Origin of the sequence: Pseudomonas sp. FP215 (assembly GCF_030687795.1) — a bacterium.
Classification (GTDB): Bacteria; Pseudomonadota; Gammaproteobacteria; order Pseudomonadales; family Pseudomonadaceae; genus Aquipseudomonas; species Aquipseudomonas salmasensis.
In genome coordinates this window covers 5,667,713-5,725,383 of record NZ_CP117447.1, presented here as the reverse complement: position 1 = coordinate 5,725,383, position 57,671 = coordinate 5,667,713, and the positions used below count along the sequence as shown (strand labels likewise).

General features: G+C 59.3%; 47 protein-coding genes, 1 other RNA gene and 1 pseudogene (1 of these 49 cut by a window edge). 24 read left to right on the top strand and 25 right to left on the bottom strand.

All coding sequences use genetic code 11. The features are described 5' to 3' along the window. On the top strand, positions 1 to 598 hold the 3' portion of the coding sequence (locus tag PSH76_RS25925) for a ferredoxin--NADP reductase (protein WP_056792028.1). It extends 179 nt beyond the left edge of the window; 598 of the gene's 777 nt are visible here — the last part of the coding sequence; its start codon lies beyond the left edge, outside the window; it ends in the stop codon at positions 596 to 598. Between the two features lie 41 nt (positions 599 to 639). On the opposite strand, the gene mscL is transcribed toward PSH76_RS25925, so the two are convergent. Further along, positions 640 to 1,056, bottom strand: coding sequence for a large-conductance mechanosensitive channel protein MscL (mscL, locus tag PSH76_RS25920; protein WP_305493124.1), 417 nt, complete (start codon positions 1,054 to 1,056; stop codon positions 640 to 642). A 288-nt stretch (positions 1,057 to 1,344) separates the two neighbouring features. Between mscL and katB the strand changes: the two genes are divergently transcribed. From katB to radA, 3 genes are read left to right on the top strand one after another with little or no spacing between them, the layout of a single operon-like run. Next, positions 1,345 to 2,886: a catalase KatB gene (katB, locus tag PSH76_RS25915; protein WP_305493123.1), complete on the top strand. Its 1,542-nt coding sequence runs from the start codon at positions 1,345 to 1,347 to the stop codon at positions 2,884 to 2,886. 57 nt (positions 2,887 to 2,943) lie between these two features. Then, the gene (locus PSH76_RS25910; RefSeq protein ID WP_003194316.1) at positions 2,944 to 3,483 is read left to right on the top strand and encodes an ankyrin repeat domain-containing protein; all 540 of its coding nucleotides are present in this window, start codon (positions 2,944 to 2,946) and stop codon (positions 3,481 to 3,483) included. 35 nt (positions 3,484 to 3,518) lie between these two features. Next, entirely contained in the window at positions 3,519 to 4,886 is a 1,368-nt protein-coding gene (radA, locus tag PSH76_RS25905) for a DNA repair protein RadA (RefSeq protein WP_003194313.1), read from the top strand. 128 nt (positions 4,887 to 5,014) lie between these two features. On the opposite strand, the gene PSH76_RS25900 is transcribed toward radA, so the two are convergent. Then, positions 5,015 to 5,383 carry a PilZ domain-containing protein gene (locus tag PSH76_RS25900; RefSeq protein ID WP_094774581.1) on the bottom strand — a complete coding sequence of 123 codons (369 nt, stop codon included), beginning with the start codon at positions 5,381 to 5,383 and terminating at the stop codon, positions 5,015 to 5,017. Between the two features lie 174 nt (positions 5,384 to 5,557). Between PSH76_RS25900 and PSH76_RS25895 the strand changes: the two genes are divergently transcribed. From PSH76_RS25895 to yjiA, 3 genes are all read left to right on the top strand, one after another. Then, a complete protein-coding gene (locus PSH76_RS25895) occupies positions 5,558 to 7,624 on the top strand; it encodes a carbon starvation CstA family protein (protein ID WP_003194310.1) in 2,067 nt (688 codons plus the stop codon). 15 nt (positions 7,625 to 7,639) lie between these two features. After that, positions 7,640 to 7,837 (top strand): YbdD/YjiX family protein, encoded by a 198-nt coding sequence (locus tag PSH76_RS25890; RefSeq protein ID WP_003194308.1) that lies wholly within the window; start codon positions 7,640 to 7,642, stop codon positions 7,835 to 7,837. Positions 7,838 to 7,993: 156 nt separating this feature from the next. Next, positions 7,994 to 8,953, top strand: a complete 960-nt coding sequence (yjiA, locus tag PSH76_RS25885) for a GTPase (RefSeq protein WP_305493122.1) — start codon at positions 7,994 to 7,996, stop codon at positions 8,951 to 8,953. A 126-nt stretch (positions 8,954 to 9,079) separates the two neighbouring features. On the opposite strand, the gene glyA is transcribed toward yjiA, so the two are convergent. Together glyA and PSH76_RS25875 are read right to left on the bottom strand one after the other, a co-directional pair. Continuing rightward, positions 9,080 to 10,333 carry a serine hydroxymethyltransferase gene (gene glyA, locus PSH76_RS25880; RefSeq protein WP_003194304.1) on the bottom strand — a complete coding sequence of 418 codons (1,254 nt, stop codon included), beginning with the start codon at positions 10,331 to 10,333 and terminating at the stop codon, positions 9,080 to 9,082. A 258-nt stretch (positions 10,334 to 10,591) separates the two neighbouring features. Continuing rightward, a complete protein-coding gene (locus tag PSH76_RS25875) occupies positions 10,592 to 14,443 on the bottom strand; it encodes a bifunctional diguanylate cyclase/phosphodiesterase (protein ID WP_278915173.1) in 3,852 nt (1,283 codons plus the stop codon). A 286-nt stretch (positions 14,444 to 14,729) separates the two neighbouring features. Here PSH76_RS25875 and ettA point away from each other — a divergent pair, with 286 nt between their 5' ends. Next, positions 14,730 to 16,394, top strand: a complete 1,665-nt coding sequence (gene ettA, locus PSH76_RS25870) for an energy-dependent translational throttle protein EttA (RefSeq protein ID WP_014720011.1) — start codon at positions 14,730 to 14,732, stop codon at positions 16,392 to 16,394. 66 nt (positions 16,395 to 16,460) lie between these two features. Here the strand turns inward: ettA and PSH76_RS25865 are convergent, their stop codons facing one another. Further along, positions 16,461 to 17,390: a LysR family transcriptional regulator gene (locus PSH76_RS25865; protein ID WP_305493121.1), complete on the bottom strand. Its 930-nt coding sequence runs from the start codon at positions 17,388 to 17,390 to the stop codon at positions 16,461 to 16,463. 95 nt (positions 17,391 to 17,485) lie between these two features. Here PSH76_RS25865 and PSH76_RS25860 point away from each other — a divergent pair, with 95 nt between their 5' ends. Continuing rightward, positions 17,486 to 18,679: an MFS transporter gene (locus PSH76_RS25860; RefSeq protein ID WP_305493120.1), complete on the top strand. Its 1,194-nt coding sequence runs from the start codon at positions 17,486 to 17,488 to the stop codon at positions 18,677 to 18,679. A 302-nt stretch (positions 18,680 to 18,981) separates the two neighbouring features. Next, a complete protein-coding gene (gdhA, locus tag PSH76_RS25855) occupies positions 18,982 to 20,319 on the top strand; it encodes an NADP-specific glutamate dehydrogenase (protein ID WP_034126961.1) in 1,338 nt (445 codons plus the stop codon). Here gdhA and PSH76_RS25850 read toward each other — a convergent pair. From PSH76_RS25850 to PSH76_RS25835, 4 genes are all read right to left on the bottom strand, one after another. Then, entirely contained in the window at positions 20,316 to 20,813 is a 498-nt protein-coding gene (locus PSH76_RS25850) for a GreA/GreB family elongation factor (RefSeq protein WP_305493119.1), read from the bottom strand. The two genes, gdhA and PSH76_RS25850, sit on opposite strands and share 4 nt — an antisense overlap. Positions 20,814 to 20,908: 95 nt before the next feature. Next, a complete protein-coding gene (locus PSH76_RS25845) occupies positions 20,909 to 21,265 on the bottom strand; it encodes a hypothetical protein (RefSeq protein WP_305493118.1) in 357 nt (118 codons plus the stop codon). A gap of 259 nt (positions 21,266 to 21,524) precedes the next feature. After that, positions 21,525 to 23,378, bottom strand: coding sequence for a DUF4105 domain-containing protein (locus PSH76_RS25840; protein ID WP_305493117.1), 1,854 nt, complete (start codon positions 23,376 to 23,378; stop codon positions 21,525 to 21,527). Positions 23,379 to 23,468: 90 nt separating this feature from the next. After that, a complete protein-coding gene (locus tag PSH76_RS25835) occupies positions 23,469 to 23,957 on the bottom strand; it encodes a DUF3015 domain-containing protein (RefSeq protein ID WP_010206666.1) in 489 nt (162 codons plus the stop codon). 263 nt (positions 23,958 to 24,220) lie between these two features. On the opposite strand from PSH76_RS25835, the gene PSH76_RS25830 reads away from it, so the two are divergent. Both PSH76_RS25830 and PSH76_RS25825 read left to right on the top strand, forming a co-directional pair. Next, positions 24,221 to 26,659, top strand: coding sequence for a Lon protease family protein (locus PSH76_RS25830; RefSeq protein WP_003194272.1), 2,439 nt, complete (start codon positions 24,221 to 24,223; stop codon positions 26,657 to 26,659). Positions 26,660 to 27,059: 400 nt separating this feature from the next. Further along, complete coding sequence (locus tag PSH76_RS25825; RefSeq protein WP_003194269.1) at positions 27,060 to 27,377, top strand: hypothetical protein; 318 nt, start codon at positions 27,060 to 27,062, stop codon at positions 27,375 to 27,377. Positions 27,378 to 27,436: 59 nt separating this feature from the next. On the opposite strand, the gene PSH76_RS25820 is transcribed toward PSH76_RS25825, so the two are convergent. After that, positions 27,437 to 29,260 carry a hypothetical protein gene (locus PSH76_RS25820; RefSeq protein WP_305493116.1) on the bottom strand — a complete coding sequence of 608 codons (1,824 nt, stop codon included), beginning with the start codon at positions 29,258 to 29,260 and terminating at the stop codon, positions 27,437 to 27,439. A gap of 162 nt (positions 29,261 to 29,422) precedes the next feature. Here PSH76_RS25820 and PSH76_RS25815 point away from each other — a divergent pair, with 162 nt between their 5' ends. Beyond that, positions 29,423 to 29,911, top strand: coding sequence for a TIGR00645 family protein (locus PSH76_RS25815; protein WP_098950318.1), 489 nt, complete (start codon positions 29,423 to 29,425; stop codon positions 29,909 to 29,911). Between the two features lie 15 nt (positions 29,912 to 29,926). Here PSH76_RS25815 and PSH76_RS25810 read toward each other — a convergent pair whose 3' ends face one another. The 5 genes from PSH76_RS25810 to PSH76_RS25790 all read right to left on the bottom strand — a co-directional run bounded on the left by PSH76_RS25810 (position 29,927) and on the right by PSH76_RS25790 (position 34,782). Beyond that, the gene (locus PSH76_RS25810) at positions 29,927 to 31,360 is read right to left on the bottom strand and encodes a glycosyltransferase family 39 protein (RefSeq protein WP_305493115.1); all 1,434 of its coding nucleotides are present in this window, start codon (positions 31,358 to 31,360) and stop codon (positions 29,927 to 29,929) included. Positions 31,361 to 31,476: 116 nt separating this feature from the next. Beyond that, positions 31,477 to 32,502, bottom strand: coding sequence for a hypothetical protein (locus tag PSH76_RS25805; protein WP_305493114.1), 1,026 nt, complete (start codon positions 32,500 to 32,502; stop codon positions 31,477 to 31,479). Between the two features lie 467 nt (positions 32,503 to 32,969). Then, on the bottom strand, positions 32,970 to 33,503 hold the full coding sequence (locus PSH76_RS25800; protein WP_305493113.1) for a hypothetical protein: 534 nt from the start codon (positions 33,501 to 33,503) through the stop codon (positions 32,970 to 32,972). A 128-nt stretch (positions 33,504 to 33,631) separates the two neighbouring features. Continuing rightward, entirely contained in the window at positions 33,632 to 33,883 is a 252-nt protein-coding gene (locus tag PSH76_RS25795) for a DUF6124 family protein (RefSeq protein WP_305493112.1), read from the bottom strand. Between the two features lie 380 nt (positions 33,884 to 34,263). Beyond that, positions 34,264 to 34,782 (bottom strand): cysteine hydrolase family protein, encoded by a 519-nt coding sequence (locus PSH76_RS25790; protein ID WP_305493111.1) that lies wholly within the window; start codon positions 34,780 to 34,782, stop codon positions 34,264 to 34,266. Positions 34,783 to 35,097: 315 nt separating this feature from the next. Between PSH76_RS25790 and PSH76_RS25785 the strand changes: the two genes are divergently transcribed. Beyond that, positions 35,098 to 36,021, top strand: a complete 924-nt coding sequence (locus PSH76_RS25785; protein ID WP_305493110.1) for a hypothetical protein — start codon at positions 35,098 to 35,100, stop codon at positions 36,019 to 36,021. Between the two features lie 34 nt (positions 36,022 to 36,055). After that, positions 36,056 to 37,015 carry a DMT family transporter gene (locus tag PSH76_RS25780; RefSeq protein WP_305493109.1) on the top strand — a complete coding sequence of 320 codons (960 nt, stop codon included), beginning with the start codon at positions 36,056 to 36,058 and terminating at the stop codon, positions 37,013 to 37,015. A gap of 251 nt (positions 37,016 to 37,266) precedes the next feature. On the opposite strand, the gene PSH76_RS25775 is transcribed toward PSH76_RS25780, so the two are convergent. From PSH76_RS25775 to PSH76_RS25745, 7 genes and pseudogenes are all read right to left on the bottom strand, one after another. Beyond that, positions 37,267 to 37,701, bottom strand: a complete 435-nt coding sequence (locus tag PSH76_RS25775) for a hypothetical protein (RefSeq protein WP_305493108.1) — start codon at positions 37,699 to 37,701, stop codon at positions 37,267 to 37,269. Further along, positions 37,664 to 38,011 (bottom strand): annotated as a pseudogene (locus PSH76_RS25770) (type I restriction endonuclease); the annotation flags it as partial. The pseudogene PSH76_RS25770 and the gene PSH76_RS25775, both read right to left, overlap by 38 nt. Before the next feature lie 304 nt (positions 38,012 to 38,315). Beyond that, complete coding sequence (locus PSH76_RS25765) at positions 38,316 to 39,587, bottom strand: hypothetical protein (RefSeq protein ID WP_305493107.1); 1,272 nt, start codon at positions 39,585 to 39,587, stop codon at positions 38,316 to 38,318. A 334-nt stretch (positions 39,588 to 39,921) separates the two neighbouring features. Then, positions 39,922 to 40,318: a transfer-messenger RNA gene (gene ssrA / locus PSH76_RS25760) on the bottom strand. A 94-nt stretch (positions 40,319 to 40,412) separates the two neighbouring features. Further along, entirely contained in the window at positions 40,413 to 40,691 is a 279-nt protein-coding gene (locus tag PSH76_RS25755) for a hypothetical protein (protein WP_003194233.1), read from the bottom strand. 136 nt (positions 40,692 to 40,827) lie between these two features. Next, complete coding sequence (locus PSH76_RS25750) at positions 40,828 to 43,638, bottom strand: FAD-binding and (Fe-S)-binding domain-containing protein (RefSeq protein WP_305493106.1); 2,811 nt, start codon at positions 43,636 to 43,638, stop codon at positions 40,828 to 40,830. A gap of 70 nt (positions 43,639 to 43,708) precedes the next feature. Beyond that, positions 43,709 to 45,403, bottom strand: a complete 1,695-nt coding sequence (locus PSH76_RS25745) for a lactate permease LctP family transporter (RefSeq protein ID WP_078803828.1) — start codon at positions 45,401 to 45,403, stop codon at positions 43,709 to 43,711. A gap of 252 nt (positions 45,404 to 45,655) precedes the next feature. Here PSH76_RS25745 and PSH76_RS25740 point away from each other — a divergent pair, with 252 nt between their 5' ends. Next, positions 45,656 to 46,423 carry an FCD domain-containing protein gene (locus PSH76_RS25740; RefSeq protein WP_034133694.1) on the top strand — a complete coding sequence of 256 codons (768 nt, stop codon included), beginning with the start codon at positions 45,656 to 45,658 and terminating at the stop codon, positions 46,421 to 46,423. 27 nt (positions 46,424 to 46,450) lie between these two features. Here PSH76_RS25740 and smpB read toward each other — a convergent pair whose 3' ends face one another. Next, positions 46,451 to 46,933: an SsrA-binding protein SmpB gene (gene smpB, locus PSH76_RS25735; RefSeq protein WP_003176160.1), complete on the bottom strand. Its 483-nt coding sequence runs from the start codon at positions 46,931 to 46,933 to the stop codon at positions 46,451 to 46,453. Positions 46,934 to 47,100: 167 nt separating this feature from the next. Here smpB and PSH76_RS25730 point away from each other — a divergent pair, with 167 nt between their 5' ends. Next, positions 47,101 to 47,535 carry a type II toxin-antitoxin system RatA family toxin gene (locus tag PSH76_RS25730; protein WP_003194226.1) on the top strand — a complete coding sequence of 145 codons (435 nt, stop codon included), beginning with the start codon at positions 47,101 to 47,103 and terminating at the stop codon, positions 47,533 to 47,535. Further along, positions 47,528 to 47,830, top strand: coding sequence for an RnfH family protein (locus tag PSH76_RS25725; RefSeq protein ID WP_138761953.1), 303 nt, complete (start codon positions 47,528 to 47,530; stop codon positions 47,828 to 47,830). The genes PSH76_RS25730 and PSH76_RS25725 overlap by 8 nt, the downstream gene beginning before the upstream one ends. 555 nt (positions 47,831 to 48,385) lie before the next feature. Here PSH76_RS25725 and PSH76_RS25720 read toward each other — a convergent pair. Next, on the bottom strand, positions 48,386 to 48,913 hold the full coding sequence (locus tag PSH76_RS25720; RefSeq protein WP_032895265.1) for an outer membrane protein assembly factor BamE: 528 nt from the start codon (positions 48,911 to 48,913) through the stop codon (positions 48,386 to 48,388). 98 nt (positions 48,914 to 49,011) lie between these two features. On the opposite strand from PSH76_RS25720, the gene fur reads away from it, so the two are divergent. Beyond that, positions 49,012 to 49,416, top strand: coding sequence for a ferric iron uptake transcriptional regulator (gene fur, locus PSH76_RS25715; protein ID WP_003194220.1), 405 nt, complete (start codon positions 49,012 to 49,014; stop codon positions 49,414 to 49,416). A gap of 85 nt (positions 49,417 to 49,501) precedes the next feature. Here fur and recN read toward each other — a convergent pair whose 3' ends face one another. Next, positions 49,502 to 51,175: a DNA repair protein RecN gene (gene recN / locus PSH76_RS25710; protein ID WP_032895266.1), complete on the bottom strand. Its 1,674-nt coding sequence runs from the start codon at positions 51,173 to 51,175 to the stop codon at positions 49,502 to 49,504. 254 nt (positions 51,176 to 51,429) lie between these two features. On the opposite strand from recN, the gene grpE reads away from it, so the two are divergent. From grpE to carA, 5 genes are all read left to right on the top strand, one after another. Beyond that, positions 51,430 to 51,990: a nucleotide exchange factor GrpE gene (grpE, locus tag PSH76_RS25705; protein ID WP_003194215.1), complete on the top strand. Its 561-nt coding sequence runs from the start codon at positions 51,430 to 51,432 to the stop codon at positions 51,988 to 51,990. A gap of 102 nt (positions 51,991 to 52,092) precedes the next feature. Then, positions 52,093 to 54,015: a molecular chaperone DnaK gene (dnaK, locus tag PSH76_RS25700; protein ID WP_003194213.1), complete on the top strand. Its 1,923-nt coding sequence runs from the start codon at positions 52,093 to 52,095 to the stop codon at positions 54,013 to 54,015. Positions 54,016 to 54,332: 317 nt separating this feature from the next. Further along, a complete protein-coding gene (gene dnaJ, locus PSH76_RS25695) occupies positions 54,333 to 55,457 on the top strand; it encodes a molecular chaperone DnaJ (RefSeq protein ID WP_305493105.1) in 1,125 nt (374 codons plus the stop codon). A gap of 10 nt (positions 55,458 to 55,467) precedes the next feature. Continuing rightward, positions 55,468 to 56,274 carry a 4-hydroxy-tetrahydrodipicolinate reductase gene (gene dapB, locus PSH76_RS25690; protein ID WP_305493104.1) on the top strand — a complete coding sequence of 269 codons (807 nt, stop codon included), beginning with the start codon at positions 55,468 to 55,470 and terminating at the stop codon, positions 56,272 to 56,274. Positions 56,275 to 56,533: 259 nt separating this feature from the next. Further along, on the top strand, positions 56,534 to 57,670 hold the full coding sequence (gene carA, locus PSH76_RS25685) for a glutamine-hydrolyzing carbamoyl-phosphate synthase small subunit (RefSeq protein ID WP_047711798.1): 1,137 nt from the start codon (positions 56,534 to 56,536) through the stop codon (positions 57,668 to 57,670). The last annotated feature ends 1 nt before the right edge of the window (position 57,671 follow it).

Below are 57,671 nucleotides of genomic sequence, written 5' to 3'. Positions count from 1 at the left end.
CGTGTCTTCGCCGTTTGACGAGCATCTGGATTTCTTTTCCATCGTGGTCCCCGGTGGTGAGTTCACCAGTGAACTGAGCCGCCTGAAGGTGGGCGATACCTTGCTGGTAGAGCGCCAGGCCACGGGTTTTCTGACCCTCAACCGCTTTGTCGACGGGCGCGACCTGTGGTTGCTGGGAACCGGTACGGGCATTGCGCCGTTCCTGTCGATCCTGCAGGACTTCGAAGCCTGGGAAAAATTCGAGCGCATCATCCTGGTGTACAGTGCCCGGGAAGCCAAGGAACTGGCCTACCAGTCGCTGATCAACACACTGGGTGAGCGCGAATACCTGGCCGACTACGCCCACAAGCTCACCTACATTCCCATCGTTACCCGCGAGCTGCATCCGGGCGCGTTGAACGGGCGTATTACGGCCTTGATCGAAAATGGCGAATTGGAGCGGGCCGCCGGCGTGGAGCTGACGGCGCAGGATTCGCGCGTACTGATTTGCGGCAACCCGCAGATGGTCGATGACACGCGCCAGTTGCTCAAGCAGCGGGACATGCAACTGAGCCTGAGCCGACGGCCTGGCCAGGTGGCGGTAGAAAACTACTGGTAGAAAAAAGGCGCCTTACGAGGCGCCTTTTTTGCATCCGCAGGTTAAAACGGCTTGTTGTTCTGTGCCTTGAGCAGATCGCGGATCTCGCCCAGCAGCACTTCTTCCTTGCTCGGCGTCGGCGGCAGGCTTGGGGCCACGGCCTCTTCGCGCTTCAGGCGGTTGATCGCCTTCACGCCCATGAAGATTGCAAACGCGACGATCACAAAGTCGATGATGCTCTGGATGAACTTGCCGTAGGCCAGCACAACCGCGGGTACATCACCCTGTGCGGCCTTGAGCGTGACGGCCAGATCGGCAAAGTCCACGCCACCGATCAGCAGGCCGATGGGAGGCATTATCACGTCGCCTACAAATGAGGAAACAATCTTGCCGAAGGCAGCACCGATGATGATACCGACGGCCATGTCGACCACATTACCTTTGACCGCGAAGGCCTTGAACTCACTGATCACGCCCATAGGTTATTCCTTGTTACAGTTGAGGAGGGTGGAGGTCAGTGTAATTCAGTCGAACAGCGCTTGCTCGACACAACTGTTAACACTGTCGATTTTTATCGACACATTAAATCGCAAATAGTTTGCAAAGTGCCACCAGTCGCGCGCGAATTACCGGCTATTTCAGCGAGTTACCAGATTATTTTCTTAATCGGACCTGTGGTGTTTTTCTATTTATCTTCTGACTCGCAGGTCACTAGCCTCTGGCAAGCACAACTGAATGTGCATTAAAAAAAACCAGAGGAAACCTCGATGAACACTCCAATCAGCCGCAGGCCCGTGTCGGCGCGCCATGCGCTGGCACTGGTGACCGCCAGCCTGCTTTCCCTCTCCGTACAAGCCGCCAACCTGACCCGCGATAACGGGGCCAACGTCGGTGATAACCAGAACTCCCAGACCGCCGGCGCCAATGGCCCGGTGTTGCTGCAGGATGTGCAACTGATCCAGAAGCTGCAGCGCTTCGACCGCGAACGCATCCCGGAGCGCGTGGTGCACGCGCGCGGCACGGGCGCCCATGGCACCTTCACCGTGACCGACAACCTCAGCGACCTGACCAAGGCCAAGGTATTCGCCGCCGGTGAAACCACGCCGGTGTTCGTGCGCTTCTCGGCGGTGGTGCATGGCAACCACTCCCCGGAAACCCTGCGGGATCCACGGGGCTTCGCCACCAAGTTCTATACCGCCGAAGGTAACTGGGACCTGGTCGGCAATAACTTCCCCACGTTCTTTATTCGCGATGCCATCAAGTTCCCGGACATGGTCCATGCCTTTAAACCGGACCCGCGCACTAACCTGGACGATGACTCGCGTCGTTTCGACTTCTTCTCCCATGTTCCAGAGTCCACTCGTACACTGACCGAGTTGTACTCGGACTCCGGCACCCCAGCCAGTTACCGCGAAATGGACGGCAATGGTGTACATGCCTACAAGTTGATTAACACTAAAGGTGAAGTGCACTACGTCAAGTTCCATTGGAAGAGCCTGCAGGGCATCAAGAATTTGGATCCAAAACAAGTCAGCGAAGTGCAAGGCCGTGACTACAGCCATATGACCAATGACTTGGTCACGCACATCAACAAAGGCGACTTCCCCAAGTGGGACTTGTATGTGCAGGTGCTCAAGCCTGAAGACCTGGCCAAGTTTGATTTCGACCCACTGGATGCCACCAAGATCTGGCCGAATGTGCCCGAGCGCAAAGTCGGGCAAATGGTGCTGAACCGCAACCCGGCCAATGTGTTCCAGGAAACCGAACAAGTCGCGATGGCCCCGGCCAACCTGGTACCGGGTATCGAGCCGTCGGAAGACCGCTTGCTGCAAGGCCGGGTGTTCTCCTACGCCGATACGCAGATGTACCGCCTGGGCGCGAACGCCCTGCAACTGCCGATCAACGCTCCACGGGTCACCGTCAACAACGGCAACCAGGACGGCGCGATGAACTTCGGCAAGACCACCACCGGCGTGAACTACCAACCAAGCCGCCTGTTGCCACGCGAAGAGCCACAAACCGCGCGCTACAGCCAGGCGCCGCTGGCGGGCAGCACCCAGCAGGCCAAGATCCAGCGTGAGCAGAACTTCAAGCAGGCCGGTGATCTGTACCGTTCCTACACCAAGAAAGAGCGCGAGGACTTGATCAACAACTTCGGCGGCTCATTGGCCACCACCGATGATGAGAGCAAGCACATCATCCTGTCGTTCCTCTACAAGGCGGATCCGGAATACGGCACCGGCGTAGCCAAAGTCGCCAAGGGCGATCTGGCTCGCGTGAAGGCGCTGGCGGAAAAACTGACTGACTGATTCGTTGGTTGCGGTCGGCGCCTTCACGGGCGTCGACCTTTGGCAGGAGAACACCCTATGCGCATCTCTATCGGTTTACTGATGGCCATGCTGGCCTTCGCTGCCCATGCCGAGTCTCCCGACCCGGTGGCGCTCAAGGCACAGTTACAGGACTATTATTTCGACGCCGCCCGTCGTGGCGACCTCGATATGCTCAACACCTTCATTGAGTCCGGCTACGGTCTCAATACCCAGGACGACAAGGGCTACACCGCGTTGATCCTGGCTGCTTATCACGGCCAGGGCCCGTATGTGGAGCGTCTGCTCGATGCCGGCGCCGACGCCTGTGTGCAGGATCAACGCGGCAACACAGCGTTGATGGGCGCCATCTTCAAAGGCGAGCTGAAAATCGCCCAGCGCCTGTTGGCCACCGACTGCAACCCTGACCAACGCAACGGCGCAGGGCAGACCGCCGCCATGTACGCCGGGTTATTCAAGCGCGTCGAGTTGCTGGGGGCGCTGCAAGCCAAAGGCGCCGATCTGAACGCCGAGGACCCGGTGGGTAACAGCGCTTCACGTTTGGCTAATGGCGAAATCCGGACCCCAGCGTCGCGCTGAGCTATCATCGCGGTTTTTCGGTTGGAGGTTCTCATATGGCAAAGGCCAAGCGCATGTACGGCTGCACAGAGTGCGGCGCGACCTTTCCCAAATGGGCGGGCCAGTGCTCCGAATGCGGCGCGTGGAACACCCTGACTGAAACCATGATCGAGAGCGGCGGTGCCGCGGCCCCCACCGGCCGTGCCGGCTGGACCGGGCAACAGGCGCAGATCAAGACCCTGGCCGAAGTCAGCGTCGAAGAGATCCCGCGCTTTTCCACCGCCTCCGGCGAACTGGACCGGGTATTGGGCGGGGGCCTGGTGGACGGCTCGGTGGTGCTGATCGGCGGTGACCCGGGCATCGGCAAGTCCACGATCCTGCTGCAAACCCTGTGCAGCATCGCCAGCCGTATGCCAGCGCTGTATGTCACCGGCGAAGAGTCCCAGCAGCAAGTGGCCATGCGCGCCCGGCGCCTGGGCTTGCCTCAGGATCAGTTGCGGGTGATGACCGAAACCTGCATCGAAAGCATCATCGCCACGGCGCGCATCGAAAAGCCCAAAGTCATGGTCATTGACTCGATCCAGACGATTTTCACCGAACAACTGCAATCGGCACCCGGCGGCGTGTCCCAGGTGCGCGAAAGCGCGGCGCTGCTGGTGCGTTACGCCAAGCAGAGCGGCACGGCGATCTTCCTGGTCGGCCACGTGACCAAGGAAGGCGCACTGGCCGGGCCACGGGTGTTGGAACACATGGTCGACACCGTGTTGTATTTCGAAGGGGAGTCCGACGGTCGCCTGCGCCTGCTGCGGGCGGTGAAGAACCGCTTTGGCGCCGTCAACGAACTGGGTGTGTTTGCCATGACTGACCGGGGGCTGAAAGAAGTCTCGAACCCCTCCGCGATTTTTCTCACCCGCGCCCAGGAAGAAGTCCCAGGCAGCGTGGTGATGGCGACGTGGGAAGGCACTCGGCCAATGCTTGTGGAAGTCCAGGCGCTGGTGGATGACAGCCATTTGGCCAACCCACGGCGCGTCACCCTGGGCCTGGACCAGAACCGCCTGGCGATGTTGCTGGCGGTGCTGCACCGGCATGGCGGCATTCCGACCCACGATCAGGATGTGTTCCTTAACGTGGTGGGCGGAGTCAAGGTGCTGGAGACCGCGTCCGACCTGGCGTTGATGGCGGCGGTGATGTCCAGCCTGCGTAACCGGCCGTTGCCCCATGACTTGCTGGTGTTTGGCGAGGTGGGTTTGTCGGGCGAAGTACGCCCGGTGCCGAGTGGGCAGGAGCGCTTGAAGGAAGCGGCCAAGCATGGCTTCAAACGTGCGATTGTGCCCAAGGGCAATGCGCCGAAGGAGGCGCCGCCGGGGTTGCAGATTATTGCAGTGACACGCTTGGAACAGGCGTTGGATGCGCTGTTCGAATAATCCGCAACACTGCTGAACCCCTGTGGGAGCTGGCTTGCCTGCGATAGCGGCGGGTCAGCTTACCCATCCTTGTCTGATACACCGCCATCGCAGGCAAGCCAGCTCCCACCCTTGATTCATGTTGGCAGCTAGATCTCCAGCAGGGCGCCCAGCTCGCGCTCCAGCTCTTGCTCATCACCCAGGTTCAACTCAACGAACCTACGCAAATGGCTGATCGAATCCAGATCAATGTGTTTGCATACGAAGCCCAATTGCCCAGGATCTTCATGGGTCAGCCGCGCTTGCATCTTTATATGTGTCTTCTGGTCCAGGCGTATGTCGACATCAAAGGGCAGCGCTTTATTCCCCTTCCAGTCGTCAGGCCGTTCCACCAGCAAACCCTTGAGTGATAGATCCAGCAGTTTCACCGGCCATTCGCTGCCGTTTTGCCGAAGTTCGGCCGTAGCATCAAAGGCAATCCGGCGAAAACGGCGACGTTCAGACGCATGCTCGGTCATGGTAAAGCCCTCTGTGAATGGGAGGAGTGTAGCCCCGGGCCATCAAGGGGTGATTATTTCGGCTTTTTTTACCGGTTGAAGGCTCTAGACCAACGTAGGGGGCTGGTCTTTGAGGCCAGTAGCGCTAAACTCGGGCTGGCTGTCCTTTCTGTCCACCCTGGCTGGAATATAAAAATGAAAAATAATAATAGCCTGCTACGCCACTTACCCTGGCTGGTGCTGGCAATTGTAGGAGCGTGCGCCCTGGGCGTAGTGGCCTTGCGCCGCGGCGAGGCGATCAACGCCTTGTGGATTGTGGTCGCTGCAGTGGCCATCTACCTGGTTGCGTACCGTTACTACAGTCTGTTCATCGCCAACAACGTGATGCAACTCGACCCTCGGCGGGCAACCCCTGCGGTGGTCAACAACGATGGTCTGGACTATGTGCCGACCAACAAACACATTCTTTTCGGTCACCACTTTGCGGCGATTGCCGGTGCAGGCCCGTTGGTCGGCCCGGTGCTGGCGGCGCAAATGGGCTATCTGCCCGGCACCCTCTGGCTGATTGCCGGGGTGGTGCTGGCCGGTGCGGTGCAAGACTTCATGGTCCTGTTCCTGTCCACCCGTCGCAACGGCCGTTCCCTGGGGGATATGGTTCGCGAAGAGATGGGCCGCATTCCCGGGACCATCGCGCTGTTCGGCTGCTTCCTGATCATGATCATCATCCTCGCGGTGCTGGCGCTGATCGTGGTCAAGGCCCTGGCCGAGAGCCCATGGGGCATCTTCACGGTGATGGCGACCATCCCGATCGCGATGTTCATGGGCATCTACATGCGCTACATCCGCCCGGGCCGCATCGGTGAAATCTCGATCATCGGCGTGCTGTTGCTGCTGGGTTCGATCTGGCTGGGCGGGCAGATTGCCGCTGACCCGGTGTGGGCCAAGGCGTTCACCTTCACTGGTATCCAGATCACCTGGATGCTGATCGGCTACGGCTTCGTGGCCGCTGTGCTGCCGGTGTGGCTGATCCTGGCGCCCCGCGACTACCTGTCGACCTTCCTGAAAATCGGCACCATCATCGCCCTGGCGATTGGCATCCTGGTCACCATGCCTGACCTGAAAATGCCGGCACTCACCCAGTTCATCGACGGCACCGGCCCGGTGTGGAAGGGCGGCCTGTTCCCGTTCCTGTTCATCACCATTGCCTGTGGCGCGGTCTCGGGCTTCCATGCGCTGATCTCCTCGGGCACCACGCCCAAGCTGCTGGCCAGTGAAAGCCACGCCCGTTACATCGGTTACGGCGGCATGCTGATGGAGTCGTTCGTGGCCATCATGGCGATGGTTGCCGCTTCGGTGATCGAGCCTGGCGTGTACTTCGCCATGAACAGCCCGGCTGCCATTGTCGGCACCGACGTGGTTACCGTGGCGCAGACGGTCAGCAGTTGGGGCTTTGCCATTACTCCTGAGGCGCTCTCTGCCGTGGCCCACGATATCGGTGAAACCACCATCCTGGCGCGTGCCGGCGGTGCGCCGACGTTGGCAGTGGGTATCGCGCAGATCCTGCACAGTGTGCTGCCGGGTGAAAACACCATGGCGTTCTGGTACCACTTTGCGATCCTGTTCGAAGCGCTGTTCATCCTCACGGCGGTCGACGCCGGTACCCGTGCCGGTCGTTTCATGCTGCAAGACCTGCTGGGTTCGTTCGTGCCGGCGCTCAAGCGTACCGAGTCCTGGACTGCCAACCTTATCGCCACGGCCGGTTGCGTGGCCATGTGGGGCTACTTGCTGTACCAAGGCGTGATCGACCCGCTGGGTGGTATCAACACCTTGTGGCCGCTGTTCGGTATCTCCAACCAGATGCTGGCGGGTATCGCGCTGATGCTGGCGACCGTTGTGCTGATCAAAATGAAGCGCCAGCGCTACATCTGGGTGACCATGTTGCCAGCAGTGTGGCTGTTGATCTGCACCACGACTGCGGGCTTCATCAAGCTGTTCGACGCCAACCCGGCGATCGGCTTCCTGTCGCTGGCCAAGAAATACAGCGATGCCCTGGCTAACGGCCAGATCCTGGCCCCGGCCAAGAGCATCGACCAGATGCAGCACGTGATCTGGAACGCCTACACCAACGCAACGCTGACGGCGCTGTTCCTGTTCGTGGTGTTCAGCATCCTGTTCTATGCGCTGAAGGTGGGTGTCGCCGCCTGGGGCAACAAAGAGCGTACGGATAAAGAAGCCCCGTTCCAGGCTGTACCGGACGCGTAAACGAGGATTGCAAACATGTTCAATGACATCAGTCGCCTCGGTAAATACCTCGGTCAGGCCGCCCGCCTGATGGTCGGCATGCCCGACTACGACACTTACGTCGAGCATATGCAAACCAAACACCCGGACAAGCCGGTGATGGACTACAAGGCGTTCTTCCGGGAACGCCAGGAAGCCCGTTACGGCGGCAAGGGTGGGCCCAAGTGCTGTTAAGTTGGTAAAACTGCCTTACCTGTAGGAGCGAGCTTGCTCGCGAAAAACCCAAGGACACCACGTGCATCCAGACAGCACGCGTTATCGTTGACGTTCTTCGCGAGCAAGCTCGCTCCTACAGTTGTTTTTGCGTCCCCATTTTTCAGGAGAATCTCTTTGTCCTCTCCCATCCCCGTCACCATCCTCAGCGGCTTCCTCGGCGCCGGCAAGACCACCTTGCTGCGCCACCTGCTCAAAGCCGAGCACGGCTTGAAAATCGCCGTGATCGAAAACGAATTCAGTGACGCCGGTATCGACACCCAACTGCTGGGCGACGAGCCGGTGCAAGTGATGACCCTGTCCAACGGCTGCGTGTGCTGCACCATCCATACCGACCTGACCAAGGCCCTATACCTACTGCTTGAACGCCTGGACAGCGGCGAGATCGCCTTCGACCGCCTGGTGATCGAATGCACCGGCCTGGCCGACCCCGCACCGGTGGCCCAGACCTTCTTCATCGACGAAGAACTGCGCGAGCGCTATATCCTCGACGGCATCATCACCCTGGTGGATGCGGCCCACGCCGAGCATCATCTGACCCAGACCATCGCCCAGGCCCAGATCGGCTTTGCCGACCGCTTGTTGGTGAGCAAGCGCGACCTGGTAGACGACGCTACCTTCGACGCCCTCAGCCAGCGCCTCACCCGCATCAACCGCCGTGCGCCGATTCGCGTGGTAGACCACGGCAAGATTGATTTGGCCCAATTGCTGGACGTGCGCGGTTTCAACCTCAACGCCGGCATGAGCCTGCGCCCGGTCAGTGCAGCGCCTTCGGTCGACCGTATTTCCAGCCTGGTGCTGCGCACCGACCAGCCGCTGGATATCGACCGTCTCAGCGAGTTCATGAACGAACTGCTGGAAGACCACGGCAAGCAACTGCTGCGCTACAAAGGCGTGCTGAATATTGCCGGGGAGGATCGACGCATGGTGTTCCAGGGCGTGTTGAAGCTCTATGGCTTCGACTGGGATACCGAATGGGCCGAGGGCGAGGCGCGCGAAAGTGTGATTGTGTTTATTGCCGATGAGCTGCCGGAAGACAAGATCCGCCAAGGCTTTGAGCGGATCTATCAGGCATAAAAAAGCCCACTTGTAGGAGCGAGCTTGCTCGCGAAGAACTCACAGGCAACGCATGCACCCAAGATGCACGCGTTATCGTTGACGTTTTTCGCGAGCAAGCTCGCTCCTACAGTGGGCTTCTTGGTATTACGCGCCGTATACCGGCAGCTTCTTGCAGATGGCCTTGACCTTCTCACGTACCGCGTCGATCACGGCTTCGTTGTTCAGGTCTGCCAGGATGTCGCAGATCCAGCCGGCCAGTTCCTTGCACTCGGCTTCCTTGAAGCCACGGGTGGTCACTGCCGGAGTGCCGAAGCGCAGGCCGGAGGTGACGAACGGCGAACGTGGGTCGTTCGGCACGGAGTTTTTGTTCACGGTGATGAAGGCTTTGCCCAGGGCAGCGTCAGCATCTTTACCGGAAATGTCCTGCTTGATCAGCGACAGCAGGAACAGGTGGTTTTCGGTACCGCCGGACACCACGTCAAAGCCGCGCTCGATGAACACGCTGGCCATGGTCTTGGCGTTCTTGACCACTTGCTGCTGGTAGGTCTTGAACTCAGGCTGCAGTGCTTCCTTGAAGCAGATCGCCTTGGCCGCGATCACGTGCTCCAGCGGGCCGCCTTGGGCGCCCGGGAAAACGGCGGAGTTGAGCTTCTTCTCGATCTCGGCGTTGGCACGCGCCAGGATCAGGCCGCCACGTGGACCGCGCAGGGTCTTGTGGGTCGTGGTGGTGACCACGTCAGCGTAAGGCACTGGGTTCGGGTAAACGCCCGCAGCCACCAGACCGGCCACGTGGGCCATGTCGACGAACAGGTAGGCGCCAACCTTGTCGGCGATTTCACGGAAGCGTGGGAAGTCCAGGATCTGCGAGTAGGCAGAGAAACCGGCCACGATCATTTTTGGCTTGTGTTCGACGGCCAGACGCTCAACTTCGTCGTAGTCGATCAGGCCGTTGGCATCGATACCGTACTGAACGGCGTTGTACAGCTTGCCGGAGGACGAAACCGTGGCGCCGTGGGTCAGGTGACCACCGTGGGCCAGGCTCATGCCCAGGATGGTGTCGCCGCCTTGCAGCAGGGCCAGGTACACGGCGCTGTTGGCTTGGGAGCCGGCGTGGGGCTGAACGTTGGCGTAATCGGCGCCGAACAGCTCTTTTGCACGGTCGATGGCCAACTGCTCAACCACGTCGACGTACTCGCAGCCACCGTAGTAGCGCTTGCCTGGGTAGCCTTCGGCGTACTTGTTGGTCAGAACCGAACCTTGAGCCTCCATCACCGCAGGGCTGGTGTAGTTTTCCGAAGCGATCAGCTCAATGTGCTCTTCCTGGCGCACGGCTTCTTGCTCCATGGCGGCGAAGAGATCGGCGTCGTACTTGGCAATAGTCAAATCACGGCTGAACATGGCGGTCCTCAAGGATCGGGGGCAGAAAAGGAGGGCATTCTAACCCAATGGGTTTTAGATGGCATATGAAAGGACATCATGTCGCGGACAAGTGGGGTTCATCTGGGGGGTGGTGGGTGTGATGGCGTACATCTGTAGGAGCGAGCTTGCTCGCGAAAAACGTCAACGATAACGCGTGCATCCTGAATGAACGCGGCGCCTGTGAGTTTTTCGCGAGCAAGCTCGCTCCTACAAAAAAACCTAAGCCCCCCACAGCTTTCAGTCAAACATGAAGAGGGCATCATTACTGAACTGCACCTCAAACCGATTCGCCGGCATCGGCCGCCCGAACAGGTAGCCCTGCACCTCATCACAGCCATGCTCACGCAGGAAGTCCAACTGCTCATGGGTTTCCACGCCTTCGGCAATCACCGCCAGGTTCAGGCTGTGGGCCATGGCAATGATCGCCCGGGCAATCTGCGCGTCCTGCTCACCCGAGGGCAGGCCGTCGACGAAGGTGCGGTCGATCTTCAGCACATCGATGGGGAATTGCTTGAGGTAGTTGAGCGATGAATAGCCGGTGCCAAAGTCATCTACCGCGATGCTCAGGCCCAGGTTCTTCAGGCTGGCGAGGATCTGCAGGGCTTCGTTGACTTCGCGCATCAGGATGCTTTCGGTCAGCTCCAGCTCCAGGCACGCCGGTGGCAGGCCGGTGTCCTTGAGGATGGTGGCGATGCGCGTGCCCAGTTGGCCGTCGGAGAACTGCCGCGCCGAAATGTTCACTGAGACTTTCGGCACGCGCACTTTGTTCTGGTGCCAGGCCTTGAGCTGGCGGCAGGCTTCGCTGATCACCCAGTCGCCCACATCCACCACCAGCCCGAGTTCTTCCAATACCGGGATGAAATCCCCAGGCGGCACCAGCCCGCGACGCGGGTGGCGCCAGCGAAGCAGGGCTTCGGCGCCGGTCAGGCGTTTGCCGTCGCCGCTGAATTGCGGCTGGTAATACAGCACGAATTCGTTCTGGTCCAAGGCGTGGCGCAGGTCGCTTTCCAGCTCCAGGCGCTCCAGGGCGCTGGCGTTCATGTCGGCCTGGTAGAACTGGAAGTTGTTCTTGCCGCGTTCTTTAGCGTGATACATCGCCGTGTCGGCGTTTTTCATCAGTTGGCTCAGCTCGTTGCCGTCTTGCGGGCTCAGGGCGATGCCGATACTGGCGGTCACGAAGAACTCGCGGCCTTCCAGCACAAAGGGTTTGACCAGGCTGGCGAGGATCTGCTCGGCCACATGGATCGCACGGTTCAGCGCCATTTCGCGGCTGACCCGTGGTTGCAAAAGCAGGGTGAATTCGTCGCCGCCCATGCGCGCTACGGTGTCGTCTTCGGCCACACAGCCGAGCAGGCGCGTGGCCATTTCCTTGAGCATACGGTCGCCGGCCGCGTGGCCGAGGGAGTCGTTGATCGGCTTGAAGCGGTCAAGGTCGAGGAACATCAGCACCACCCACGACTTCTGCCGTTCGGCGGACTGCAACGCGGTGTGCAAGCGGTCCTGGAACAGCGTCCGGTTGGGCAAGTGGGTCAGGGCGTCGTAGTAGGCCAGGCGGTGGATGCGCTGCTCACTGGCCTTGCGCTCGCTGATATCGCTGAAGAAACACACGTAGCTGGCCAGGTCGCCTTCGTCGTCGAACACCGCAGTAATGCCGACCCAGGCCGGGTAATGCTCGCCATTGAGACGCTTGAGCCACACCTCGCCTTCCCAGGTGCTGTGCTGGTGCAATTGCTTGAGCACATAACGCAGGTGGGCTTCCTGCTGCTCATCGACGGTGAGCATATTGGGCAACTGGTCGAGCACATCGCTCACCGCATAGCCGCTGACCCGGCTGAACGCCTCGTTGGCCTGCACGATATAACCGGCCGGGTCGGTGATCAGGATCGCCGAGGTCGAGTGTTCGAATACCGTGGCCGCCATGCGCAGGTCTTTTTCGGCGCGGCGTTGCTGGCTGATATCGCGGCCCACGCCGAGGATGCCTTCAAACGCGCCATGTTCATCCCATACCAGCACCAGGCGCAGCTCTATCGGCACCTTGCGCCCGTCGGCGCGCAGGCAGTCGAACAGAAACAGTTGGGTCTGCACTTCATCGCGCAAGGTGTTCAAGGCCTCGGCGTTGCCGAGGGCGCGGCTGACCTGCTCCATCAGGCTGTAAATGCCGGTCAACTGCTGAGGGTTGGCAACGATCGACTGCCAGCCGTTCTTGAACACCCAGTCCACGTCATAGCCCAGCACGGTGTTGACCGAGGGGCTGATGTAGTTGAGCGCCAGTTGGCTGTCGGTGGAGCAGATCACGTCGCTGATGCTTTCGGCCAGCATCCGGTAGCGCTGTTCACTGTCGCGCAGCGATTCACTGGCCTCGATCTGGTCGGTAATGTCCTTGGCCACGCCGATGATCCGGGTGACCACCGTTGATGTATCACGGGCCAGGGCCTGCTCGCGGATATCGAAGCGGCGCCACTGGTTATTGCGGTGGCGAAAGCGCAGTTGGCAGTGCAATTGGGTCGTATAAGCGGCTTGGCGTTGCTGCTGGCGCAAGTCGTGATAATGCTCGGCGTCTTCGGGGTGCAGCAGGATTTCCCAGAAGTACTCGCCCATTTGCTGCAGTTCGGCTTTGTTGTAGCCCAGGGTGTGGCCCAGATGATGGTTGCTGAAAATCATGCGCTGGCTGATCACGTCCTGCACATACAGGTGATCGGGCACGGTGCGCACCACATCCGACCAGAAGCTTTCACGCTCCACCAGCGACAACTCGATCAGCTTGCGGCTGGTGATGTCGCTGATGCTGAGGATCACCGCCTTGACGTCATCTTGCTGCTCCGGCAAACGCATCACCAGCCACAGGTACTGTTCGTTGCCGGCCACGTCGTTGAGCTGGATTTCCAGCTCCAGCTGTTTTTGCCGGGTCAGTACGGCTTCCAGCACCTGATAGCCGATGGACGTAGCATTGCTCGGGCAATCATCGATCAGGCGCTCCCAGGCTTGCTCGCAGGACGCGACGTTCAGCAGGCGCACGGCCATCTGGTTGACCTCGGTGACGCGCAACTCCTTGAGCAGTTGCTTGCGCTGCGTGGGGTTGGCCTGCAACCAAGCGTGCAACTGCTCGCGGCTTTGCACCTGGGTTTTGTCGCAAAACGCCTTGAGCCCCGACAGGTCCAGCACGCACAAGGCCACGCCGGTGCCTTCGAAGATGTCCTGATAGCGCCGCCGGCCTTCATTCACCTGGCGTTGGCGGCGGCGCATGTTGAGCAGCACGATCACCGGGATCAGCGAAAACGCCAGGCCGAGCAGGCACTTGCCGATAAAGGCCGGCAGCAGCTGTTCCAGCACCGCACCGCGGTCAAACATGCCGCGCAGTTGCCAATCGCTTTTGCTCAACGGCGTGACCAGCACGCTGCGGTTCAATTCTTCCGGCGTCAGGGCGCCGGACCACTGCGCCGGCATCCCGCTGTCACGGCTGACCACACGGTGGTTCAGGTTGTTCTCGATCGCCCACATCGGGCGTTGGCCCTGGACATCCTGGCGCGTGAGGTTGGCCAGATAATTGGGCGCCAGGCGCAAGGCCCAGTACACCTTGGAGCCACCGCTGGGTTGGTGCAGCAACAGATAGATGACCGTGCCGTCATTGTCGTTGCTCAGGTAGTAGGACTGGGCGTGACTGCGCTTGACCAGGTCTTCGAGCAGGGCACTGTCTCGGCTGCCTTGGGCGGTGTCGCTGATCAGGGCGCCGCTGGGGGCGAGCAGGGCGAAGCTGCGCAAGTCTGGCAAGGAGCGCTGCAGGGAGCGCATCAAGGCCTGTTGCTGTTCGGCAGTGCGCGGTGGTTCGAGGATGGGCAGCAGGTTCAGGGCGATCTGCGCGCTCAGGGCCATGTTCTGGCTGATCTGCTCGGCCAGGTCGGCGCTGTAGTCGATGGTGTATTGCTGTTGGTTTTTCTGGTTTTGCTGCAGTTGGTCAAGCAACTGCCAGAACAATAAGGCGAGCAACAGCAGGACAAGCGTCGCCAACGCGCCTTTCAAGGTGCCGTGCAGGGGCGCTCCCGGCGCAATATGAGCGGCGCGCAAGGGCGTGGGCGGCGTGACGTTGGACAAACTGTGATCCTGCGGTTTGGCTGGACTGGCGCGCGACGTGCACTATAAGCCGGACGCCCGAAGGGCGGCTAGCATGCCTTGAGTTGTGGCAAAGTGCCAGTCCTGCCTGGCTGGACTGCCCCAGCGCATTCAGGTAGCTTTGCCGGTTACGCGGGGGCGTTCCAGCCCCAGACATTCAGGCTTTTTTTTGCTCGCTGGCATTGATGATAGTCAAAGGCCCGCGCGGCGCATGGCCTGGCACGGGCTTCGTCCGCTTAATTCATCAGTCACTGACGCTAGGTTCACCATGGCTCAATACGTCTTCACCATGCATCGGCTGGGAAAAGTTGTTCCGCCGAAGCGGGAAATCCTGAAAAACATTTCGCTGTCCTTCTTCCCAGGCGCCAAGATCGGCGTGCTCGGCCTCAACGGTTCGGGTAAATCCACCCTGCTGAAAATCATGGCAGGCGTCGACACCGAGTTCGAAGGCGAAGCGCGCCCGATGCCGGACCTGAACATCGGTTACCTGCCGCAAGAGCCGATCCTGGACCCGACCAAGACCGTGCGTGAAGTGGTCGAAGAGGCCGTCAGCGTGATCAAGGACGCCCAGGCGCGCCTCGACGAGGTGTACGCTGCCTACGCCGAACCGGATGCCGACTTCGACAAGCTGGCCGCCGAACAGGCCAAGCTTGAAGCGATCCTGCAAGCGGGCGATGGCCACAACCTGGAGCGCCAACTGGAAGTCGCCGCCGATGCGCTGCGCCTGCCAGCCTGGGACGCCAAGGTTGAGCACCTGTCCGGTGGTGAGAAGCGTCGTGTGGCCCTGTGCCGCCTGCTGCTGTCGGCCCCTGACATGCTGCTGCTCGACGAACCGACCAACCACCTGGACGCCGATTCCGTCGCCTGGCTGGAGCATTTCCTCCACGACTTCCCAGGCACCGTGGTTGCGATCACGCACGACCGTTACTTCCTGGACAACGTCGCCGGCTGGATCCTCGAACTCGACCGCGGCGCCGGTATCCCTTACGAGGGCAACTACTCCGGTTGGCTGGAAGCCAAGTCCGACCGTCTGGCCGCCGAATCCAAGCAGCAATCGGCCCACGAAAAAGCCATGAAGGAAGAACTGGAGTGGGTGCGCAAAGGCGCCAAGGCCCGTCAGTCCAAATCCAAGGCTCGTCTGCAACGCTTTGAAGAAATGCAGTCGCAGGAATTCCAGAAGCGCAGCGAGACCAACGAGATCTACATCCCGGCTGGCCCGCGCCTGGGTGACAAGGTCATCGAGTTCAAGAACGTCACCAAAGGCTATGGCGACCGCGTGCTGATCGACAACCTGTCGTTCGCCATGCCAAAAGGCGCGATCGTCGGCGTTATCGGTGGTAACGGTGCGGGTAAATCCACACTGTTCCGCATGCTGATGGGCAAGGAAACCCCGGACTCGGGCAGCATCGAGATCGGTGACACCGTGCAACTGGCCTGTGTGGACCAGAGCCGCGACGACCTGGACGGCAGCAAGACCGTGTTCCAGCAGATCTCCGACGGTTCCGACCAGATCCGCATCGGCAACTATGAAATCCCGTCGCGCACCTACGTCGGTCGTTTCAACTTCAAAGGCGGCGACCAGCAGAAGTTCGTCAAGGACTTGTCCGGTGGTGAGCGCGGTCGCTTGCACCTGGCCCTGACCCTGAAAGAAGGCGGCAACGTCCTGCTGCTCGACGAACCGTCCAACGACCTCGACGTTGAAACCCTGCGTTCCCTGGAAGAAGCCCTGCTGGACTTCCCGGGCGCCGCCATTGTGATCTCTCACGATCGGTGGTTCCTTGACCGCGTCGCGACCCACATCCTGGCGTACGAAGATGACTCCCAAGCGGTGTTCTTCGAAGGCAACTACACCGAGTACGAAGCCGACCGTAAGAAGCGCTTGGGTGAGGCCGCTGCCCAGCCGCACCGTGTGCGTCACAAAAAACTGGCCTGATGCTGCAATAGCCGCAACAGCCTGTTGAAAAAATACCCCTCACGCAGGGGTATTTTTTTGCCCGCGTTATGCCGGAAGCGTCGTGGGCGCCAGGGCCGGGCGGCTGCGCAGCAATTCTTCGACCACCCCCATAAACGCCTCGACCAACAATGAGCGTGACGGTGAGCGCGTGAGTATCAGCAGGTGTACCCAGGCTTCGGGGTCTGCCAAGGGGCGGTAGACCACGCCTTCCCTGGCCAGGGTGCGGGTGCACTGGGGCACGAGCGAGACACCTTGGCCTGCCGCCACCAGGGCGATGATCGAGGTGATCTGGCGCCCCGCAGGGCCCGGGCGCAGCGCCAGGCCGCGGCGTTGATACAGGTGCTCGATGGAGCCGTTGAGGCCCGAACCGTAGTCGCTGGGGAACAGAATCAACGGGTACTCACTGAGCTGGGCGAGGGTGACTTCGTCCTGGTCCGCCAGCAGGTTGTCGCTGCAAAGCGCCGCCACCAGCGGTTCTTGCCCCAAGGACAAAGCCTCGACGCCGGTTTGCCCAGCCTCCGGCAGTAGGCGGCTCATGCCGACGTCGATGCGCCCGTCCAGCACGTGCGTGTGCAGGCTACCGGAAGCGCTCTCCACCAGGGTCAGTTGCACATCGGGAAAACGCTGGGCGAAGGCTTGCAGGGTTTGGCTGAAGAGTTCCGACAGGGCGATCGAGCTGGCATAGCCTACGACCAGTTGGCCGGTCGAGCCGGCAGCCAGCTTGGCGGCGATGTCTTGTGCAAGCCTGGCGTGCTCCAGCGCCGCGCGGGCATAGGGCAAAAAGTGCTGGCCTTGGGCGGTCAGTGTGACCGTGCGGCTGGTGCGGTCGAACAGGCGAAAGCCAAGCTCGGTTTCCAGGGCCGAGATCTGCCGCGTCAGGGGCGGTTGGGCAAGGTGCAGGCGCTGGGCCGCACGGCCGAAGTGCAGCTCTTCGGCGACCGTCAGGAAGTAACGTAACTTGCGTAGATCAAGCATTCTGTTTCCTGGGTATTGATCGGTCCGAATTCGGTATTGGTATTCCCTGCGCTGGGTATTCTATAAACATCCTCGACTATAAGACGAGAGATCACATGAACCCGCGCTTGCCTCACGCCCGCTTCGCCGTGTTCCTGTGTGGCTGTGCGGCGTTTCTGAATCTTTATGCGACACAGAGCATCCTGCCTGCGTTTGCCGAAAGCTTCCAGGTGAGCGCCCGGCAGGCAGGGTGGAGCATCACGGTGACCACGCTGGCCGTGGCGCTGACCGCGCCGTTTGTCGGGCGTCTGACCGGACGTTTCGAGCAACGCACGGTGATTGCCGTGGCCGCGTTGCTGCTGGCGCTGCCGACGCTGCTGACGGCCTATGTAGACAGCTTTGCCGAGTTGCTGGTGTGGCGTTTTGTCGAAGGGATGTTGATCCCCGTGGTGTTCGCCACCAGCGTGGCCTATATCGGCGATCGCTGGCGTGCGGCCAGCGTTACCGAGATCACCAGTTTGTACGTCGCGGGTACGGTGCTCGGAGGGTTTGCCGGGCGCTTTGTCTCGGGTGTCATGACCCAATATGTGGGCTGGCGCGAAGCCTTCGAACTGTTGGCGGTGATCAGCCTGCTGGTCGGCCTGCTGATTGTGTGGCTGTTGCCGGCCAACCCGGTGGCGCGGCCCGGCGTTGCGGCCGTGGGCATGCGCGGGGTGCGCCGGCTTCTGCGCAAACCCTTGCTGGCGGCTTATGGCGTCGGTTTTTGTGTGCTGTTCTCACAAGTCGCAACCTTTACCTATGCCGGGCTGTATCTCAGCCAGGCCCCGTTCAACCTGGGCGCTGCGGCCTTGGGCACTTTGTATGCGGTGTTCCTACTGGCGCTGGTGGTCATTCCTGTTGCGGGTCGCTTGAGCAAATCGCGCCCACAATCGCAGTTACTGACCGGCGCTGTGGCGCTCGGCATCTGTGGCTCGGCGCTGACATTGTTGCCGTCCCTGTGGCTGATCGTGCTGGGGCTGGCCCTGAGCTCGACCGGCGTATTCCTGGCGCAGGCATCCGCCAATGCCTATATCGCCACCACGGCAGGCCCGGACAAGTCCGGCGCCGTGGGGTTGTACCTGACCGGCTATTACCTGGGCGGCAGCGCCGGCGCTGTGGTCCCGGCCATGCTCTGGAATCAATGGGGCTGGCCGGGCTGCGTGGCGTTGGTCGCAGGTTTTCAGCTGTTGTCGCTGGCGATTGCCCTGCTGGGCTGGAAGCCGGCAACGCCCCAGGCCCTGGTCGCCGGACAGCGCGGCAAATCGGCCTGATTTTCATCCAATAAAGGACTATGCATCTGTAACTGCACCACCGCTATCGCAGGCAAGCCAGCTCCCACATTTGATCGAGTACACCGGTCATGTGGGAGCTGGCTTGCCTGCGATAACGGCCTACCTGTTGGTGCAAAACTCAGAGCGAAATCCCCATTTAAGGGCAAAAAAAGGCAGTTATTTATACTTATTGCACCATTTAATTTCACAAAGGCGACATTTTGCCCTGTCGCGGTGCGAAACGAATTGATAAAGTCCGGCTCAATCTCTGTTTAACAACAATCAATTTGCCGAGACTTTTCATGACCGAATCCGTCGATTCCTTCCTTGCCCGCCTCAAGAAACGCGACCCGGACCAACCGGAATTCCACCAGGCTGTAGAAGAAGTTTTACGCAGCCTGTGGCCCTTTCTTGAAGCCAATCCGCACTATCTGACCTCGGGCATCCTGGAGCGCATCTGCGAGCCGGAGCGCGCGATCACGTTCCGGGTGTCGTGGGTGGATGATCACGGCAAGGTCCAGGTCAATCGCGGTTTCCGTATCCAGATGAACAGCGCCATTGGGCCCTACAAAGGCGGCTTGCGCTTTCACCCTTCGGTCAACCTGGGCGTGCTGAAATTCCTCGCCTTCGAACAGACCTTCAAAAACTCCCTGACCTCGCTGCCCATGGGCGGCGGCAAAGGCGGCTCGGATTTCGACCCCAAGGGCAAGAGCGACGCCGAAGTGATGCGTTTCTGCCAGGCGTTCATGAGCGAGCTGTACCGCCACATCGGTGCGGACGTGGACGTACCGGCCGGCGACATCGGTGTGGGCGCGCGGGAAATCGGCTTTCTGTTCGGCCAGTACAAACGCTTGAGCAATCAATTCACCTCGGTGCTGACCGGCAAGGGCATGACTTACGGCGGCAGCTTGATCCGCCCGGAAGCCACCGGTTTTGGCTGTGTGTATTTCGCCGAGGAAATGCTCAAGCGCCAAGGCCAGCGTGTTGAAGGCAAGCGGGTGGCGGTGTCCGGCTCCGGCAACGTGGCGCAGTACGCGGCGCGCAAGGTCATGGACCTGGGCGGCAAGGTCATTTCCCTGTCGGACTCCGAAGGCACCCTGTACGCCGAAAGCGGTTTGACCGAAGAACAATGGTCCGCCCTGTTGGAGCTGAAAAACGTACAGCGCGGGCGAATCAGTGAACTGGCCACACGTTTCGGCCTGGAATTCCGCAAAGGCCAAGCGCCGTGGGAACTGGCCTGCGATATCGCGCTGCCGTGCGCCACCCAGAACGAACTCGACGCCGACGCTGCGCGCACCTTGCTGCGCAACGGCTGCCTCTGCGTGGCCGAAGGCGCCAACATGCCGACCACCTTGGAGGCTGTGGATATCTTTATCGACGCGGGCATCCTGTTTGCGCCGGGCAAAGCGTCCAACGCCGGTGGTGTGGCGGTGAGCGGCCTGGAAATGTCGCAGAACGCCATGCGCCTGCTGTGGACCGCAGGCGAAGTGGACAGCAAGCTGCACAACATCATGCAGTCGATCCACCATGCCTGCGTGCATTACGGTGAAGAAAACGGCCGCATCAACTACGTCAAGGGCGCCAACATCGCAGGCTTCGTGAAAGTGGCTGACGCGATGCTGGCCCAAGGCATCGTTTAAATCTCGGGTTCGACGCGTAACACTTCGATCAACTGATCGCCGACGGGGCGCTGCCACAGCACCTCGTCGCCCACTTGGGCGCCCAACAAGGCACGGCCCAGGGGTGAGCCCCAATTGATCAAACCTGCGTTGGCATCGGCTTGGTCTTCCCCGACTAACTGGATGCGCTGCTGTTCGTCCTGCTCGTTGGCGAACGTGACCCAACTGCCGATCTGTACCTTGTCGGTGGACGTGGCCGGCACGACTACCTGGGCGCTTTGCACCCGCTGGTTGAAGTAGCGTAAATCCCGCTCAAGGTCGGCCTGGCGCTGTTTATCAGCTTGCTCGCCCTTGGCGGCTTCGTCGCTGTGCTCCGCGTGTAACTGCGCCACCTTGGCCTGCAACTGCGCCAACCCTTGCGCCGTCAGGCGGTTGGGCTGCTCGCTGACCTGGCGTTCCACCGGCTGATCGGCCTGTGCCGCCGCGTTGTCTTCATTTACAAAAGCTCGGCTCATGGCGTTCTCCTTCCTATGGAAGTTGGGCCACGTTCGCGGGCTGATCGTTCCCACGCTGCGCGTGGGAATGCATCCTGTGACGCTCCGCGTCACGATCAGCGCAAGCGATAGGCTTTGGCGGCGTCGCGATCTTTTTCCTGCTGCCAATCGTGTTCGCGGTCGTCCCTGCGGTTTTCCTCGTAATCGCGCAGTTCCTGGCTCTCGCGCATGGCCTTGCACTGACGAAACCCATCTTCCCAACCTTCGGCGTATGGCCGGTCTTTCAGATAGCGCGGCACATTCTTGCGAAACTCCCCGGTAATCACCCCAGCGGCCTGGCGACCGCTGCTGCAACCGTCGTCAAAACCGTCGGCGAAGGCCGGTGGATAACCTTTGGCCAGTAATTCCTGATGGGTTGACTGGCAACCCGACAACCCCACCACCGCGCACAGCATGACCGCATACCGCCACATGGCGTACTCCCTGGCCGTTTTACGGCTGATAAGGAGAGTCTAGAAGGGGATTTGTCAGCTGTATGTGAAAGGGGTGTCAGAGGGATGTGCCGGACTTTTGGTCAAGTGCAAACCAACTGTAGGAGCGAGCTTGCTCGCGAAAAACTCACAAACGCCGCGTTTATCCAGGAAGCACACGTTATCGTTGACGTTTTTCGCGAGCAAGCTCGCTCCTACAGAGAGCGAGCGCCGCCTAGCTTTTGATTTTTACCAGGCTGCGTCAGTAGTGGTACCACTTCACTTCAAGCATCACTTCATTTACCGGCGTGGACAGGTGGCTGTACTCACGCTGGGCACTCAGGCGCAGGCCCAGGTTGCGTGACAGTTCCCATTGCTGGTTGAGGCTGATGCTGCGCCGCACTTCGCCGTTGGTGAAGAAGTCGCCCTTGGCTTCCAGGCTCAGGTTGCCCAACGGGTTTTTCCACAGCACGCCGGTGTTGAACCCGGCCGCAGGGGAGATGGCTTCGCTGAAGTCGTTGTTGTGCTCCACGCGCACGGTGCCGAGGGCGAAGCCGAGCATGTCGTCGGAGAGTTGCCAGGTGCCACCGGCGCCGCCGTTGACGTGGGCGACCAGGGTTTCGTCGTCGTGTTTGCCCGGCACGCGTTCCAGGCCGCCGGTGACTTGCCACGACCAGGGTTGCAGCAGCGCATTGCGCGGCGTCAGCGAGCGGATGGTGGCCAGGTCCAGTTGCTGGAGCTGCCAGTGATTGCCCTCGTATTGGCGCAATTTCATTTGCAAAATTTCGATCTGCGCGCCCAGGGGGAAGCCTTCGGCGTTGTCGTTGAGGTCGTGATACGCCATGCGCAGGCCGTATTCGCCGAAGGCTTTGTCGCCGCGGGTGCCGATGCCGGCTTGCCAGGTGCGCGACTCATGGCCGTTTTCCGGCAGGCCAGGCGGGGTGATCTTCAGGTCTGGCGCCGGGTTCTGGTTGATTGCGCGCAGCAGTTCGAAGCTGCGTTGGGAGCGTGTCGCATCGCGTTCCAAACCGTTGGCGCGGTAGCGGCCCAGGCGGTAAGCGGCGTCCACGATCAGTGCCTGGCGCTCGCGGGGCAGGGCTTTGAATGCAGGTTCCTGCAATTGCTTTTGGTCATCGCTGATTTTCAGCACCCACTGTTGCTCATCGCTATCGAGTGGCTTGGCGCGTTCCAGCAGTTCACGTTCACGGGATGGGCGATAGTCGATCTTCTCTACCAGCCCTGCGTCTTTTACCGCTTTGACCGTGTCGGTAGGGATCGCGGTGAGCGGGAACTGTTCGGTCAGGCGCAGGCCGGGGCGGGCGACTTGCAGCAGTTCGAGCAGGCGGTAGGAGCAGTTTTCGTCGAAGAAGAAGTAGTCGAATTGGATCTGCTTGAGCTCCCACACGTGCTCGACCATGCGCTTGGTCTCGACCTCGGTGAGGTTCAGGCGGTACTCCCACAAATCGCGGTTTTCGAGGCTACGGTATTCCGAGAGTTTTTCCTGGTAAGGCACCAGGGCGAACAGGCCGGGGTAACCGCCCATCAGGCCCTTCCAGGCATAGAGGATGCTGTTGTCGGAGCCTTCGATATAGGCACCGAAGTTGATCGCATAGCTGAGCAGCGCGGTGTTGTTGCTTTGCACGTCGGCCTGGTCGATGCGCAGCAGGGTGTGGCCGAACATCGACGACGGGCTGTTGAGGTAGGCCGCCGGGAAGATCATCACCGCACTATGGGGCGCGACGTCCTTGAACCACTGGGTGAACTCTTTGCATTCCAGGGCGGGCAGGTCGTTGAGTTGCAACTGCGCCTTGAGCCAGCGGGTACGTGCGGGGTAAACACATTGGGCGTGCTTTTCACCCAGGCTGGCCGGTGCGTACAGCGCATCAACGGTGGCCTTGAGTTCCGCATCCGGATGGTGTGCGCCATCGGGAGCGAGGAAGAATTTCTTGTCGCTGACATAGCTGCGCCAGCCACTGACTTTGCCGGCTTCGTAGTGCCCCAGCGACAGCCAGAACGGATCATTGGCCAGTTGCTGCAAACGTTGATCATCAAGGTGCGGGGCCGCGTACAGCGGGGCGCAGGCGAAGAGTGCCAACCAGGCAAAGCGTTTGAGCATAGGGGCAACTTAAGTCAAAAAAGTGAGACCCAAAGGGGAGGCGGGTCCAAAAATAGTACCCGCGCCTCGAAAGGCGCGGGCAGGTCGAGCTTAAGCCTGGGTTGCGTATTTCGCCAGACGGGCATCGCTTTTCAGTACAGCAATGGTGTTGTTGTGCACGTCGTCAGCGGTCACGTCAGCCTTGCTGAAGATCTGCTGGAAGTGTTCATGGGTCACAGCCGCGAAGTGCTCGCGATCTTCAGGGGCAACACCCAGTACCACCGCGTAGGTGGTCAGCGCTTCGCCGTTGCCTTTGGCCATGTCTTCGGACAGCTCGTTCATCATGCCATTCATGGCAATCCAGGACTTGCCGCCGTAGGACAGGGCGCTGTTGGTGCTGCAACCGTTGGTGCCCGAGGTCATGCCGAAGGTGGCGTTACCCGAAGTACCGTTGGTGGTGGAGGCGAGGAAGTGGGCCGGAGTACCGCGCTGGCCTTCAAACAACATGTTGCCCCAACCGCAGTTCGGGCCACCTGGTGCTTCTGCCATTGCATTGAGGGAGACGACGGTGAAGAGAGTACCAAGAAGGATCCGTTTCATAGCTTTGTTCTCTTTGTGTGCAAACCAATGGACAAGGGTTCAGGTGCTCAACGCACCCTAGGGGCCAGTTATTAGTCCAACCCGCGCAGTTTGGAGTTTAGGCACGTTCCCAGGGTTCCGTGTTTTTTTATAAACATTCAGTGGCGGGCGATTTTTTTGTAGGACGCGTGCCGTGTCTATGCTTTCCCGAAAGCGCGCCTTGCCAGAGCGCTCAACCGGGAGCCAGAATGCCCCATCTGCCCCGCCTGATGTAAGGAAGCCCGATGCCTGATCCTGTTGCTGCCAGCTTGCGTCTAGCGCCCGAAGCGCTGACTCGCCCTTTCTCCGCTGAACAGTTCAGCTTCTCGACCACCAATGATTTGGAGCCCTTTCGCGGTGTGCTTGGCCAGGAACGTGCGGTTGAAGCCTTGCAGTTCGGCGTGGCCATGCCACGCCCCGGTTACAACGTGTTTGTCATGGGCGAGCCGGGCACCGGCCGCTTTTCGTTCGTCAAACGCTACCTGAAAGCCGAAGGCAAGCGCCTGCAAACCCCGGCGGACTGGGTTTATGTGAATAATTTCGACGAGCCCCGCGAGCCCCGCGCCCTGGAATTGCCGGGTGGCGCCGCTGCGGCGTTTATCGCCGATATCAACGCCCTGGTCGATAACCTGGTCGCCACCTTCCCGGCAGTGTTCGAACACCCGACGTATCAACAGCGTAAAAGCGCCATCGACCGGGCGTTCAACCAGCGCTACGACAAAGCGCTGGACGTGATCGAGCGCCTGGCCCTGGAAAAAGACGTGGCGCTGTACCGCGACAGCTCCAACATCGCCTTCACGCCGATGCTCGACGGCAAGGCGCTGGACGAAGCCGAGTTTTCGCAACTGCCGGAAGCCGATCGCGAGCGCTTCCACACCGATATCTCCGAGCTGGAAGAACGCCTCAACGAAGAGCTGGCCAGCCTGCCGCAGTGGAAGCGCGAGTCCAACAACCAACTGCGCCAGTTCAACGAAGAAACCATCACCCTGGCCCTACAGCCTTTGCTGGCGCCGTTGTCGGAAAAATACGCAGAAAATGCCGGCGTGTGTGGCTACCTGCAAGCCATGCAGGTGTACCTGCTCAAAACCGTGGTCGAGCAATTGGTGGACGACGCCAAGACCGACGCCCAGGCGCGCAAGCTGCTCGAAGAGCAATACTGCCCGAGCCTGGTGGTAGGCCACTCGGTCAACGGTGGCGCGCCGGTGGTGTTTGAACCGCACCCGACCTACGACAACCTGTTCGGCCGTATCGAATACAGCACCGACCAGGGCGCGCTCTACACCACCTATCGCCAGTTGCGTCCAGGTGCGTTGCACCGCGCCAACGGCGGTTTCCTGATCCTGGAAGCCGAAAAAATGCTCAGCGAGCCGTTTGTGTGGGATGCGCTCAAGCGCTCCCTGCAATCGCGCAAGCTGAAGATGGAATCGCCCCTGGGCGAACTCGGCCGCCTGGCCACCGTGACCCTCAACCCGCAGATGATTCCCTTGCAGGTCAAGGTGATCATCATCGGTTCGCGCCAGTTGTATTACGCCTTGCAGGACGCAGACCCGGACTTCCAGGAGATGTTCCGCGTACTGGTGGACTTCGACGAAGACATCCCGATGGTCGACGAGAGCCTGGAGCAGTTCGCCCAGTTGCTCAAAACCCGTACCTCGGAAGAAGGCATGGCGCCGCTCACCTCGGACGCGGTGGCGCGCTTGGCGACTTACAGCGCACGTCTGGCCGAACATCAGGGCCGTTTGTCGGCGCGTATTGGTGATTTGTTCCAGCTGGTGAGCGAGGCGGACTTTATTCGCCACCTGGCGGGCGACGAGATGACCGATGCCGGGCACATCGAGCGCGCCCTCAAGGCCAAGGCCACGCGCACCGGCCGCGTATCGGCGCGGATTCTCGACGACATGCTCGCCGGCGTCATCCTCATCGACACCGCCGGTGCGGCTGTGGGCAAGTGCAACGGGTTGACGGTGCTGGAGGTGGGCGACTCGGCATTCGGCGTACCGGCGCGGATTTCCGCCACGGTGTACCCGGGCGGCAGCGGCATTGTCGACATCGAGCGCGAAGTTAACCTCGGCCAGCCGATTCACTCCAAGGGCGTGATGATCCTCACCGGTTACCTGGGCAGCCGCTATGCCCAGGAATTCCCGTTGGCGATTTCCGCGAGTATCGCCCTGGAGCAGTCCTACGGGTATGTGGACGGCGACAGCGCTTCTCTGGGCGAGGCATGCACCTTGATCTCGGCCTTGTCGAAGACGCCGCTCAAGCAATGCTTTGCGATCACCGGCTCGATCAACCAGTTTGGTGAAGTGCAGGCGGTGGGCGGGGTCAACGAGAAGATCGAAGGCTTCTTCCGCCTCTGCGAAGCTCGCGGGTTGACCGGTGAGCAAGGGGCGATCATCCCTCAAGCCAACGTGGCCACGCTGATGCTCGACGAGAAGGTGTTGCAGGCCGTGCGTGCCGGGCAATTCCATATCTATGCGGTGCGCCAGGCGGATGAGGCGTTGAGCCTGCTGGTGGGCGAGGATGCCGGTGAGCCGGACGCCGAGGGGCAGTTCCCGGAAGGCACCGTGAATGCGCGGGTGGTGGAGCGCTTGCGGGCGATTGCCGAAATGATCAGCGAGGAGGATTTGAAGGAGGCGGAAAAAGAGCTGGCGCAGCAGGCGTTGGCAGAAGCCAAGCCGACCTGATTGCTGTTGGGAGCTGGCTTGCCTTAAGGCAAGTCAGTTAAGCGGTCATCGCCTTTTGTAGGAGCGAGCTTGCTCGCGAAAAACGTCAACGATAACGCGTGCTTGCTGAATGAACGCGGCGCCTGTGAGTTTTTCGCGAGCAAGCTCGCTCCTACAAAAAAGCCTTGACTGACTGGCACTAAGGCAAGCCAGCTCCCACAGTGATCTATGGTGTATTTGGGACGTTTAGCGTGCCACAAAATTGACTCTCGCCTGGGACCAACGCCCGTTGGTCTCTACAACCTTGGTTTGTCGCGTTTTTATTCTATTCTCAGAGTCAGGGATATCCACAGGAGTCGCAGGATAGAAACAGCCTCGCCGTGCGCTGGGGCTGAACACCGATCTACCGAGGGTCGCCGCCATGTCGCGCAACCTTTGCCTTACCCGCCAGTGCCTGGGCCTGGTCACCCGTATCGAATGCTCCATTCGCCCTCTTGCCGGGGATAACGGGATGTGGACGCTGCTATTTGCCGCCGGCATGTCGGGCGAACAGCCATCCACCGTCAAATCCCAGGGCCCGTTCCATGGGCCTTTCGTGGCAGAACGCATGCTGGGCACCATCGTCGATAGCCTGACCTTGCACGGCTACGAGCAAATGGACGAGCCGCAGATCTGGTGCCTGCACCTGCAGGCCCATCTGCGCCAACTCAATGGCGGCCAGGAGCGGCTGGCCCTCTGACGATCGTTCCCACGCTCCGCGTGGTAACGCCGCCCCGGACGCTCCGCGTCCACCCAGGGTTATTTGCTCTCAGGCCTGTCCAATTTCACCTCAAAACCGTACTGCACGGTGCTGAGGTCGGTGCGCTGGTAACTTTCCAGCGTGGTCGGCTGGCCGTAGAAATAATGCACGTCAAACATCGCCGTGCCGTATTCCTCGGCGCGGTGGCTGACACCGAGGATCTCCTTGAGGTAATTGCCGCTGGCATCCTTGGCGTAGAAGCGCCAGCTGTCGGCGGGGAAGTCCTTTTGGTCGACGATCAGCGCGTTGTCCTTGAGCGACAAACCCTTGGGCAGCTTGGCGGCGTCAATCGTGGCTTTCTCGATGGTGGCCAAAAACAACGGTACCGAGCCCACCACATACGCCGGGGTTTCCGGGAACAGGTTGAGGTCGTACGTCAGCGTGCCGCTGGCGGCATTCAGCTCAAACGCTTCGGTCGGCAGCTCAATGGGTTCGCCACGTTCGCCCTTGTCGTCGGCGGTGAAAAAGGTGATAGGCGCGTCACTGTTGTTGCGCTCGGCACCGACCAGGTCGTCATTGAAGGTGAACGGGTGGTCGAACACGATCTTTGCGGCACTGGCGTCTTCGGTCGATTGACTGATGGTGACGCTGTTTTTCAGTTGCTCCTCGGTCATCGAGGCATCTTTGAGCCAACTGGCGGCGCTGTCGTCATACACCGTGACCGGCATTGGTAGGGCCTGCACGGTCTTTTGCAGGCTGTTCCTGTCAAAGCGCATCACCGGCAGGTCCAGGTCTTTACGGGTGAGGGTGGCCTTGGAGAAATCCAGCACATTGACCTGCAGGTTATCGATCAGCCCGTTGAAGTACACCTTGGCGTAATGGCTGGTCTGCTGGCGCTCGAAGGCTTTTTGCGCGTCGGTGAGCTGTTTATCGAAGGCATCGGACCACGCGGTCTGTTTTTGCATCTCGGCCAGTTGTTTCTCATAGAACGCCACCTGCGCGGCACTCTCGTTGATCGAACCTGAGCGGGTCAGAAACTGCCCGGTGCTGTCCCGTGCCTGCACCAGCAGCGGGTTGGGTGACGCATCGCCCACTTCGGCGGCCAGGGGCTGGCTGTTGGTCAGTTCGATCTCGGCGTAGTTCTTTTCCAGCGTCAGCAGGTTGAGGGTGATGTTGCCGTCGGTGCGTTTATGGCCCACGTCTTGTTTGGTCAGGTCGAATGTCAGCACCTTGCCCGGGGTGATCACCTCCACCGCGCCCTTGAGGCTGATGGGTTGTGGCTGGCTCTTGTTTTCCGTCTCGATGCCTTCGATAAACGGGTAGGTCACCGTCAGGTCGTCGGGGTTGGTCAGGTTGGAGCTGCTGGGGCTCAGTTGGATGCCGGGGTCGGTTTCTGACCATTCCGGTTGGAAGGGAATGATTTTATTGTTGCTCAGGGTGACCGACTGCCATTCCAGGCCATGGGGGAAGGGGAACTGGTCCGGGGCGTTGAAGTTGAACGGGAAGACCGGCTGCAAATCCGTCAGGTAGTCGGAATGCGAGGCTTTGCGCAGTACGAAAAGGCCGTTGATGTAGGTGTCCACCAGCGCTTGGGGCGTAGGGTAATGCTTGAGCAGGGCCAGGCTGTCTTCGCCGTATTCGGCTTCGATGGGCTTGCTGGCGAGCTTGACGCGCGCACGTTCCAGCAACAGCAGCGAGCCGCCCAGGTCGGCGATGGCATCGCGCAGCTTGGGGTCCTGGATGCTGTCCAGGGACTGTTCGAACTTTGTGGTTTTCTCTTCGAGGGTCGCCTGCTTCTGCTCTTCTTTGGGGGAGCAGCCGCTGGCCATCAGCAACGCCGCACACAGGCCGAGAGCGGCCAAAGGGGATCGCACATCCATCATCTGAGTCTTCCTGTCCGACATCATCGAGCCGAGTGAATGGTCTCGACACTAGCAGAAAAATTCTCTTACAGATGCCACTTGGGTCAGTTTTCTCGCGGTGACAGGGGCTAGGTGGCGGCTGGTATACTCGGCGCCATTTTTAGCCAAGCTGTGTGAGATTCAATGGAACGCTTTATCGAAAATACGATGTACGCCTCGCGTTGGCTGCTGGCACCGATCTACCTGGGCCTGTCCCTGGGCTTGTTGATCCTGGCGCTGAAATTCTTCCAGGAAATCATTCACGTGATTCCCAACATCTTCACCATGTTGGAAGCCGAAGTGATCCTGCTGCTGCTGTCGTTGATCGACATGGCCCTGGTCGGCGGCTTGCTGGTGATGGTGATGATTTCCGGCTACGAGAACTTCGTCTCGCAGCTGGATATCGACGAGAACAAGGAAAAGCTCAACTGGCTGGGCACCATGGACTCTTCGTCGCTGAAGATGAAAGTGGCGGCGTCCATCGTGGCGATTTCCTCCATCCACCTGCTGCGCATCTTCATGGACGCCAAGAACGTCGATCCAGAGCACCTGATGTGGTACGTGATCATCCACATGACGTTCGTGGTCTCGGCGTTTGCGATGGGCTACCTGGACAAGCTCACCAAGCATTAAGGCCACGCGCTGGCCTTACTGCTCCACGAAGTAGTAAGGCTGGCGGTTGACTGCCATTTGCTTGATCACCGTAACCGGCGCTTTCAGCCGGTCGGTGTGGTCTGTCAACGCAACGTTGCCGGGCTTGGCGCTGAGGAAGGTACGCAGTTCGGCTTCGGTGTTCAGGATCGGCAAGTAGGCCTGCAGGTAGAACACGCTGGCGCCGTCGATGCGCTCGTTGGGTTGATACATCGCCACCGTCCTGCCTTCGTCTTGCAGGGCCTGGATCTGACTCATCACCGGTACGAATGAATGGCGCACATCGGCTTTGGGTGCAAACCAGAACGCTGCGCTCAGGTAGCAGGCGATGGCCAGGGTGAACACCCCGGTGACGATGCTTCGGTGGTGGCGGTACAGCGCCGGCTTGTGTGCCTTGGCCCACTCCAGCAACACCCGCGCATATTCGGCGGCCAGCACCGCGGCGGCTGGCGTCAGCGCCATCAAGTACACCGTGCGTTTGCTGGAAGCCAGGGTCAGCAGGGTGAACTGCGCCACCAGCCACACACTGAAAAACAACCGGTAGCGGTTGCGCACCAGGCTTTTGCGGAAATGCCACAGGCCCAGGTACACCAGGATGTTCCAGGGCAAGAAGGCTTCAGGCAGTTTGGCGAGGTAATAGTAAAACGGCTCGTAATGCCCAGCTTCTACGAACGAACCACTGAAGCGCCCGACGCTATTGGTCCATAACACCTCACCCACCGCCTGCATCCCACCGCGCTGAAACAGAAACCCCAGCCAGATCAGCAGCGGCACCAACGCCAACAACGTTAACAGCGCCGGCTTGAGCCAATCGCCCAGCCGCAGGCGCTTATCCATCAGGCTGGTGCAAAGCAGGTACACAAAAATCACAATGCCCGGCATCGCCAGGCCCAACACCCCCTTGCTCAACGTGGCGATGACCATCCCGGCGGTAAACAACGCCCAGGCCCAGGTGCTCGAACCTTCGCGCTCGGGCCGTACCGCCTGGTAAAACCCCAGCAGGGCGGCGGTGACACCGAGGCTGAGCAATGAATCCTCACCCACACCCCGCACATTGCCCCAGTAACTGGCCATGGTCGCCAGGATCAGCGCAGCACTGAACGCCAGCGTCTGCGGCCGCCCGAACCGACGCAGCATCCCGTACAACAGCATCACACTGAACAGCCCGGCAAACGCCGACGCCAAGCGCACCGCCCCGGTGCTGGCGCCAAACAGGCGAATCGCCCCGGCGTCCAGCCACAGGCTCAGGGGCGGTTTTTCCAGGAAGGGTTCACGAAACAGATGCGGCACCACCCAGTCATTGTCCAGGTGCATCGCCATGGCGATCCCGGACACCCGGGCTTCGGTAGAGCCTTGCAGCTCATGGTTGCCGAGGGCGAAGAAGAACAACAGAGCAGCAAGCAAGAGCAGCAGGGGAGCGGGGCGCGTCATGGAGTCTGGCTACCGAGGCATGAGACCGATCGGGCGACCGGTCATGGGTAGTCAGGGAGTATACGAGCGCGATTCTTAACCTTTGGTGAACGGCCGTGGGGTTTTTCTCCGGCGGATCAAGGTAGCTTCAAACTGGGCACTGCCGCTTTGCCTTGTGCGGTCAGCACCGGCTCCAACTGCTCCCAGGTGAAGGCCAAGTCGTTGTCGCAACCGTCACCATTGGCCGGCGTCGAGAGTTGCAGGCCCTGGGTGTTGAAGCTGAGGTGAAAGATGGAGTAATCGGTGATCGCGGGGCAGCCCTCGTCGGTGGTGGTTTGCTTAGCCAGCCAAGTGCTGAAGGCGGCCGGCAGCTTCAAGTGGCCGGAATAGGCGTCATGCCATTGCTGATGGCCGCCGAGCCAGGTCCATGGGTCCACACTCTCACCGGTTTGCAGGTTCCAGGAGTGCAGGCCCCAACTGATGCCCATGGCGCCTTGGCCTGCGGCCCAGCGGTAGAACCGCACGGTGAGAAATTGCGATGACCAATAGGCGGGCTCAACCTCGATTTCACTGGTATAGACCGAGCCGTTTCGACCCAGGTATTCACGCCGTTCATAAAAATAGTCGGTTAGATCTTCGTCATTGACGGCCAGGGCTGCGAGCTGCTGGTTGATCTTCTGCACCGCCGGGCCGTCACCCTCCAGCTTGAGCGTGACGCGGGGGCCTTGGGTCTTGAGCTGGTAGGTGTGGTTGTGGAAAGTTTTCTTCTCAGTCTTGATCGGCAGCGGCGCGGCTTCCATGGGCGCGTTGTAGGCATCGCTGCCGCAGCCGTCCGTACCAATGCGGCGCAGGGCCAGTGGCAGCGGCGTACCGCCATCGGTTTTGCTCCAGGCACCAAAAAGGGTATCGGCCTGAGGTTTTTGCAGGGCCCAGAAACCTGTGTTGCCTTCCTCCACCCACGGGGCGTTGTCGTTGGCCTGGGTCAGTTGAATCGGGGTACGGATGCGCTGGTAGTAATAACTGCCATGCTCCCCGTCGGCGCCGTTGAAACACACGGTGATAGCGGACTTGCCCAAAGTACCTTGCCAAACCCCGGCCAGATCGGCAGCGGTGGCGAATGAAGGGATGAAGGCGAGGGCGATGACGGCGAAGGGCTTGAACACGGGTATCTGACTTCCGGTTGTCTGATAAAGGCCGTCAGCGTAATGGGAAGTGTGAGGGGATGCCAGAGGGCGAGATGTGCTGAGGCGTCTCGCCCTTTTTATAGGGTGGCGACCTTGCGCGGGTTAGCAGACCAGGAATCAAGGAACCCGGCGCACCCGAAAGTGCCCCACGCACAGCCGCCATGATACGAATCAGCGGATACTGAAAGCATCGCTCGAACGGATGGTGGCTTTGCAGGCCTTGATATTAACCGAGCTGCTAAACCCGGTCGCTGATTTTGCAGCGACAGGGGGAGGCTAGGCTTGTTGGGCTGAGTGCGCTAGTTCACCGACAGCTCGGCATCTTCCGGGAAAATTCCGAAGTTCGGCCCTGTTGACCTCCCCCGTCGTCAGGCTCTGTTAAAAGCTCCAGTCCTCAGCCTGAACCAACTGGCAGAACGGCCTGCACCGCCCCGGTGTTGGTGCCTTTAGTGAACGGATGGGGAAATATTGAGCGCAGGTGTTGCGTTCGTCACCACAATCCCCAAAGGCCCGCTGCGCTTTTCCACCGTCGCCCAGCCCTGATCACCGCTACCGCCCACATGACAGATCTTGATCTGCTTGTTCACTTCCGTATCGAACACCAGGATGCCCGAGCAACTACGGCTGCCGCCTGTTGTGTATTCGTACTGGGTTGTGTAGGTGCCGAGCGTCGCACTTGTAAGAAGGATGACCACTGCTAGCAGGGAGATCATGGCCATGGCACTTGCGATGAACGTACCGAGAAAAAACCTCAATCGGTCCAGGGGCTTTTTACGCAGCCATTCGGTTTTCCTGACGCGCCACACATAGAGCATCAGCACAATTGCCAGCACCGGCGACGCGATCAGGCAGATCTTCTCGGCCAACGGCTTGAAGTGCACAGACGGCCAGATAACGAATACCCAGGCCAGCACCAGCGCCATGGACACCAGCATGCCAATGGCGACCGGTATTACGAAGGCATAGGCGTTTTTGTTCAATGGGAGTTCGTCCTTGTCATCAATGCTTTGAGGGCCGCGGCGGGGGATATGATGGCAGTGATGCGCTTGGATGTCTGAGACGTATGACAGAAAAAGGCCGAGCCGCTGAACGCGCCTCGGCCTTTTGGTTACTGGAAGGTTTGCCTGTCTTGGGTGAGCACCAGCACCCGCTCAACCAACAGCTCACCCAGCACGGTGAGTTGCTGAGCGGCTAACAGCTTGTGACGGTTGGCGCCTTCCAGTTCGAAGGCCAGCTCGGTGGTCATGGCGTTGAGAGAGGCGAGAGTTTCGCTGGCTTGGATCAGGAGGGTTTCGCAGGGAATGTCTGGAGAGAGTGTGAAGAGGTTGGCGGTGGGAGGATTGGGGGTGATTTTTTTCACGATGAAGCTCCTACACTGTTCAAGGAGCTGCCTCCCCCTGCTGTCAAACAGAATAGGTGGCAGCTGTACGCGGGTTGACAGACCGGAAGTGTAGGAACCCGGCGCACCCGAAGATGCCCCACGCACAGCCGCCATGAACAGGGCGGAATGCGTAAGCATGCCGTCTTATCACGGGGTGTGAAAGGTTACACTTTTCGGCCTGTCAAAGCCGGTCGCTGATCATCAGCGACGCAGAGAAGTTAGCGTTGTGAAGTGGATTGCGCTAGTTCACCAACAGCGCGGCATGTTGCGGGAAAATTCCGAAGCGCTGCCCTGGCGACTTTCTTCCTTCCGGAGTTCAGGTCTCCAGCGCCAGCATTCTTTCCAGCCGAAAACCTCTGCTAAAAGCTCCAGTCCTCAGCCCGAACCAACTGGCAGAACGGCCCATTGAGCGTGGCATTGTGATGAGCCACGATGGCCTCGGCTTTCATCAAGGGCGTGTCAGAACAGGTATGGCCGTCGGCGATAAGTACCGCATCGAAGCCAAGGTCACGCGCAGCACGGCAGGTGCTGTCGACGCAGTATTGCGTTTTCATCCCAGTGACCACCACACCGGTCGCGCCGCTGGAGCGCAGATTGTCAGCCAGATCAGTCATTGCAAAAGCGTTAGGTCGGCGCTTTTCGAACACCACTTCCCCACCCAGCAACTTCAGTTCCTGTGCAATCAGCGTAAGCGGGCTGCCCGATTCGATTGGCGAGCCAGCGGGGCCGATATGACGCGCGAGAAAAATCGGTGCGCCTGCGCTGCGGGCCTTGTCCATCAGGGTGTTGAGCGTTTCCAACAGCTCGTCGCAGCGCCAGGGCTTTTCCGGGCCGTGAACAAGCCCGACTTGGATATCGAGTATCAACAGGGCGTACATGGGTGCATCTCCTTGCGTTTGAACCAGCGACACAAGGGCATAAAAAAAGGCCCTGTCCATCGCTGGCGGGCCTTTGAAGTGTTCGTTTGTTATTGGCTCACGACACCTCGCACGCTCCGCTTGATGCGGTCGTGGTGGTGGTTGTCGGGGTGAGGCAATAGGCAGTCATGAGCTGACACTAGCAATATCGCCGACGGCTGGCAAGGCAACCTCCAATGTCGCCTCAGTGCGCAAAACAGTCGTGTGAGTTCAAGTTACCAGCGCCCACCTATTACATGCTTGAGTTCAAACGCTGGCATAAAGGAGGCCACGCTGATGCAATCCCAGGAAAAGGACCTGTCTCTTGTTAACCACCTCTCGCTCAGCAGCGACGAAATCGAAGCATTTCGTCGCCAGGGGTTTATCAAACTCAAAGGCTTCTTATCTGAGCACGCCATTCAATCCTTGAAGCAGGCGGCCCGTTCGAAAGTGATCTCTGCACGGGAGTCGAAGTCTGCCTATGGGGACTCCTTCAGCCGGTTGACCTACGATCTGGGGACAACCGATGCGGTGAAAAACATCTATTCCTCGATCGCGTTCAGGACGGCCTTGGTGACGTTAATCGGGCATCCGCTGATCATGACCGAGTCCCAGAGTTTTGAGCTTACTCCGCATAAAGAGGGGTTTGCCTGGCACTACGATTCCCTGAGTTTCAGGTATATCCGCCCTCAGGACGCAGCCTTCAGCGTTTGGATTCCGTTGGATCCTATTGACAATTCAGGCCAAGGCGGGGGCATGGCTTATTTAGCCGAAGACATCTACTCCGCGAAGGCGAATTTCCAGATGGCAAGCCTGCTTTCCAAACGAATGGCTGCCGGCGTTGCCGTTGAGGATTTTTCCGCGCATTTGAGAGCTGTATTCCAAACGCCCAGCCTGCTCACAGACCTGTTTGAAGCGTATAAAACCCAGGACGACTTTGAACTGGGCGATGTACTGCTGTTTACCAAGTCGATGTGGCACCGCTCTGAACCGCTCTTGCCAGGGCCGCTCGCGACTCGACTGGCGGTGACCATGCGTTTTCTCGATTGGCGTTCACGATTGGACAAAACGATGTTCGAAGGCGAGTCTGAAAGCGGTGGCGGCGTAGGAATGGGGGTCAACTGGGGCAGGCCGACCCAGACCGCCTATGGCTCGCAATTTATCGACATCAATGACGGCGACGAAATTCGCACTTCCACCTATTGTGGGCCTGTCATCTGATGCCCCCGCAAAGGTCGCCTGCTGAGGAGCGCTAATGTCCAGATCCTACGCACTGGGGGTGGCAGCTGCGGTATTTGCCACCTTTAGCTGGGCGCTTAATTTTCTATCGCCCTACATGATGGGCGCGTTCGGTCCGATTGACTTCATCACCCTGCGGTTCATCGTATCCGGCTGCATCGGCTTGGTGATGCTGCGTATCTATTGGCCTGGCGACCCCGTTTTAACCAGGCGCTCAATCCTCAACGCCGGGCTGCTGGGCGTGCTTGGCTATGCGGTGTACATCGGTTGCATCATGGGCAGCGTGCTCAATGGCGGCGCTATCATCGCACCGGCATTCCTGAGCGCTACACCGGTCATCATTGCGGTCGCGGGCAATATGATCGAGCGCACCACCACCTGGAGCAGCCTCGCTGTCCCCATCATCCTGGCGGTTTGCGGGTTGGTCGCGGCAAACTATGGCACCTTGGTCGGCGTTTTAGACAATGACCTGACCTCCTACCTGGCCGCGGTCAGCTACGCCGTGGGTGCGGTGCTGACCTGGCTGATGTTCAGCATACTCAACCAGAAGATGCTGGCGAAAATCCCCAAGGTACACGCAGGCCTATGGACCGGCCTGATGATGGTTGGCGCCGGTCTGAGCGTGGTCGTGTTCGTGCCGTTCGGGCTCGTATTGGACCTGTACACCTACCCGCATTTGGACCTGCACTTGGGCAACACCCTGCCGGTGCTGGCTGCCGCAACGGCGCTGGCCTGTGTTGCCTCCGTTGGCGGCGCATGGGCCTGGAATTTTGCCAGCCAAAGGCTACCGATGGCCCTGTCCGGGCAGCTTATTTCAGTGGAAACCGTATTCGCAGTCGCCTTTGGGCTGATCGCCGAACAGCGCTTGCCTACCGGTCTTGAGGTTCTGGGGATTGTTGGGCTGTTGGCAGGTGCTTCGATTGCGGTGAGGGTGATGGCTCAGGGTGATCGCGAGGGGGTGAAGGTGCAGGTTTGACTGATTGAGTCGGCGGGTAGGTATGACGAATAGCGGATTTCCAGGCACGAAAAAAGACGTTCAAGGACATCTTTTTTCGTGCATTTGGTGGGCCGGGGTAAGTTGAATCGGATTTTTAGGTATTTGATTTAATTGATTAATGTGAGTTTGTAATTTTTTTTGGAATACCAGCTGAAATACCGCGAGAAGTTGGATTGAGCAATGTGCTTCGTATCCGAATCTTGCAGAGGGCTGCCAAAAGGATCATTTGTTTAATCGAAACCGGGCAAGCTGAGCATGCCGCCTATGGTGCGTTTGCCAAAGCCACTGGGCATGAGGATTTTGTGCTTCCTCATCTCTGCGAGTACCGCCAACCATTCGGTTTTGCCAAAGCGCAGCTTGGTGTCGTTCCAGCTTTGCATGACTTCGTCCACGATGGCTTCATCGGAAGCCGGGCGGCCTTCTAGGATAAAGTCATTCCATACGGCGTAGAGTGTCACAGTCATTTCGCAACGATCCGTATCCCAATCCCGCATCAGTTCGATGACCTGCTCAATGGTGGCGCGCTCAGCGACCGACCAGGCGCTGCTATATGCCTGCCGATGCTGCCCTGCTTGGGAAAGCGGGCGATAAGCATGCCCGATAGTCTCGCGCTCGACGCGCTCATACTGTGCCACTGCGGTCGTGAAACAAGAAGCCATCGCCATTGCTGGAGAACACGAACGGTACGTCCAGCGCCTCTGCATAGCCCAGGGCTTGCTGCATGCCGGAGCCAACGGAGTGCTTGTTGTCCTTCGCCTCGATTACAGCGATAGGTAGGTTGGCCTGGTGGTAGAGGATGAAGTCTGCGCGGCGTGCTTCACCACGGCTGTGAAGTTTGCCTCGGACGATAATGCGGCCTTTGGTAAAGCTGACTTCCTCGCGCACCTGCTTGTGCATATCCCATCCAGCTTGCTGAACGGCTGGGGCGATGTACTTGCTGCAGATGTCCCGCTCGGAAAGCGACTTTTTGTCCATAACCCCAATTCCCTTTCAAACCGGCCTGGTCGCTCCATTCCGGCACTGCTGATCGTGCTCGATGGGCGTAAATGTACCTTGTTTGATAGTGGCACGGGGGAAGATCAGATTTGGTGGTTAATGCCCCTCGGTACAAAATCTAAATCGGCCGAGGTTTATAAAGGTTGATATGTATGATTTGCCGAACCAGTAGGCAGCAATAAATACGACAAGCGTCACCAAAATAGCTTGAAATCGTGCGAAAGACATTCGCTAAAGCCGGCGCCTCGGCGCCGACTCGTACCTGATTCGTATGCTGGATACGTTACCTATAAAAACTTCTGTACAGGCACGTCCCTGTCTTTTTAACCAGCAGCGGAGGGTGTGTAGGCGTATGAACCGTCAAAATGCACTCCGGCTTGGGAAGCAATGCGATGTCCTTGCTTATAACTGGCGCCGCCACCTTCACCTTGGCATCAGACAACGTAACGCACAGATGCGCGTAGCTACCGATCTGCTTCAGGCTGATATTTCTGTAGCGGCCAGGGCAGATTAACAATGTGTCTCCGAAGCGAAACTGACGGAAGGCCTTCACACTGTATAGCCCATCGGGCCCCCCATAGGCCTCCAACTGCCAGAGATGTTTTTTAAAAATCTCCTGTGGATAGTCTTTTTCGTCCAACACATAATTTAGCTCGGTATTGTCTCTGATCTTAATCAGGTTACCGGCTGAATAGACCCACACATCTAAGATTGCAGGAAGTAAAACGGCATTGGCAAAAACGCATACCAATAGAGCAAGAGCTGCTCGACCAGTTCGTTGGAGAACGGTGCCTTCCGATAAATAGAAAAACATAACAGGCGCTAGGTAAAGACACATGATCAACAAGCAAACGCCGATCGCTCCACGTGCTTCCCAGCCGTTCTCGCCACCGCGCCAAGCCATAATGCCCAGTTGTGCCGGAAACACTCCGCTCATTGAGGTAAACGCTAGCAATACACCGAGCCAGCCAAGTCGGACGCTACAATAGCCTCTTCTATGCCAAGTTTTACGAGGCCCAGGTGGCAGCTCCAGTACCTTTCTCTTGAGTGACGCTTCGCTGCTGAGCACATGCCACGCCGCCAAAGCGGCAGCAAATGCCACAAATATGAAAAAGTACCCAGGAGCAAAGGCGATATCAAAGGTTGATGCCAGTAGGTTAAGCGAGAGGAGTCCATACCCTGCGCCGACTATAAGACTAAATCGAAAGGCGAGCGTTTTCTCCAGCTCCCTTCCAGGCGAACATTGAGTAATACACATCATGAAGGCTAGCGACGGCACTGAAACGATTAGCAGCAGCGAAGCCAGAACAAGTAAAGCAAAAAATAACCAAGCTACGAGGTTTGATGGGTTTCCCAGAGAGCTCAGAATCAACTCTGGGTGCTGGATAAGCCATAAGTACTTGGTTAAAAGTGAAATTGAAATTAATGTTGCTGCGAGGGGAAGCCACCATTTGATATCGGCGAGCAGCCCAGATATCGCTTGCCGATAGTTGGTAAGCCCCAATGTCTCGGTTGGCGTTTCAGGTATAGATGGTGCGGTGGGGGCGTGGTTCATCAGAGAGCGCTCCTTCCTTGGGGGCACGTGCCATTTGGCCGGTGTGGCATTGCACGGTGCGCAATTCTAATGAAGCCGGTTTATCTTTCAAAGCTCAGTGTCGCTGGCCATAGCTGACCAGGCGATCTGGCACCCCATGCGCTTTAACGCAGTGCCTCCTCTCGGTGACACCTTAGGGCCTGAGTGTTTCCAGCAGTGCGAGAGCCTGATCGCTCGGCGGGCAATTTGCGAGCGGCGTTTTTTATGCATTCAGGCGGAATGGCCATGAGCCCCTTGATTTCACTGAATTCCAGACACAAAAAAAGACGTCCAAGGACGTCTTTTCTCGTTCAATTGGTGGAGCCGGGGGGATTTGAACCCCCGTCCGCCAGTACTCCGCTGTCGGTACTACATGCGTAGCCGTTTCTATTAAGTTAACCCTCAGCGACCCGAAGGGCAGGGTGCTTTGGGCGAGTTGTGTAAGTTTTAGCCGCTTCGTCCACAACGTACTGCACGGCGATTCTGTTCTATATGACAATCACTTTGGGTTTACAGACATCCCCTGGTGATTGCTGGACCCGAAGGTACCAGAAGCTCAGGGCTAAGGCTGCTTACGCAGCGAGAGCGAATTCCTGGCCGTAGTTTTCGTCATTGGCAACTATAAGAAGTTGCAACAGTGGATTTACGAGTTCTGTTACCAACTCGGCATGCACCTAAAGTTTCGCGACCGGCGTCGAATCCTAAACGGCCCCGTGCTTGTAACTCGTTGTTTCTTAGTGAGTGACAAGCCTGTGCAGTGTACGCCAAAATGTCAGCGAAGGCCAACCCGAAGGTTGGCCCTCTCGCTTACTGGCCGCCTTTCTCGCTGTTCTGCAGGTCTTGCAGGGCCTTGGAGGTGATTTCGATGCACTTCTTCTCATCACCGGCGGCGTGGGCGGCCTTGGCCTGGGAGACGGCGGTGTCTATTTCGCCACTTTTGCCGCTGGTGTCGGTGGCGAGCAGGGCTTTGCCGTTGTTGATTTTGTCCAGGTTGATCTGGCAGAGGTCTTTGTCACTGGCTGCGAAAGCGGGGGAGGCGAGCATCGCAGCGGTCATGAACAAGCCAGCAAGAGCGGAACGCTTCATAGGGTGTCTCCTTGCGCAAAAGGGCTCGACGCTGCTGGCGTGCAACCGCTGCCAGCGACATCACTGATGGGCCTCGTTTGTCGAGGCCTATGCAGATGACTGCGCTGGTGCGCGAGGGTTCGTTTTTTTTGCCGGGTCAGTGGGCGCGGGCGCGGGTGACGCGGTCTACCAGGTAGACCAGGCCGTGGTAGTCGATGCCGCCATGCTGGCTCAGGCCGATCTCGCAGGTGCGGCTGGTGGCGATGCCTTCGCTGCAATGTTGCACGGCGTCTTTGAGTGAGCGCAGGGAGTGGGCGTTGAGCTCCGGGGTGGTGAAGCCTTTGTCGCCGGCAAAGCCGCAGCAATGAATGCCTTCGGGGATCACCACGGTTTTTGCGCAGCGGCGTGCCAGTTCGATCAGTGCCTCGCTCTCGCCCAAGTGTTGGGTGCTGCAGGTGACGTGTACGGCGATGGGCGCTTCCTGGGGCGTGAAGTCGAGGCGGTCCATCAGGTGGGTGCGGATAAAGCGTACCGGGTCGTAGAGGTCCAGGCGCGTTTCTTCCAACTCTTGCACCAGGCGCAGGGTGCAGGGGCTGGTGTCGCAGTAGATCGGGTCGAGGCCGCCTCGGCTGGCGTGGAGCAGGGCGCCGATCAGTTCCTGGCGCTTGTGTTCGGCCTGCTCGGCGTAGCCTTTGGACGCGAAGGGTTGGCCGCAGCAGAGGCTGTCCTGGTTGTCGGGGAAGACTACCTGGTAGCCGGCTTTTTCCAGCAGATGGCGGGTTTTGTCGTACAGCGACATTTGCTCTTTATCACCGGCTGCCGGGCCCATAGCGCGGGAGACGCAGGCGGCCAGGTAAACCACGCGCGGGCGCGCGTCTGTCACTGCGGGGCTGAAGCGGATGGCTTTTTCGGGCTGTGGCATGGCGTTGGTCCACTGCGGTATTTGCCCTTTGGACAGCTTGGTCAGCGTGCTCGAGAGCCTGGCCAACCGTGGAGCGCCCAGCAGCATGCGCGCACCGTTGGCGACGTGCAGGGTAAAGCGCGCGCCTTGCAGCACGGTGGCGAAATGGCTGGCGAGCCAGTCGGCGGTTTTCGTACGGTCGGCTTCGCGGCTGCGCAGCTTTTTCACCAGGTCGCCGGTATTGATGCCTACAGGGCAGCGTTGCGCGCATAAGCCGGTGGCGGCGCAGGTGTCGATGCCCTGGTAGTGGTAGGCCGCTTCCAGTTCGGTGGTGTCCACGCTTGCGCGTTTTTTGGCTTGGATGTCACGCCAGATCACGATGCGCTGGCGCGGGCTCAGGGTCAGGCCTTTTGAGGGGCACACCGGCTCGCAGAATCCGCACTCGATGCACTTATCCACAAGCTCATCGGCGGCGGGCAGCGGCTTGAGGTGTTTGAGGTGGATCTGCGGGTCTTCGCTGAGTACCACGTCGGGGTTGAGGATGCCGTTGGGGTCGAGCAGGCGCTTGAGCTGCCACATCAGTTGATACGCGTCGCTGCCCCATTCCAGTTCGACGAACGGTGCCATGTTGCGGCCGGTGCCGTGTTCAGCCTTCAGCGAGCCACCGAACTCCACGGCCACCAGTTGCGCAACGTCGTCCATGAACGCTTGATAGCGTGCGACTTCTTCGCTGCTGTTGAAGCCTTGGGTGAACACAAAGTGCAGATTGCCTTCCAGGGCATGTCCGAAAAGGATGGCTTCGTCGTAGTGATGTTTGTCGAACAGTGCGATCAAGCGGTTTACGCCAATCGCCAGTTGTTCGACCGGGAAGGTCACGTCTTCGATGATCACGGTGGTGCCGGTTTTACGCACGGCACCTACGGCCGGGAAGGTGTCTTTGCGGATGGCCCACAGGCGGGCGTTTTCCAGTGGGTCTTCGGTGAAGTCGACTTGTTTCTCCACGGGAAACGCCGCCAGGGACGCCATGATGCGCGTCAGTTGTTCGTGCAGCAGTGATGACGAAGCGGCGCGGGATTCGATCAGCAGTGCGCAGGCGTTTTCCGATAGGTGCTGTACGAAAGCAGGCATGCCCGGTTTGTCCTGCACCGAGCGCATGCTGCGTCGGTCCAGCAGTTCAACGGCGGAGACTGGCTGGGTTTTCAGCACGGTGACGGCGTTGCAGCAGGTTTCGACATCCGGGAAGACGATCAGCGCGGAGGCTTTGTTCGGGTGGTCGATCACGGTGTCGTAGGTGACCGCACTGATAAACCCCAGGGTGCCCTCGGAGCCGACCAGCAGGTGGCTGAGGATATCCAGCGGGTCATCGAAATCCACCAACGCATTGAGTGACAGGCCGGTGGTGTTTTTCAGTCGGTATTTGTGGCGGATCTTTGCCGCCAGCTCAGTATTTGCTCGTGTTTCGCGACCCAATGTAGCCAGGCGTTCAAGCAGTGCGCCATGTGACTGGCGGAAGGCTCGCACGCTGGCGGCATCTTCGGTGTCCACACGGCTGCCATCGGCCAGCACCAGGCGGATGCCCGCCAGGGTGTGGTAGGTGTTTTGCGCCGTGCCGCAGCACATCCCACTGGCATTGTTGGCGACGATACCCCCGATCTTGCAAGCATTGATGGACGCTGGGTCCGGCCCGATCTTGCGCCCGAACGGTGCGAGCCAGGCATTGGCCTGGGCGCCGATCACGCCGGGTTGCAGGCGTATCTGGGTGCCTTGCCCGCGAATTTCGCGGTGGTTCCAGTTATCACCCAGCACGATCAGCACCGAGTCGCTGATGGCCTGGCCCGAGAGGCTGGTGCCTGCGGCACGGAAGGTCACCGGCACGCGGTCGCGCTGGGCCAGTTGCAGCAGTGTCACCACTTCGTCTTCTGACTCCACGCGGATCACCAGCTGTGGGATCAGTCTGTAGAAGCTGGCGTCGGTGCCGAAGGCGAGGGTGGAAAGTGGATCGTCGAAGCGGCGACCTTGCGGGATCAGTTGTGCGACGTCGCTCAGGAAAGCAGCAGGCAGGCTCATCGGTCCTCCAGAAATAGCAGACGCCGGCAGGATGCTCCGGCGTCGATTCTTACCCTATTACGTGCAGGTCTCAGTGCACCAGCATACCGGTGAACCAGTACGCCTGCGCCAAGGTGATCAGCCCGACGATGGTGGCAAAAAACAGGCTGTGCTTGAGGGTAAAGCGGAACAGGTCGGATTCCTTGCCCACCAGGCCGGTGGCGGCGCAAGCCACGGCGATTGATTGCGGCGAGATCATTTTGCCGGTCACGCCACCGCTGGTGTTCGCGGCTACCAGCAAGGTGTCGTTGACGCCGATCTGGTGAGCGGTAGTGGCCTGCAATGAGCTGAACAGGGCGTTGGATGAGGTATCGGAGCCTGTCAGGAAAACCCCCAGCCAGCCAAGGAATGGCGAGAAGAACGGGAAGGCAGCACCGGTGCCGGCCAGAACCAGCGCCATGGTCGAGGACATGCCGGAGTAGTTGGTGACGAAGGCGAACGCCAGCACCATGCCGATAGAGAGGATCGGCCAGCGCAGCTCAAAGAAGGTCTCTTTTAAAGTGGTAAGACCAGTTTTGATGTCGATTTTCAGCACCAGCATGGAGACCAGTGCCGAGAAGAAGATCGCAGTGCCCGTAGCTGAAATCGGGTCCAGCTTGAAGACGGCCGGGATGGCGGTAGGGTTGGTCACGATGGGCGCGACTTTAACCACCAGTTGATCCAGGTGCGGAATCGCAAAATTGAACACCCAGCCGTACATCGAACCGCCCGCGGCGAACAGGGCCTTGAAGGGTTTGAGGGTCCAGATGGTGACCAGTACGGTGAGGATCAGGAACGGCGACCACGCCTTGAAAATTTGCCCCAGGCTGTAGGGCGAAACCACGGTGTTGCGCGGCAAGCCGAAGCCGCCGGCGCTGGAGGTGACCGCCACGCTGGAGGTAGCGCCGGCAATCTGTGCGCCGGCGGTGCGCTTGGGTTGCCAGACTTTCAGGAACAGCGTCAGGGCAATCAGGCTGGCGAGTGCCGAGGTGATGTCCGGCAGCTCTGGGCCAATGAAGTTCGAGGTGAAATATTGAGTGACGGCAAAGCTCAAGCCCGCCACCAAGGCTGCCGGCCAGGTTTCGCGAACGCCGCGCAGGCCGTCCATCATGAACACCAGCCAGAACGGTACGAATAGCGACAGCAGCGGCAGTTGGCGGCCGGTCATGGCGCCAATCTTGAACGCATCAATGCCGGTGACCTGGCCGGCGACGATGATCGGGATGCCCAAGGCGCCGAAAGCCACGGGCGCGGTATTGGCAATCAGGCACAGGCCGGCGGCGTACAGCGGGTTGAAGCCCAGGCCTACCAGCAGCGCGGCGGTGATCGCCACGGGCGCGCCGAAACCGGCCGCGCCTTCCAGGAAGGCGCCAAAGCAAAAACCGATCAACAACACCTGCAAGCGCTGGTCGTCGGTGATCGACAGCACGGAGCTACGGATGATTTCGAACTGGCCGCTCTTGACCGTTAATTTGTACAGGAATACTGCCGCGACGATGATCCAGGCGATGGGCCACAGGCCGTAGGCAAAACCATAACCGGCCGCGGCCAGCGCCATGTCTACCGGCATCTGGAAGGCGAAAATGGCGACCAGGATCGACAGGGCCAGCGTGATGCTGCCGGCCACATGGCCTTTGAGGCGGAACACGGCCAGCGCCAGGAAGAAGAATACGATGGGAATGACGGCGGCCAATGCGGACAGGCCGAGGCTGCCGAGTGGGCTGTAAAGCTGTTGCCAGGTTTGCATATGGGGTGGCCCCTGATTGTTGTTGTTTGGTGAGCTTGGGTAATTGGTAATACCAATTTACAATCGCTGTGGGCTAGATTAAGAGGCTGGGCAGGGGTGTGTCAATTTGCCGCCTGCGAAACTTTGGTCGGAGGTCGGAAGACGGGGTGTTCTGATCAGCGAAATTGAAGGCGTTCTGATAGGTGCTGCCGGCACGGCGATAGGCCAGAATAGGGGCCCCGGCGAGTGGTCGGGATGGTGGAGAGTTGAGTTATGGGGTTTGATCAGGTGCGTCAGCGCCGTTTGTCTGACGATATTGTCGAGCAGCTTGAGGGGATGATTCTCGAGGGCACGCTGAAGTCGGGCGAGCGCTTGCCGGCCGAGCGCGCGTTGGCTGAACGCTTTGGTGTGTCGCGCCCATCGTTGCGTGAGGCGATTCAGAAACTGGCGGCCAAGGGGTTGCTGGTCAGTCGCCAGGGCGGTGGCAACTATGTGGTGGACTCCCTGGGTTCGACCTTCAGCGATCCGCTGTTGCACTTGTTGGAAAGCAATCCCGAAGCACAGCGCGATCTGCTGGAGTTTCGCCAGACCCTTGAGGCTTCGTGTGCCTACTACGCGGCGTTACGCGCCACGGAGGTTGACCGTGAACGGCTGACCGCAGCGTTCGAGGCGTTGCAGGATTGCTATGCGCGCGCCGACGAGGTGAGCCGAGTGGAGGAGGGCGCTGCGGATGCGAGGTTTCACTTGGCGATTGCCGAAGCCAGTCATAACGCCGTGTTGCTGCACACCATTCGTGGGCTGTTCGACCTGCTCAAGCGTAACGTAGTGACGAATATTGGTGGCATGTATCAGCAGCGTACGGAGACCCGCGACATGCTGATCAATCAGCATCGGGACTTGTACCTGGCCATCATCGAGGGGCGGGCCGAGCAGGCGCGCGACGTCTCGACACGGCATTTGCTGTATGTGCAGGAGGTGTTGGAGGAGGTGCGTCAGGAGGTTCAGCGTGTGGCTCGTGCGGAGCGGCGCAAAGGGATGTAGCCCGCATGGGCTACACCGTCACAAGGATTACTCTTCCTTGCCTTTGTTGCGCACGGCGCGATGCAGCTCGCGATTGGAATCGCGCTCGCGTTCGGTGTCGCGCTTGTCGTATTCCTTTTTGCCCTTGCCCAATGCGATCTCGCATTTGACCAGGTGCTTGCTCCAGTACCAGGACAAGCAGATACACGCGTAGCCTTTTTGCTGCACGGCTGCGGCGAGCTTTTCGAGTTCGCGGGCATTGAGCAACAACTTGCGCGTACGCACCGGGTCGGCAATCACGTGGGTGCTCGCGGTGGTCAGCGGGGTGATATGACTGCCAAGCAGCCACGCCTCGCCATCCTTGAGCAGCACATAACTGTCGACCAGCTGCAGTTTGCTGGCACGCAGACTTTTTACTTCCCAGCCGGCCAGGACCAGACCAGCCTCGAACCGATGTTCGATGAAGTAATCGTGTCGCGCTTTTTTATTTTGCGCGATGGTCCCTGTGGGGTGTTTCTTTTGTTTAGCCATAGGGGCGGCATTATAGGGAGTTGCGAGCGTGTCGGCTACGGTCAACCTGTGTGCTTGAGCGAGTTGGACGAATCCCGGACAATGCGGGCAGTTCTTTGGTTTTTTTCTCTCGCGGATTGGGCTGTTCTTTCGCGATGTTTGCCTTAAGCAGTGGAAGTAACGCTCACATGACGACGCATATTCAACGTTCGGCCCTGTTGCCCTACCCGGCGCAGGCGCTCTATGACCTGGTCAACGACGTGGCGCGTTACCCAGAGTTTCTGCCTTGGTGCTCGACGGCCGAGGTTCTGGAGAGCAGTGACGAGCACATGGTTGCCAGTGTGGGGGTGGCCAAGGGCGGCCTCAGCCAGCATTTTGTGACGCGCAATGTGCTGGTGCCGGGGCAATCCATCGAAATGAACCTGCAGGAAGGGCCGTTCACCCAGCTACATGGCGTGTGGGTGTTCAAGGCGCTGACGGACAAGGCCTGCAAGATCAGCCTGGATCTTTCGTTTGATTATGCCGGGCCGATTGTTCGTGCGACGTTGGGGCCTTTGTTTAATCAGGCAGCCAATACCCTGGTGGACGCGTTCTGTCAGCGCGCCAAGCAACTGCATGGTTGAGATTGAGGTGGTGTTTGCCGCTGAGGACCGCCAGGTGTTGCTGGGGGTAAAGGTGGCTGAGGGCACCACGTTGCGCGAGGCGGTTCGGGCGTCGGGAATGGCGGCGCATTTTCCTGATGTTGATCTGGCTGCTTGCCCGGTGGGTATATTTGGCAAGGTCGTCGTGGATGCACAGGTGCGTAGCGTGCAAGCGGGTGACCGTATTGAGATCTATCGGCCTTTGCTGGCCGACCCTAAAGAAGTGCGCAGGTTGCGCGCGGCCAAGGCGGCATTGGCCAGGCAAGCGAATTCTTGAGCTTGCCAAAGGGTAGCGTAGCCATCTACACCACTGCCATACGAAGCTGAACCGGTAACTGCCTGCCAACCGACACCTATCTCCCTGGAGCCGCGCGATCCAACTGTGGGAGCTGGCTTGCCTGCGAAAGCGGTGGTTCAGCTGAATATTCAGTGACTGACACACCGCCTTCGCGGGCAAGCCCGCTCCCACAGGGGATCTGAGCCAGGCGCTGACTCTGTGGGCAATACATGGCCAATGTGGGGCTTGCCTGCGATGGCGGTGGTTTAGCTGAATATTCAGTGACTGACACACCGCTATCGCGGGCAAGCCCGCTCCCACAGGGGATCTGAGCCAGGCGCTGATTTTGTGGGCAATACATGGCTAATGTGGGAGCTGGCTTGCCTGCGATGGCGGTGGTTCAGTTAAAGATTAATTGACTGACACACCGCCTTCGCGAGCAAGCCCGCTCCCACAGGGGGGGCTGAGCCAGGCGTTGATGCTGTGGGCAATATAGCTATGCAAATGGCAGACAATAAAAAGCCCGGCATGCCGGGCTTTTTATCGAGTGCAAAATTATTGCGGGCTGGTGTCCAGAGGTTCAGGCGTCGGCACGGGCACGGTTTCCACGTTGTCGATGTCTTTCTGGATGCTGTCCAGCAACGAACCTGGCTTGGCCGGTACCTCGGATTTTGGTTTTTCAGCTTGCTGCGCAGGGGCGGTCACGTTGGTGCCGCTGTCCTTGCCCAGCAAGGCTTCATCGCGGCTTACGCCGGGCATGAAGTCACCGGACAGGCTCACGAGCTGGTCATTGCCATTGAAGATGACACTGACGCGCTCCTGCTGGCGTTCACCACCACCCGGCTGCAGGCTGTAGAGATAATCCCAGCGATCGGCATGGAAAGTGTCGGTCAGCAGGGGATTACCCATGATAAACCGTACTTGCCGTCGGGTCATTCCCGGGCGTAACTGGTCTATCATGTCCTGCGTGACGACATTGCCCTGCTGGATGTCGATTTTGTAAACCCCGGGGAATGAACAACCGGCGAGTGCGAGCAGTCCCACAAAGGTGAAACTGGTTAGCAAGAGCTTGGTGTTTTGCATCGGTGGGCGACTTCCACTATCTTGGCTGGGACAACGTAAACGCCGATCATACCCGTATTAAGAGAAGCTGCGAAGCAGCATCCGCGAGAAAGCTAACCATGGTTGAAAATAGCGAACTACGCAAAGCCGGTCTCAAAGTGACTCTGCCACGAGTCAAGATTCTACAAATGCTCGATTCTGCTGAGCAGCGCCACATGAGTGCCGAAGACGTTTACAAGGCGCTGATGGAGTCTAACGAGGACGTCGGCCTGGCCACGGTCTACCGTGTACTGACCCAGTTTGAAGCCGCAGGGCTGGTGGTTCGTCATAATTTCGACGGCGGTCATGCGGTGTTTGAATTGGCTGACGGTGGTCACCATGACCACATGGTTGACCTGGATACCAATGAGGTTATCGAGTTCACCAGCCCTGAAATCGAAGCGCTGCAGCACAAGATTGCTGAGGAGCATGGGTTCGATTTGGTCGACCACAATCTCGTGTTGTACATCCGTAAGAAAAAGTAAAAATCGACGCAGTTTTGCTTTGCGAAACGATTGAAGGCGACCCTCGGGTCGCCTTCGTGCTTTCTATAGAGGGGAAAATGTCGCTTCAAGCCTTCGCGGCCACCACCATTTTTTTTGCGTGAGCCAAGGACTCCTTGGTCAAGTCGATACCGCCGAGCATCCGCGCCACTTCTTCCACCCGTTCCGATTTGTTCAGCTTGGAGACGGCTGTGTGTGTCGCGTCACTGCCGCGCACCTTATGCACAAACAGGTGCTGATGCCCTTGAGCTGCCACTTGCGGCAAGTGGGTCACCGTGAGCACTTGGCCACGATCCCCCAGGCGACGCAGCAATTGGCCAACGATTTCTGCGGTCGGCCCGCCAATGCCCACATCCACTTCATCGAATACCAGGGTGGGTACCCGTGAGGTCTGTGCGGTAATCACCTGGATCGCCAGGCTGATCCGCGAAAGTTCGCCGCCGGAGGCCACTTTGGCCAGGGCCTTGAGCGGTTGGCCGGGGTTGGCACTCACCAGCAGCTCGACGTGCTCCAGCCCATGGGGCTGCAATTCTTGACTGGCGTTGGGGTGCAACTCGATGGTGAAACGCCCGCCTGGCATGCCCAGGCGCTGAATTTCCTGCTCGACGGCGCTGGCCAGGCTGGTGGCTGCTTGCTGGCGCAGAGCGCTCAACTCCCGGGCTTTTTCCTGATAATGACGGGCAAACGAAGCGAGCTCCTCGCCCAGTCGTTCGATGGATTCGTCGTTCGCGTTGAGTGTTTCGATTTCATCCAGCAGTTTCTGCTGCATGGTTGCGACTTCCGTCGGCTGGATTCGATGCTTGCGAGCCAGGGTATAAATCGTATCCAGGCGTTCTTCTATTTCTTGCAGGCGTGCGGGGTCGGCGTCGAAGTGGTCCAGGAAGCGATTGAGCTCGCCCACGGCCTCTTCAACCTGGATCTGTGCGCTGGTCAGCAGGGTGGTTGCTTCGCTCAGTGAGCCGGAAGCATTGTTCACGCTGGACAGGCGGTTGAGGCTGGCGGTCAGTGCGTTGAGCACATTGCCGGAGTCGCTCTCGCTGCATTGCTCGACCACTTGGCGGCAGATGCCCAGCAGGGTTTCGGCGTTGGTCAGGTTCTTGTGTTCCTGCTCAAGCTGTTCCAGCTCGGTCTCACCCAGGCCCAGGCTTTCGAGCTCTTCCAATTGATAGCTGAGCAACTGGTGGCGGGCGCGTTGTTCGTCGCCGGAGTTGGAGAGGCGTTCCAGTTCCTGGCGTGTCTGGCGCCAGCGTTGGGCGGCCAGTTGAACTTGCCGGGAAAGGTCGGTGGCACCGGCGTACTCATCGAGCAGGCGGCGGTGGGTATCGGTTTTCAACAGGGATTGATGTTCGTGCTGGCTGTGGATATCGATCAGCAATTCGCCCAGGGCTTTCAGGTCGCCCAGTGGGCAGGGCGTGCCGTTGATATAGCCACGGGAGCGCCCCTCGGCGGTGATCACCCGGCGCAGAATGCAGGGCCCTTCATTATTAAGGTCGCGCTCGGCCAGCCATGCTTCGGCTTCAGGAATGTCCGCCAGGTCGAAGGTGGCCAGAATGTCGGCCTTATCGGAGCCAGGGCGTACCACGCCACTGTCAGCGCGATCGCCAAGCGTCAGGCCGAGGGCGTCGAGCATGATCGACTTGCCGGCGCCGGTTTCGCCTGTGATTACGCTCATCCCGCGATCCAGTTCAAGATCCAGATGTTCAACGATGGCGTAGTTATGTACAGACAAGTGCACGAGCATGACGGCCGCTCCCAGGCTTTAGGTCTGGTTATTTATACAGTGTTTTGTTCGGGGCTGACAATCCTGGCGCTTAGCTCGATTTGCTTGAGTCGCGATTTTTTTTAGCGCGATGTGGAATGAGCGTGAAGGAAATGATCCAGGTCAATCGAAAGACTTTTGGTAACGCCTGCGCCCTTGAACCTGAAAATTGTGGCCCCATATACCGGAGCAGAAGCGCGAGTTGAGTTCGCGCATGATTTTGAAAGGAGAAATCTATGGCTGACGAACAGACGCAGGATACGCAAACTCCAGACGCCAATTCGGCTGCCGGTGATGAACTGGCGACTCGTGTGCAAGTGCTCGAAGAGCAATTGGCCGCTGCGCAGGATCAATCGTTGCGTGTTGCCGCCGATCTGCAGAACGTCCGCCGCCGTGCCGAGCAGGATGTAGAGAAGGCTCACAAGTTCGCGCTGGAAAAATTCGCCGGTGACCTGCTGCCGATCATCGACAGCCTGGAGCGTGGCCTTGAGTTGTCCAACCCGGACGACGAAAACATCCGCCCAATGCGCGAAGGCATCGAGCTGACCCTGAAAATGTTCCAGGACACCCTCAAGCGTTATCAGTTGGAAGCGATCGATCCGCAAGCCGGCGAGCCGTTCAATGCTGAGCATCATCAAGCCATGGCCATGCAGGAAAGCCATGACCTGGAACCCAATAGCGTCATCAAGGTGTTCCAGAAGGGTTACCAGCTCAACGGTCGCCTGATGCGCCCGGCGATGGTGGTGGTGAGCAAAGCTCCTGCACCCGTTGCACCTTCTATTGATGAGCAGGCTTGAAATCCGCCGCAAGGCCCCCATTTATAAGTCAAGCGTTTAAGTGCTACCGCAGTTAGCCACAACTGCTGCGGCAACCAAATTCAAGTTTCGGGAGAGTAAATCATGGGCAAAATTATCGGTATCGACCTGGGGACCACCAACTCCTGCGTCTCCGTGCTGGAAAACGGCGTTGCAAAAGTTATTGAAAACGCCGAAGGCGCACGTACCACTCCGTCGATCATCGCTTACGCCAACGACGGTGAAATCCTCGTCGGCCAATCGGCCAAGCGTCAGGCAGTGACCAACCCGCACAACACCCTGTACGCGGTAAAGCGTCTGATCGGTCGTAAGTTCGACGAAGAAGTCGTACAGAAAGACATCAAGATGGTGCCTTACAAAATCGCCAAGGCCGACAACGGTGACGCCTGGGTTGAAGTGAACGGCCAGAAAATGTCGCCGCCACAAATCTCGGCTGAAATCTTGAAAAAGATGAAAAAGACCGCCGAAGACTACCTCGGTGAAGCAGTGACTGAAGCGGTGATCACCGTTCCGGCCTACTTCAACGACAGCCAGCGTCAGGCCACCAAAGACGCCGGCCGCATCGCGGGCCTGGATGTAAAACGTATCATCAACGAACCAACGGCAGCCGCGCTGGCTTACGGTATGGACAAGGCCAAGGGCGACCACACCGTGATCGTTTACGACCTGGGTGGCGGTACGTTCGACGTCTCCGTGATCGAGATCGCAGAAGTTGACGGCGAGCACCAGTTCGAAGTGTTGGCCACCAACGGTGACACCTTCCTGGGTGGTGAGGACTTTGACATTCGTCTGATCGACTACCTCGTTGACGAATTCAAGAAAGAAAGCGGCATGAACCTCAAAGGTGACCCGCTGGCCATGCAGCGCCTGAAAGAAGCCGCTGAAAAAGCCAAGATCGAGCTGTCTTCCGCTCAGTCGACCGACGTGAACCTGCCGTACATCACTGCAGACGCTACCGGTCCTAAGCACTTGAACGTGAAAATCTCGCGTTCCAAGCTCGAAGCGCTGGTTGAAGACCTGGTTCAACGCACCATCGAACCTTGCCGCATCGCACTGAAAGACTCCGGTATCGACGTTGGCTCTATCAACGACGTGATCCTGGTAGGCGGTCAGACCCGTATGCCACTGGTTCAGAAGCTGGTTACCGAGTTCTTCGGCAAAGAAGCTCGTAAAGACGTGAACCCGGACGAAGCCGTTGCCATGGGTGCTGCCATCCAGGGTGCCGTACTGGCCGGTGACGTGAAAGACGTGTTGCTGCTGGACGTAAGCCCGCTGACCCTGGGTATCGAAACCATGGGTGGCGTGATGACTGCGCTGATCGAGAAAAACACCACGATTCCTACCAAGAAATCCCAGGTGTTCTCGACTGCCGATGACAACCAGGGCGCCGTGACTATCCACGTGCTGCAGGGCGAGCGTAAGCAAGCTGCGCAGAACAAGTCCCTGGGCAAGTTCGACCTGGCTGAGATTCCACCAGCACCACGTGGCGTGCCACAAATCGAAGTGACCTTCGACATCGACGCCAACGGCATCCTGCACGTCGGCGCGAAAGACAAGGCCACTGGCAAAGAGCAGAAGATCACCATCAAGGCCAACTCCGGCCTGTCTGATGAAGAAATTCAACAGATGATCCGTGATGCTGAGACCAATGCTGAAGCGGACAAGAAGTTCGAAGAATTGGCAGGCGCCCGTAACCAGGGTGACGCGCTGGTTCACTCGACGCGCAAAATGATCGCTGATGCTGGCGACAAAGTGACCGACGAAGAGAAAACCGCAATCGAAGCGGCAGTGGTTGCCCTGGAAGCCGCCATCAAAGGCGACGACAAGGCTGCCATCGAAGCCAAGGTTGAGGAGCTGTCGAAAGTCTCCGCGCCAGTTGCTCAGAAAATGTACGCCGAACAAGGCCAGCCAGCTGACGGCGCTGCTCAACAAGCAGAGCCTGAAGCCAAGCACGACGATGTTGTCGATGCCGAGTTCGAAGAAGTTAAAGACGACCAGAAGAAGTAACTTGGTCGCCCGGTTGACCGCACACAAGCGGTGACTGGTAGGATGTCGCCGCGCGGGAGCTTGCTCCCGCGTTGGCGTGTCTGGGGTATGCGAATTTTTACAGCATGCGACAACGCTCGGATGCTGGCGGTGTGAACGGGAATGCTCCTGCTTTCCGAATGACAGTCACCGCGTTTTTGGCCGGGTCCCTGGCTGAAAGCAGTAATGACCAGGATCGTTGAATTGACGTGAGTTGGGTCCGGGCCTGTATTGGGGCTCAACGAGTTTGGCAGGGTTCAGGAGGGCCAGGTCGAACGTCCTTAAGAGTGCAAAGACTTATGGCAAAGCGTGACTATTACGAAGTATTGGGTGTGGAGCGTGGCGCCAGCGAGGCGGAGCTGAAAAAGGCCTACCGTCGCCTGGCGATGAAGCACCACCCGGACCGTAATCCGGATAACAAAGAATCCGAAGAGATGTTCAAAGAGGCCAATGAGGCCTACGAATGCCTGTGTGATCCCAATAAGCGTGCGGCCTACGACCAGTATGGCCATGCCGGCGTCGACCCGAGCATGGGTGGTGGCGGTGGCGGTTTTGGTGGACAGAACTTCTCCGATATTTTCGGCGACGTATTCAGCGACTTCTTCGGCGGTGGCCGTGGCGGTCAGCGTGGCGGCCCTCAGCGTGGCAGCGACCTGCGTTACACCCTGGAGCTGAACCTGGAAGAGGCCGTGCGCGGCACCAGTGTCAATATCCGTGTGCCGACGCTGGTCAACTGCAAGCCGTGCGACGGCTCGGGTGCGAAGAAAGGCTCCTCGCCGATCACGTGCCCGACCTGTGGCGGTATCGGGCAGGTGCGCATGCAGCAGGGCTTTTTCTCGGTGCAGCAAACCTGCCCGCGTTGCCATGGTCAGGGCAAGATCATTTCCGATCCGTGCGACTCCTGCCGCGGCGAAGGCCGCGTCGAAGAGTACAAGACGCTGTCGGTGAAAGTGCCGGCGGGTGTGGATACCGGTGATCGTATTCGCCTGTCGGGCGAAGGCGAGGCGGGTGCCCAGGGCGGCCCTACGGGCGACCTGTACGTGGTGATCAATGTGCGCGAGCACTCGATCTTCCAGCGTGACGGCAAACATTTGTTCTGCGAAGTGCCGATCAGCTTTGTTGATGCGGCCCTGGGTGGCGAGCTGGAGATTCCGACGCTGGATGGTCGGGTCAAGCTCAAGATTCCCGAGGGGACTCAAACCGGCAAGCAGTTCCGCATTCGTGGCAAAGGCGTTGCGCCTGTGCGCGGTGGCGGTGCTGGCGACCTGATGTGCCGTGTGGCGGTTGAAACCCCGGTGAACCTCAATCGTCGTCAGCGTGAACTGCTGGAAGAGTTCCGCAGCTCGCTGGAAGGCGATGACTCGCACTCACCGAAGACCACAGGCTTCTTCGACGGTGTAAAACGCTTCTTCGGCGACCTGTAAGGATCTGAATATGCGACGTATAGCCGTAATGGGCGCTGCCGGGCGCATGGGCAAGACGCTGGTCGAGGCGGTGCAGCAACGCTCGCCGGCCTCCGGGCTGACGGCGGCGATTGTTCGCCCAGGCAGTACGTTGATCGGCGCGGACGCGGGTGAGTTGGCCTCATTGGGCCGCATCGGTGTTTCGCTGTCTGGCAACCTCGAGCAGGTGGCTGACGAGTTCGACGTGCTGATCGACTTCACCCTGCCGGAAGTGATGCTGAAAAATCTGGCCTTCTGCCGCAAGGCGGGCAAGGCCATGGTGATCGGCACGACCGGTTTGAGTGCCGAGCAGAAGCAGTTGCTGGTGGAGGCGGGCAAGGATATTCCGATCGTCTTCGCGGCCAATTTCAGCGTGGGTGTGAACCTGTCGCTGAAGTTGCTGGACCTGGCGGCGCGCGTGCTGGGTGATGAGGCGGATATCGAGATTATCGAGACCCACCATCGCCATAAAATCGACGCGCCTTCAGGCACGGCATTGCGCATGGGTGAAGCCATTGCGGATGCGCTGGGTCGCGATCTGTCGAAAGTGGCGGTGTACGGGCGTGAGGGCCATACCGGTGTGCGCGCGCGTGACACCATTGGTTTTGCGACCGTGCGCGGTGGTGATGTGGTCGGTGATCACACGGTGCTGTTCGCTACCGAAGGTGAGCGCCTGGAAATTACCCACAAAGCCTCCAGCCGCATGACCTTCGCCAAGGGCGCGGTGCGTGCCGCGCTCTGGTTGGAAGGGCGTGAGCCTAGCCTGTACGACATGCGTGACGTGCTGGACCTGCACTAACCAGTAGCTAAAACGGGGGCTCAGGATTATCCTGTGGCCCTGTTTTTACCCGCTAGGCGACGTCCTGTCGCATTCCCCTGCCTTTAAGGCTCATTAGCGGTGGACCAAAAAAGCCTTTTTCTGTAAGCTACAGCTTTAGTGTGTCCACTAAAAGCGCGCAGAATAATTCAGTGAAGAAGCGGGGTGACGTGTCCATACGTCACTCCGCTTTTTTACAACCTGCGATCGCCCTTTCAGGCTTTATTTACGGGAGGTCTTCTTGACTAAGCCAGCCATACTCGCCCTTGCTGATGGCAGCATTTTTCGCGGCGAAGCCATTGGAGCCGACGGTCAAACCGTTGGAGAGGTGGTGTTCAACACCGCCATGACCGGCTATCAGGAAATCCTTACCGATCCTTCCTACGCCCAACAGATCGTTACCCTGACCTATCCGCACATCGGCAACACCGGCACCACGCCGGAAGATGTCGAGTCTGATCGTGTCTGGTCGGCGGGCCTGGTGATTCGTGACCTGCCCCTGGTTGCGAGCAACTGGCGTAACACGATGTCGCTGTCCGATTACCTGAAAGCCAACAACGTTGTGGCGATCGCCGGTATCGATACGCGCCGCCTCACGCGCATCCTGCGTGAAAAAGGCTCGCAGAACGGCTGCATCATGGTCGGTGACAATATTTCCGAAGAGGCGGCGATTGCCGCGGCGCAAGGTTTCCCTGGCCTGAAGGGCATGGACCTGGCGAAAGTCGTCAGCGTCAAAGAGAAATACGAGTGGCGTTCCACTGTGTGGGATCTGAAGACCGACAGCCACGCGACTATCGAGGCTGCCGATCTGCCTTACCACGTGGTCGCCTATGACTACGGCGTCAAGTACAACATCCTGCGCATGCTCGTCGAGCGCGGTTGCCGTGTGACCGTGGTGCCCGCGCAAACCCCTGCCAGCGATGTGCTCGCGATGCAGCCGGACGGTGTATTCCTGTCCAACGGCCCGGGTGACCCTGAGCCATGCGACTACGCTATCCAGGCCATCAAGGACGTGCTGGAGACCGACATTCCGGTGTTCGGTATCTGCCTTGGTCACCAGCTGCTGGCTTTGGCCTCCGGCGCCAAGACCCTGAAAATGGGCCACGGCCACCACGGTGCCAACCACCCGGTACAAGACCTGGACACTGGCGTTGTGATGATCACCAGCCAGAACCACGGTTTTGCGGTGGATGAAGCCTCCCTGCCGAGCAACGTGCGCGCCATTCACAAGTCGCTGTTCGACGGTTCCCTGCAAGGCATCGAGCGCACCGACAAGAGCGCGTTCAGCTTCCAGGGCCACCCTGAAGCCAGCCCGGGCCCGAACGACGTAGCGCCGCTGTTCGACCGTTTCATCAATGAGATGGCCAAGCGACGCTGAC

Excerpts from the sequence above, each read along its gene's own strand:
- mscL (WP_305493124.1), bottom strand. The coding sequence starts at position 1,056 with ATGGGCGTGATCAGTGAGTTCAAGGCCTTCGCGGTCAAAGGTAATGTG.
- katB (WP_305493123.1), top strand. The coding sequence starts at position 1,345 with ATGAACACTCCAATCAGCCGCAGGCCCGTGTCGGCGCGCCATGCGCTG.
- PSH76_RS25910 (WP_003194316.1), top strand. The coding sequence starts at position 2,944 with ATGCGCATCTCTATCGGTTTACTGATGGCCATGCTGGCCTTCGCTGCC.
- radA (WP_003194313.1), top strand. The coding sequence starts at position 3,519 with ATGGCAAAGGCCAAGCGCATGTACGGCTGCACAGAGTGCGGCGCGACC.
- PSH76_RS25900 (WP_094774581.1), bottom strand. The coding sequence starts at position 5,383 with ATGACCGAGCATGCGTCTGAACGTCGCCGTTTTCGCCGGATTGCCTTT.
- PSH76_RS25895 (WP_003194310.1), top strand. The coding sequence starts at position 5,558 with ATGAAAAATAATAATAGCCTGCTACGCCACTTACCCTGGCTGGTGCTG.
- PSH76_RS25890 (WP_003194308.1), top strand. The coding sequence starts at position 7,640 with ATGTTCAATGACATCAGTCGCCTCGGTAAATACCTCGGTCAGGCCGCC.
- glyA (WP_003194304.1), bottom strand. The coding sequence starts at position 10,333 with ATGTTCAGCCGTGATTTGACTATTGCCAAGTACGACGCCGATCTCTTC.
- ettA (WP_014720011.1), top strand. The coding sequence starts at position 14,730 with ATGGCTCAATACGTCTTCACCATGCATCGGCTGGGAAAAGTTGTTCCG.
- PSH76_RS25865 (WP_305493121.1), bottom strand. The coding sequence starts at position 17,390 with ATGCTTGATCTACGCAAGTTACGTTACTTCCTGACGGTCGCCGAAGAG.
- PSH76_RS25860 (WP_305493120.1), top strand. The coding sequence starts at position 17,486 with ATGAACCCGCGCTTGCCTCACGCCCGCTTCGCCGTGTTCCTGTGTGGC.
- gdhA (WP_034126961.1), top strand. The coding sequence starts at position 18,982 with ATGACCGAATCCGTCGATTCCTTCCTTGCCCGCCTCAAGAAACGCGAC.
- PSH76_RS25850 (WP_305493119.1), bottom strand. The coding sequence starts at position 20,813 with ATGAGCCGAGCTTTTGTAAATGAAGACAACGCGGCGGCACAGGCCGAT.
- PSH76_RS25845 (WP_305493118.1), bottom strand. The coding sequence starts at position 21,265 with ATGTGGCGGTATGCGGTCATGCTGTGCGCGGTGGTGGGGTTGTCGGGT.
- PSH76_RS25840 (WP_305493117.1), bottom strand. The coding sequence starts at position 23,378 with ATGCTCAAACGCTTTGCCTGGTTGGCACTCTTCGCCTGCGCCCCGCTG.
- PSH76_RS25835 (WP_010206666.1), bottom strand. The coding sequence starts at position 23,957 with ATGAAACGGATCCTTCTTGGTACTCTCTTCACCGTCGTCTCCCTCAAT.
- PSH76_RS25830 (WP_003194272.1), top strand. The coding sequence starts at position 24,221 with ATGCCTGATCCTGTTGCTGCCAGCTTGCGTCTAGCGCCCGAAGCGCTG.
- PSH76_RS25825 (WP_003194269.1), top strand. The coding sequence starts at position 27,060 with ATGTCGCGCAACCTTTGCCTTACCCGCCAGTGCCTGGGCCTGGTCACC.
- PSH76_RS25820 (WP_305493116.1), bottom strand. The coding sequence starts at position 29,260 with ATGATGGATGTGCGATCCCCTTTGGCCGCTCTCGGCCTGTGTGCGGCG.
- PSH76_RS25815 (WP_098950318.1), top strand. The coding sequence starts at position 29,423 with ATGGAACGCTTTATCGAAAATACGATGTACGCCTCGCGTTGGCTGCTG.
- PSH76_RS25810 (WP_305493115.1), bottom strand. The coding sequence starts at position 31,360 with ATGACGCGCCCCGCTCCCCTGCTGCTCTTGCTTGCTGCTCTGTTGTTC.
- PSH76_RS25790 (WP_305493111.1), bottom strand. The coding sequence starts at position 34,782 with ATGTACGCCCTGTTGATACTCGATATCCAAGTCGGGCTTGTTCACGGC.
- PSH76_RS25785 (WP_305493110.1), top strand. The coding sequence starts at position 35,098 with ATGCAATCCCAGGAAAAGGACCTGTCTCTTGTTAACCACCTCTCGCTC.
- PSH76_RS25780 (WP_305493109.1), top strand. The coding sequence starts at position 36,056 with ATGTCCAGATCCTACGCACTGGGGGTGGCAGCTGCGGTATTTGCCACC.
- PSH76_RS25775 (WP_305493108.1), bottom strand. The coding sequence starts at position 37,701 with ATGGCGATGGCTTCTTGTTTCACGACCGCAGTGGCACAGTATGAGCGC.
- PSH76_RS25765 (WP_305493107.1), bottom strand. The coding sequence starts at position 39,587 with ATGAACCACGCCCCCACCGCACCATCTATACCTGAAACGCCAACCGAG.
- PSH76_RS25755 (WP_003194233.1), bottom strand. The coding sequence starts at position 40,691 with ATGAAGCGTTCCGCTCTTGCTGGCTTGTTCATGACCGCTGCGATGCTC.
- PSH76_RS25750 (WP_305493106.1), bottom strand. The coding sequence starts at position 43,638 with ATGAGCCTGCCTGCTGCTTTCCTGAGCGACGTCGCACAACTGATCCCG.
- PSH76_RS25745 (WP_078803828.1), bottom strand. The coding sequence starts at position 45,403 with ATGCAAACCTGGCAACAGCTTTACAGCCCACTCGGCAGCCTCGGCCTG.
- PSH76_RS25740 (WP_034133694.1), top strand. The coding sequence starts at position 45,656 with ATGGGGTTTGATCAGGTGCGTCAGCGCCGTTTGTCTGACGATATTGTC.
- smpB (WP_003176160.1), bottom strand. The coding sequence starts at position 46,933 with ATGGCTAAACAAAAGAAACACCCCACAGGGACCATCGCGCAAAATAAA.
- PSH76_RS25730 (WP_003194226.1), top strand. The coding sequence starts at position 47,101 with ATGACGACGCATATTCAACGTTCGGCCCTGTTGCCCTACCCGGCGCAG.
- PSH76_RS25725 (WP_138761953.1), top strand. The coding sequence starts at position 47,528 with ATGGTTGAGATTGAGGTGGTGTTTGCCGCTGAGGACCGCCAGGTGTTG.
- PSH76_RS25720 (WP_032895265.1), bottom strand. The coding sequence starts at position 48,913 with ATGCAAAACACCAAGCTCTTGCTAACCAGTTTCACCTTTGTGGGACTG.
- fur (WP_003194220.1), top strand. The coding sequence starts at position 49,012 with ATGGTTGAAAATAGCGAACTACGCAAAGCCGGTCTCAAAGTGACTCTG.
- recN (WP_032895266.1), bottom strand. The coding sequence starts at position 51,175 with ATGCTCGTGCACTTGTCTGTACATAACTACGCCATCGTTGAACATCTG.
- grpE (WP_003194215.1), top strand. The coding sequence starts at position 51,430 with ATGGCTGACGAACAGACGCAGGATACGCAAACTCCAGACGCCAATTCG.
- dnaK (WP_003194213.1), top strand. The coding sequence starts at position 52,093 with ATGGGCAAAATTATCGGTATCGACCTGGGGACCACCAACTCCTGCGTC.
- dnaJ (WP_305493105.1), top strand. The coding sequence starts at position 54,333 with ATGGCAAAGCGTGACTATTACGAAGTATTGGGTGTGGAGCGTGGCGCC.
- dapB (WP_305493104.1), top strand. The coding sequence starts at position 55,468 with ATGCGACGTATAGCCGTAATGGGCGCTGCCGGGCGCATGGGCAAGACG.